This window comes from Bacillus cereus group sp. BceL291 (assembly GCF_051776705.1).
GTDB classification, from domain to species: domain Bacteria; phylum Bacillota; class Bacilli; order Bacillales; family Bacillaceae_G; genus Bacillus_A; species Bacillus_A cereus.
In genome coordinates this window covers 1-51306 of record NZ_JBPWAP010000039.1, presented here as the reverse complement: position 1 = coordinate 51306, position 51306 = coordinate 1, and the positions used below count along the sequence as shown (strand labels likewise).

Below are 51306 nucleotides of genomic sequence, written 5' to 3'. Positions count from 1 at the left end.
CAGTATTGTAGGACAATCCTATCGAATTAAAGATCATTTTAGCAAAGAAAATGATTGATTTTGTACATGCTTAAACAAGCGAAAATGTACATGTTTATCTTGACATTTACAAGTAGTTCAAATAAGTCATGCCATAAAACAATTTATCATCAAAAAAATTCCTAGACAAAATCGGTCAGTCTAAAATTTAAATTTCTTTAGCAATCAATTATTAGGGATAACTATACCTAAATGGAGATATTCATGATAAGAACGTAGATACAAAATGAACATATCGGGAGAACAATTAACATTTTAACATGATTGCGATGTATGAGATTTCGGGATACAAAATATAGTCAAGATTATTTCTATAAAAAAGTGCTCCTAAATTTATATAGGAGCACTTTTTATGAAGCATTATTTTTAATCTGCGTAGGAACCACTTTATTATAATAACCATGCTTTACAACTTGCCTAACATCATCTACTTCAATATCCATCATTTCTGTAATATCTACAACAATTGTATTTTGCAGAACATTGACTACAAATCCTGTTAATTGTAAATTAGGATTTTTACGATATGAAAATTGAACGTAATCTCCAAGTTTTACTTTTGTGTTATGATCCATTTTGTGTCCCCCCTAAATTATCGTTAAGTATTCAATAGTTTCCCCCAATTTTGATTCTTCATACTGGTTGGCAAGTATATAAAATAAAGAACACTTAATCTTATTTTTCGTAGCTCCTGTTACAGCATTGGATTTTTAAATAATTTATAGCACATTTTATAATTTATTTCTCAATATAGAAATAGATGTTAAATATAGGTTTTATATAGAAGTAAAGTAAGGAATATAATATTATAAATCTTAAGAAAGTCTTTGACTTTTTCTCCTTATGAAAAAGATAAGATCCTCTCTGGTCTTATCTTTTTTATTTTGAATTTGTTATACAAAAAAGAGCATCCCTATAACAAGGATGCTGCAACAGGAAAGAACAAACATATAATAATAAAAAGAATTACTTATATTATAATTTGGTAATGAGACAATTCATATTGAGAAAATTCAAAATGGATTGAATATCTTTATATACTTCATTATAATTGATTACGAGCTGAGTAGTATTCTGTCATGTATTCCTTTTTTAAAGAAGATTGATCTCAATCTTCTTTTTTCTATTTTGTCTCTCTTCCTCGAAAAATAGAATAAGAATTACCTAATAATTGTAGAAATTGCTTGTTTGTAAACTAGTTGTTGCTTCCCCTGAACCATCATAAGAACCGTAAATTTATCTGTTGCAAGAATTTTCCCGCGTATGGGAACCCCACTCTTTAAAAATATGGTACAGTCCCCCTTTTTTCCTTTTAATTGTTCATACGTATCTCCTTGTAAGTTATACATGAAACAAGCCCCCTATTTATATATATTTTCAATACTTGCTACTATATAACTATCGTAACACAATTAAATACAAATGCCGCTCTAGGTACGTATTTCGCAATAAATTAATTTAAAATACAGAAAACTGATCATCCTTTCTAAAAAGCATAGTCAACTTCTAGTAGTAAATACAAGTTGACTACAAACTGCAACAAATATTACCAAGGAGCAAAATGAAACAACCATAATCCGTTTATTTGACTATTCATTCCTGGAATTAGTTTTGGTCAAGTTTACTCTTTTTTCATTTTGATACACCTGAATATTTCTAAATAATAAACACAGACTATACTCAGGCGATAAGCCATAACTCATTTAATCTGTCCCAGTATTTCTTCTCTTCTCTTTTCTGTATTGAGCAGTTAGTCTACTCTAACTGCTCTTATCCTTTCAATTAACTTGTCACCATTTATAAAAATACATATGTATTATGTATGTGAAAGCTTTTCCACTCATATTATTCTCCGTAAAAGGGCCTCCTCTCACAACAGACCCTTTTTAAAGAATGATTTTTTCATTTTGAATTTTCTTTCAATTTATGTTATACTAAAAAAAAGAGTCGAGTCTCCTTTAGGCTATGTTTATTACAAAAAACCAATTCTCCTATATAAGAATTGGTTTTTTGTAATTTATTTACTATAAATATTAAAACTAGTTTGTGGTATACTTTTAAAGAGAAAAAATCAGTGACAAGTCTCTTCTATTTATCAGTACCTTGTCACTGATTTTTTCTCTCGTGTCTACTTCTTGCATCTTGAAAGAGCCATAATCTCAGCCATTGGGGATTATGGCTCTTTTTCTTGCTTACTTTATTATAATACAGTTGAAGGAACGTTCCTCAAGTTTTACAATTAATTATTTTTTTATTTCCTTTTTAGACTCAGCTCCCAGTTGCTCTAAAAAGCCTAAAAGTCCTAATAACGTAGCAAAGGTGGCTGCTTAAGAAAAAAACTCAGTTTAATCAATTAATTGTATTAAGAACCCATTGAAAGGATATTATTAAACTTTTCTTTATTTTTTGGTACAAGTATGTCACATTGTATTTCGTATGTATAGAAAATCAAATTGATATACCGTATAGTTTAAGTATCGTCACCTAAATTTGAATCTTCGTATCTAATACTGTTCGATATTCTTCTAAGATCAGTACATCAAGATGCATGCTACTTCCCTTCTAATTACTGATTAGGTACATGTTTTATGTTATCGAATGTGGCTTTGATTTTTTCAGCTCGTTCATACTTCGTTTTTGTTGTAGTTGTTGAAAAAATTCGAGATTTAAGGAGTATAAGTAAGTAAGCACGTTCTTGTAAAATTAACATCGCTCAACTTGCTCTATCTCTTCCTAGCTGATAGCTATATCTCTCATTTATACAGTAATACAAGATTTTTCTTCTAGTGGAATGTACTCCGCTTCTTTTAACTGATGAAAAGGGCGTAATTGCACACTATATATCGTATTTCCCACTGCTTTCATTCCCGAAAAAAAATATATTTCTCCTTCTATTTCGTAGGCAGGACGTATGATCAGCTTTTTTTGACTTTCATATTGAACATGACCAATTTCAACAATTCCTTCATTTAACAAGGCATCTCGATCATTTGTATAGTCATTTTGAAAATCGGTATGTATCGTTTTATAAGACATTGTATCCCTCCAGCGGTTTGATGAGTGGTTTTTAACTATGTACATCCTAAATGTCTGGCATCTATTTTTAATGGCATATACGTTTAAATTCAATGTAGGAAAACATAATTCCTAGTATGTTCTTGTTCTTTTATGAAAAAGTAACAATTGTCATGTTGTGTTTATAGAATCCAAAAAGAGTAGCACCCTTACTCAGGTACTACTCTATCTTTATGCTATTGTATATATAGTTTAATATCCAAGTATACCAACAATTTGAGTTGCTTTATTGTTACGAATGGAATAATAAATTTCTAAGCCTTTACGTTCAGCTTTTAGTACTTTACCCTTCATTTTCGATAAATGTTGTGAAACAGATGATTGGGGTATCTCTAAAACTTTTGTTAGCTGCGAAACATTAAAAGTATTATGTTTGCTTAGCTCGTTTACAATACGTAAACAAATTGGATGCGCCATTATTTTTAAAATTTCAACATCTTCTTCAGTAATATTAGTTTTTTTGATTCCAGTATTGTGCTTGTCATAGCTATTCTCCTTTATTACTTTCTTATAAGAAGTTATTTACCTTAGTATTCCGTATCTAAATTTTATATTTTGTATATCCTAATAGATAAAAATTAATGTAACATTAATAAATTCTATAGTTATTATATAACGGATTTTCTATTCGAGTGTGAAGTTCATCTGGAGTTTACGTAATTTTTATATATCCTAATGTAAAACTGAGCGAATGTATATCTGAGGTCTGATATTGCATAATCGTAAATAATAAAAATATAAAGTTCTCATATTTACTAAAGGTAAGTAATCCTTCTATTTTATTTTTCTACAATACAATTACGTTCTTACAGTGGGGCACCAGACATCTATCAACTTAAAAATCTAAACAAAGTGTACTTTCATTTTGTGAGGTAAAGCATTCCTAAAATAGAAGCATACTCTTAATAATACGCATACCAAATAAACCCTATCGTTTTATTAAAAATCCAGGAAATAGTAATGAAATCCTATATTTATACGATTGAATATAATGTCACACATTTTATAAGTTAAAAAGGAAAGGATAGATGAACAGGAGAGCATACCTGTTTACATCTACCCTTTTTTACAGCAATATGACCATATTAACTACTACAACAACTTTTCAAATAATTGAACTATTTTTTAAATAAATTAACCTCTTCGTTAACTTTAATTACGAATAAATGGTTCCCTTCACCTTCAATTGGATCAACTACATCTTCATTAAATGATTCAGCATGTTATCTACCATATCTATTAAACCAGCGGTTTTTATTTTCCCTGATTCCTTTCCATACCTAAGGTACCCAAAAGTCCAGAGGATTTCCGAGGCTACCATCCACATTTGTGTCTCTGAAAAAACATTTTATGCCACTAGATGAAACTGTAGATTCCTTAACAAGCTAAATCATGAAAATACACACAAAAATAGATTATCAATCATTACATTACTGCTTTGCTTCGTTCGAATAGAAAAACTCGGAAGAACGCCACTTGTTCGATATTCCCTTAATGTGATAAGGTGTCGTTCTGCAGCATCCACCTATTAAACGTGCACCTGTTTGGTACCATTCTTCAGATTGAATATCCAACGCGTTACATTGTTCATAATCATGCCATGTTTTTGTTTCTGGATTATAAGTTTCACCAGAGTTTGGATAAACAATAATCGGTTTTTTGGTGTTTGCCCTCAACTCTTGGATTGCACCAGTCACAACGTTTACTGGCGCACAATTGATGCCTATTGCTACAATTTGTTCACTTTTCTCAAAAGCTCGTGCACACTCCACGAGTTTCATACCTTCACTAATTTCTTTCTCATTTTTTAGCGAAAAGGTAAGCCACGCATATGTTTCTGGAAACTCACGCAATAATGTATCTAATACTCTTGCTTCTTGCAGGGAAGGGATCGTTTCAAATGCCAATAGATCTGCACCTGCTTCGATTAACGCGGACATTCTCGAACGGTGAAAGTCTGCTAATGTTTTATCTGTCACACCATAGTTGCCTACATACTCTGAACCATCTGCAAGGTAAGCCCCGTACGGCCCAACTGATGCAACAACCAATGGTTTAGGCCTATTCGTTTGCGTATTTTCCTTCCAAAAATCATCTCTTGCCCTTCTTGCAAGTAACACCGTTTTCTTAATTAATTCCAAAGCTTCCTGTTCTTGTATTCCACGCTTGGAAAAACCGCTAATAGTAGCTTGATAGCTTGCTGTTATGGCACAGTCCGCTCCAGCAATAAAATAATCTAAATGAACCTGATAAATTAGTTCTGGATTTTCTAGTAACACACGTGCCGACCAAAGGGGATCGTCCAAATTACATCCATGTGCCTCCAATTCTGTAGCTAATGCTCCGTCAAGAATCATAATGGAATGTTGGGATAAAATATCATCAATTGGGTTGATTTTGTTCGACATAATCTACGCCCCTCTTTTTTAGATTTTTTGTTAGATAATAACTTCCATAGCAAAACAAAATAAACGGTATGCCGCAATATAAGGCAATCCTCTGTGTTGGATCGAATGCAATTCCAATACACGATGCTAGACAAAGGATAAAAGAAGCAATTGGTACTAATGGATATAGTGGTGTGCGATAAATCAAGTCCTTTTCAGAATTTCCTTCTTTCAAAAATTGTCTGCGAAATAGGAACTGGGAAGCACTAATACTCATCCAAACTACGACTACTGCTAGACCGGAAATGGAAACAAGTACGATATAGACAGTATCTGGTGCCACAATACTTGAGAGCAAAGCCAAAGCTCCACCCACCATGCTGAAAATGACGGCGTTGATTGGAACACCTTGCTTCGTCATTTTTCCAAAAATGGGGGATATCATATTCTTATTAGCAAGCGACCAAAGCATTCTAGAAGAGGCGTAAAGACCTGAGTTTGCCGCAGATAAAATGGCTGTTAAGATAACGAAATTCATTATGTCAGCTGAAAATGGCACTCCAATTCGTTCTAGAACTGCAACAAAAGGGCTCTCTAATACCCCCGCATCGGAAATAGGCAATAACGCAGATAAAACAACAATCGTTCCTACAAAAAAGATGATCAATCTCCACAGAGTAGTTCGAATGGCCTTCGGTATCATTTTTTCCGGGTTCGCTGTTTCTCCAGCTGCAATGCCTATTAATTCTGTTCCCGAAAAAGCAAAATTAACCGCAAGCATGGTCATCATAATGGCCGTAGCACCATGAGGAAATAAGCCTCCACTTGTAAAATTAGAAAAGAATGGTGCTGCTTTTGAATGAGCCATCGGAAGAAACCCTAGCATTGCCGCTACTCCTAAAACAATAAAAATCACAATAGCTATAACCTTTATCGATGAAAACCAAAATTCGGATTCGGCAAAAAATTTAACAGTCAGAACATTTAATACAAAGATCAAAATGGCAAAAAGAACACTCCATACCCAAACATTAATCGATGGAAACCATCGCTTCATAAGTAATCCTGCGGCTGTAAATTCAGAACCTAAAGCAACAGTCCAAGTTAACCAATACAACCATGCTACTGTATACCCTGTACCCGGTCCAATGTATTTAACTGCATAACTATGAAATGCGCCCGTTTCGGGCATATGTACGGAAAGTTCTCCTAAACATAGCATAACTAGATAAACCACTAGTGCACCAACCAAATAGGATAGAATTGTTCCAAATGGGCCAGCTTGTTGAATAGTGTAACCCGAACTTAAGAATAAGCCCGTTCCAATCACCCCACCAAGTGATAGCATGACTAAATGACGTGCTTGCATTTTCCTTTGAAATTCTTGCCCATTTTTGTTCTCCATTTCTACTCTCCTTTAGTTACTATCCAGAAAAAACAAAAACGCACTCTAAAAAAGAGGGCGCTACTGACAAATAAAAACGGAAGCTCTCATCTATCAGGATTATCACCCGCTGGAATTAGCACAGTGTCTACTTAAGCAGACCTGTTGCTGAGGTTTCATAAGGCCAGTCCCTCCACCTCTCTGGATAAGAAATATTTTTTTATAACCTTATCAATCCATTCAATAACTGTCAAGATAATTCTGTTTTTTCAAAAAAACATCTATTATAGAAATACAAAAAAAGGAGTATTACTATAACTGCAATCCACTCCTTCCTGGGTATTATTTAAAAATCGAACATACAAAACCTCATTTATTTATGATACGGTTCACAAGCACTTCCTCAAAATTTGATGCGCTTCTAAATATCTTCTTACTTCTTTGGCTATGGGGATCACCGCAACTTAGAGATGTGTGACGAGACCCCATCGCCATCAAGCTAAGGTTTTGAAGTACCCCCTAAATGACAATTTTCTTTCTCTACAATTAGTTATTTCGAGAAATGAGCTCATATTTTTGTTTTGGGGATGTTTACTTTTCTTAAGTTAATGGGTATGCGGCCGTACCCTTAAACAAGAAACACAAGCGCCAGCTACTAAAGAAGAGCCTAAAAAAGACGAAGCGAAAAAGGAAGAACCAAAAAAAGAGGAGCCTAAGAAAGAAGAAGCTCCGAAAAATAAACCTGGAATTAGCAAAACTAAGTTCAATCAAATCAAAAATGGAATGAGTTACGACGAAGTTAAAACTATCATTGGTAGCGACGGGGAAGTTTTATCATAGACTGGGCAAGCTAGCGAACAACTTCATACAATTATGTATAAATGGAATGTAGAAAATGGATTTGGTGCTAATGCAAACTTCATGTTCTAAGAAGGTAAATTGCAAAATAAATCTCAATTCAGTTTAAAATAAAAAAGCACTCATATGAGTGCTTTTTTAAATTCCTAATAATTGCTTTTTCTTCGCTTGAAACTCTTCTTCAGTAATAACTCCTTGATCTAACAACTCTTTATACTTCAATATTTCATTTGCCCCACTTACTGATGCAGAAACTTGAGGTTTGCTTTTATTAGCTAAAATACTCTCAATATACTCTTTAATTTCTACAGCCATTTTTTCTTCTTTTTTTGTAAACATAACTGTGTTTTCATCTGCTGCAGCCATAACCCCTTTTTTACTCTCTTGACTACCCATAAAAATAAATTGTATGTAACCATTTGTGAAGAAATTGGCTTTTTTAATTTGAATACCAGTCATATTGTTAATATCAATGGTTTTTCACCGTCTAATCCATGATTTAAAAAATTCAAGGCTCCTCTTCGCTTCAGTCGAATGAAGTTGTCCCCTATTCTTACTACTGTTTTCCCTGCCCCTTTAAACTCAAATGTTCTATCCAAGCTCTCCACCCCTATAATTACATAATGTATTACTCAAATATTATAACTCCGAATCTTTATTTACAAAATATGGATTTTGTTCACTTTTACGATACATTTATGAAACAGTCGTATGTTACGTTATAAAAGTCCATTTTTTGAATCATTTTCATTCTTTTAAAAAGTCCCAGACCTTCTAGGGCTTTTTACGTTTAAATAAAGAGGTATACCAAATTTCTCAATGTACAATATTACTTAACATAGTAAAATAATAATTGAATTGGCGTCCAATACATATCATTAAAATTAAAGTGGTTCAAGTCGGAGGAAGGCACCTTTGGGTGTCTTTTCTTTATTATAAAAACCCTCAAGCATTCTTACACTTGAGGGCTTATCAATTGAAAGGTAGGGCTGTTTGGAGTTCTTTATATTAAGAACAAAGCGGGATTACTCCTAAACCAATTAATAGAGCTGCAGCAAACGCTGGAATTGGGACAGGGATCTCGATATCCTCTACAACTAAGAAGTATTGTCCACTTACTACTTTAAAACAAACTAATTGCATGGTTATTCCTCCCTTCTGCTAAGATTAATACATTATATTATTTAATCTAATTATTGATATAATTCAATAGTTTATTTTTAAGAAAATGTGCAATTTATTTATATTCAGGTGAAGCGCCCTAAATCATCTTTCCCTTATTTTTAAAAGGACCTGCTCATTTAATCCTTAAAAACATAAAGTAATTTGAATCCATTAAAATACATGAGTGACTCCTTATTTTTCTCCTACTATTTAAAGGAGGAATTATTATGGGCTTTGGTGGTAGTGGCGGCTGTGGCTTTGCAGGAGGATTTGCTTTATTAGTTGTATTATTTATTTTATTAATTATTGTTGGAGCTTCTTGCTTCTGCTAAAAACTATGGGAAAAGACACTCTTGTTTGGGTGCCTTTTCTTTTTCTCAATATAAGAGCTATAAAAATATGCTATAGTTTTAATAGAAATTCCCTTTTGTGCAATGAGATAAAATTACCCAACAAAAAACCCACCTATTTCCGTAGGTGGGCCTTATCTTTATTACACAATACCAAATTATACTCCCATTTTTTCATAAACTTTATGCAATTATACAATTTCTCCTTTATGTGTACTGATTTCATTTTACGGATTTTATTCATTAATACATTTTGCGGTTTTAAAATCTTTATTTATATAAGTAGCTCATACATGGGTTTAAATATTTGTACCAATATTATCTAATGTTTTGGGATTTACTTTTTCTCCATCTATTGTCATCTTTATTTTTTGCTTCGAATTTGCTGTTACCACCCAAGCATTCGGTAAATAGCGATCTTCATGAGACAATGTAGAAGGTGAATTTATAACCCTTCCTCCTAAATATAGAGTAGCAGAGGATCCTCCATCCATTGCCATTGCATTTATTGCTCCTTTTTCATATAGAATATCTTGACACTCTTTTAACGTAGCCCCTATACTATGCGTCTGTCTACCGTCAATAACTAGAAACATAATTGTACCATCTTCTTTTTGTGCCATAATACTTCGCGGTGCAGAGCCCCAGCCACCGTCTCCTTCTGTAATCATTTTTTCTCCATTTACAATTAACTGTGGCATAAATCCTGCCGCTGAAACGACTTGTTTATCCAAAAGTTGTTGGGTAGAATAATTTCCTGTTATCATTTGCCCAAACTTTGTTAAACCCGTAATAATTGTAGGGGTATTTCTATCCATATTCGTATCAATAGCTTCCCCATTTTCTATTACTATTCCAGTTGCAACATTTCCTCCACCCCTTCCTGTTTCATCAGCAAATCCACTTGCATTCACAGCAACAAGTGCATGATTACGCTTTGCCATTACGCTAATTTTTTCTCCTCTGTTAGCGCCCTGTGTTCCTTGATGGCTAACAAGTTTAACATTGAAGGGATTGCTAATAGTAACTAATTTCCCTTCAAAAAGAAAGCGACTATCTTTGTTACTTTTAATTGTTTCTACATCAATTTCTAATGGTTGATTTTTAAATTCTTCTAATCTTTTTCCTGCTATTTTTTTATAAATATGCTCATCACTGTTTGACCATTTCGGATGATTAATTCTATCTTGCAGTTTATCTAGTTCCTTTTGGGATAGGAATGTATATTTCGCATATTGTGGATGCTGAGAAGTTAGTATACTCCCAGCCATTGTTATACGAAGCTCTCGGCCATAGCTAGTACCAAATAATATTCCTATGCCAATAAGCATGAAAATAGACAACAGTAGCAAAATTCGTTTGAAGATTTTTCTTAGATGTTTCATAGTTTTATCCTCCAGCATTCATTACATTCAATAAATCCATTAAAATATTATTTATCTCAAGACATAAGTGTTTGATTTCCTCATTTTTGAATTCTCCACTAGATTTTAGCAATCAAGGCAAAATACTTATTCCGCATTTCGCTTTTACTTCAGTGTATATTTACAAATTTAATAACGTTTTTGCAACCATGAAATAAATTACTAATCCTGTTCCGTCAACAAATGTTGTAATAAATGGACCCGAAACAACTGCAGGATCTAGTTTTAATTTTCTTAGAATCAACGGTAAAACTGCTGCTACAAGAGAGGCCCAAATAACAATAAATAATAAAGTAATTGCTACAACTTGTGTAACTTCTGTTCCAACTCCCAACATATAAGCACGAGTGAGCCCAGCTATTCCAAGTGCAAGTCCGAGAAGCATACCTATTGCAAATTCCTTTTTCATTACACGGAAAATGTCTTTAAATTTGACCTCTCCAATACCGATTGCACGAGTAATTGTTGCTACAACCTGTGTTCCTGTATTTCCACCAGTACCTACTAATAACGGAACAAAGAAAGCAAGGGCAACTACAGTTTCAATTTCATCTTCAAAATACTTTAATACTGTACCTGTATATGCCTCAGCAACAAAAAGAAGTAATAACCATGGTAGACGTTTTAAGAAAATGCTCCAAATGCTAGCTTCAAAGTAAGATTGATTCAATGGCTCACTTCCGCCCAACTTTTGAATATCTTCTGTAGCTTCTGCTTCCATAACATTCATTACGTCATCAAAAGTTATAATACCAATCATTTTATTATTTGCTGTTGTCACAGGTATTGCTGCTAAATTATAATTCAGTAGTTTTTTTACAACTTCTTGCTGGTCAACTTCAGCTTGTACTGAAATTACTTCTTGAATCATAATAGTAGATAATATCTCTTCATCTGCTGCTAGTAATAACTCATGTATGGAAACGATTCCCTCAAGATAACCATGACTATCAAGAACATAACTATAAGATATTGATTCTACATTTTCAGAATGTTCCCTAATGTACTTCAATGTCATTTTTACTGACCAATTTCCTCTAACTGCAACAAAATCACTTGTGACAAGACTTCCTGCCGTTTCAGGTTTGAAATTCATCAATTTTTTTACGTTATGTTTTGTAATTTTGTCTAGATACGTCATTAATTTAGCTTGTTTTTCAGGATGAACCGCTAGAAGTAAATCTACTAATTCATCAATCGGTTGTAAATTTAGTAACTTTTTAGCTTTGTTTTCAGATAAGTGAATTAAGATATTATATTTTTCTTCTGCACTCATATATTGAAGAATTTTAGAGCTTTTTAATACGGGAATCGTATTTAGCAATATGATTTGATCTTCAATTGAAAATCTTTTTACTTCTTGCGCAACATCATACGACGGAAGACGTAAAACTTTCTCTGCATCCAAATTATTTTTGGTTACAAGTAATTCTTTTAATAATTTCTTCATGTTAACTCCTCCTCATATTGCTAAGGGAGACTCTAGAGTTTCATGAGTGGTTTTATTTTATTTTATTTTATCTGTCTAAAATTTTTTATTAGAGCAATAATAGTTACATTGCAATCAATTCATTATTTAGAATTACCTCCTTTTTGAATATAGACAAGATAAAACAAATAACATTAAACAGAAAAACCTTTACTCAAAAAGGAGTAAAGGTTTTTTACAATACAAATAAATGATTATTAAGACAGCTCTGTCAAAATCACAGAGGTGCCTTTCTATCAAATCGTATACCACTCCCTCGTTGAGTTTTAGCACTGTATAGCATAGGTTTTTATAACCAGCTACATTAAGAAGGGCCTTAATCCGACCGTTCCTGTTGACCCATTGGCGTCTCTCGACATTTTTGGGCAGCAGCGTTTCTCTATACAGGAGCCTCACCTAACAAAGTTTATTGAATTACTTCAAAATTTAAACCAGAATTTAATATTTGTCAACTGACTTTCAATTCCATTCTTGAACTACCCCCACTTTCACTTCGTTTAGAAGTGAGGGATCCCTAAGTAAAGAGTTCTATCGAACTCTAGTTGATTAGGCTAACCCCGCAGTCCTTGCGGTTAGAAGCCTTATCGCTTCATTCTTTATATTGATACTTGCGTTAATATCCCTATCATGTTGTGTACAACAAGAAGGACAGTCCCATTCACGTAGGTTTAAATTTTTAACGTCTTTATTTTGATATCCACAACAAGAACATAATTGGCTGGAAGGAAATGTTTTCGATACGACAATGACTTGTTTGCCATACCATTTTGCTTTGTATTCCAACATAGTTCGAAATTGTGACCATGATACCTCACTAATTGCTTTTGCTAACTTATGATTCTTTAACATATTCAATACTTGCAAATCCTCTATACCGATCACATCGTGGTTTTTAATGATGTCAGTTGAGATTTTATCCAAGTAATCTTTTCTAGCATTTGATATGTATTCATGAATTCTAGCTACCTTGATTCGTTGTTTATTCCAGCGAGAAGATCCTTTCATTCTTCTAGAAAGAACACGCTGTGCTTTCGCCAACTTATCCTCCAATGATCGGAAAAACTTCGGATTTTTATAGGGGTTTCCATCTGACAAAATAGCGAAATCTTTTAGTCCTACATCTATTCCAATGTAAGAATGTGTTTTCGGAAGTTCTTGTACTTCTGTTTCAACTAATAGTGACACAAAATATCTGCCAGAAGGGTTTCGTCTAACAGTCGCATTTACAATACGTCCCTCTACTTCACGACTTTTGGCAAATCGAACAAGGCCTAGTTTCGGCAACTTTATTTTGTTCCCTACAACGGCAATATTTTCATTTGTTTGTTTTGTGGTATAAGATTGTACGTTATTCTTCTTGGATTTGAAACGCGGGGCACTATTTTGTTTTTTGAAAAATCGTGTATATGCATCCGCAAGGTTGCGAACAGACGACTGAATCGCAATACTATCCACTTCTTTGAGCCAAACAAACTCTTTCTTTATGGCAGGAAGTTTGGCAGAGCATGTACCATATGTTAAACCTTTTCCAGTCTCTTTGTATGCGTAATCCCATAGGGATAGGAAATGATTGAATACAAAGCGAGAACAACCTATTGTTTTGTTAATTAGAATTGTTTGTGCTTGATTTGGATAGATACGAAACTTATAGGCTTTATTAATCATTATTTGATTCACCTCCATTTCGGTATATGACTATTATATACCAAACGTATATTCGATGTATAGTGAAGTAACACTTTATGTATGTCGAACAATTAAGATGACTTTCTGCCATCCCTTGTTCGAAGCCAATTCATCTCCCACCTACTCACTTCGCGTTCCTTGAGGAAGGAGTCTTCTTGGCTAAAATGATAAAAAAATCTTCTTTTATGATTAAAATCTTCTTTACTGTTTATCAAATTTATATGGTTAAACTACTTAATCAAACTATACACTACAAGTTGAAAATATATACTTATACAGAATGATTACATACATTTTCTCATATCATTTCTCAAAGGACTATAAAGCAATAAAACAGATAAAATTAGCAATATGGTTACTTGACAAGCAAAAAAAATATATTTATGCTTGCTACACGAAACAAACACATAAAATTTATATTGCTTAACCTGTTAGGTGAGGCTCCTATGCAAACACAGGCTATTGCCCAAAAATGTCGAAAGACGCCAATGGGTAGAACAGGAATTGTCGGATTAAGGCTCTTCTTAAGATAGCTAAGTAATGAATTTTCATTACTTTACGTTGTATAGTGCCAAAGCTCTACTAGGGGGAGAAAAGCCTTATTTAGTCATGCCATTTTGAATCCCTCTAGTTACATACTAGGGGGATTTTTGCGTAAAAAAACAGGGAGTAAGCAATAGAATCTTCCTAAACAAAAGTCATATTTAATAATTGACGAGAACAAGATTCTATTCATTAGCAAATGGAATATTATGTTTTGTTTTAAATCAGGAGGATAATAAAATGAAAAAAATATTAAAACTCGATTATCTATTGCTCCTTCCTCTATTCATAACATGTACTTTAGGTATTATCATGATGTATAGTGCAAGCTCCATTGTCGCTGTCCAACATTACGGTTATAACAGTAGACATTTTGTTGATTCTCAATTAACAAAGCTACTCTTAGGAACGATAGGGTTAATAGTTTGTGCTTTACTCCCATATGAAATATGGAAAAAACGAATAATCTCAATCTGTATTATGGTTGGGGGGATTTTTTTATTAATTATGGTTTTATGGAAAGGAAAAGTGGTAAATAATGCTCAATCATGGATCTTTGGAATACAGCCAGCTGAATTTCTTAAATTAGGAACAATACTTGTAACAGCCCGTTTTTTTGCATTACGACAAGAACAAGCTAAAAATAACTGGAGTGGTATCGGAAAACTTTTATTTTTTTTAGCTACAATTTTTTTTCTTATCTTTAAACAACCAAATTTAGGATCTGCACTTTTAATATTAGGTATAGGTTTTAGCATATTTCTTTGTTCAGGAATAAATATAAATCTACTAATCAAAAGAACTACCATCGGTTCTATTTTATGGTTACCTATTTTATATTATTTGATTCAATATAGTTTATCAGAAGTTCAAAAGACACGTATTACTACGATTTTCAATCCCTTTGTTGATGCGCAAGGAAATGGATACCAGCTTGTAAATTCTTTTATTGCCATTGGCTCTGGAGGAATCACTGGTCGTGGGTTTGGAAATAGTATACAAAAAACAGGTTATCTGCCAGAACCACACACTGATTTTATAATGGCGATAGTTTCTGAAGAACTAGGATTTATTGGTGTATTTATTATATTGGCTGGAGTTTTGACTATAGTACTTCGCTCCTTAAAAATTGCACAATTATGTGTAGATCCATTCGGCGGTTTTATAGCAATTGGTATAGGATGTATGATCGGTATGCAATCTGTTGTAAATTTAGGTGGTATTACAGGACTATTTCCCCTTACAGGTACCCCATTTCCATTTGTAAGTTTTGGTGGAAGTTCTTTAATGGTCAATTTAATAGCAATAGGAATATTAATTAACATTTCAATTTTTAATAAAATTAAGTTTAATAATCATAATATATAATTTTTATATTTAAATTTAAAAAATTTAAAAAATTTTAAAATTCGACCTCATTAATTAAACTATATTTAAAGAATTTCTAATTATTTTTTAACTGTATAAATATTAATATTTATGTTCGTTTTAATACGAAAAAAGGCAGGCATAAATATATGCTTGCCTTCCGTTCTCAAAATCAATTAAACCTAAAACAACGTGAGGTTAACCAAATCTAGATACTGTCTTCTACGCCCTATTTTTTACTTTTCTAAAACAATTTCTGCTATTTCATTAGCATATTTTTTAGAGTCAAATCCATCATAGTTACTTAGTACTACAACAGACAAATATTCTTTTGGAAACCGCATGAAGTATGAACGATAACCTGCCCAGCTACCTGAATGTTCCAAGTATCGACAGTTAAAACCTTCTGCATGCCTTAGCCCAAAAGCATAATCTTCATTGTCAATAATCGTCTCCCCAGTTGGAGAAATTTCCGGACCTATTTCGCTCATTCTTTTAACAAGTTCTTTTCCGCCAACGGTACCTGTAGTTAAATTTTCTCCCCACTTTACCAGGTCTTCAACTGTTGCATGAACTGCCCCATCACCTGTATGTTCCCAAGGGCTTTCATAGATTTTATATGTTCCTTGCTCATTCTTCGAATACCCACTAGTAATCGGTATAGTAGTTGGGTAGTGATCTATAATTGTTGTATCTATCATATTTAAAGGGTCAAAAATACGCTCCTTTGTAAACTGACGTAGAGACTTGCCACTTACCTTCTCTACCACTTGTGATAATAAGAAATATCCTGTATTGCTATACTCAAATTTTGTGCCAACAGGGAACCTTGCAATTTGATGACCATAAAGGTGTTTTAGTGATTCTTCCACTGTTAATGTATCAGTAAATTTAATATTTTCTGCTTCAGCCAATTCCATATAATCAACTAGTCCACCAGTGTGATGAATTAGATGTCTCAGTGTTATAGGTTCAGCATATGTTCCTATAAAAGGGACGAACCTTACAATTGAATCATCTAAACTCCATCTTCCCTCTTGTTCTAAGAGTAATATAGAAAACGCTGTAAATTGTTTAGAAACTGAGGCGATATTCAAAACGCTCTTTGTAGTTATCGGTAGATTTCCCTCTATAGAAGCTAAACCAACTGCACCTTTATACGTTACTCCACTATCAAAACTAGCAATACATGCAAAGCCAGGGGCTTTGGGTGAAAATTTGTTCAATAATTGTTTAATGGAAGTTTGTGTCTTTTCATTATATGTATTATTCATCTCAATCACGTACCCTTCGCTTAAAATGATTACAAATATAGTGAAAAATACTATATATAAAAATATCAGTGTAAGTGTTTAAAAGTTATAGCATGAGTCGTATACCCTATTATAAAAAGCAAACTTAATTAAGTTTGCCTCTTTGATGTTATTCCAAATCTAACTAGTTTTGATAAAATATCTTTTGTTTACGCTGAAATGGATAAGTTTTAATTTCATCTGTATCTAAATTTTCATGAAATAGGTGTATAGCTATAATTTGTCTACAATCATAGGTATGATAATAATATATACCGGACTCCATACACATTGCGCTTGTATAAATGGTATTATCTAATGTACCTTCTTCCGTTATCACTCCACCTTTTGGAAGCTCACAATTTGATAAGATATGAAAAATGGCCGATACCCCTTCCTCTTCGTTATCTATCCCTTGAATATTTTGTTTGCTATACGCCGCTCGAACAAACCTTGATGGTGGAGTGAAATCCCCAGGGAGTCCCATCGAACCTGAACCCTGTCCAAAAGCACTTAATGATACATCACCCCATTGGGTTGGTGCATATGGCTGCGATTTAAGACCTATATATTGTCTTAAATTTTGTAAATGCCAGTTAAACTCAGGACTATTGGTCATTACCCCTAGCGGATTATCATACATTTTTAGCCCCTCAATTGTGGGCTCTAATACAATACATTCTCCCCATTTATCCGCTAAGATCCAATGTAGCGGTGGAGTAACTCCTAAAACAGATAATGGTACATCTAAAAAAGAAATACTCTCTACAGATTTCTTTAACTCTTCGACAGAATTGAATTGTGTGAGACTCCATGCCACAAAATCAAATGGAGCCAGATTTGTTTTATTGTCATCTATTCTGTTACTATAAGTAGCGAATCCTGGAAAATAAAGTGTTGCACATGCCATACCTGATTCATTTACTCCATCTGCCAGAATGACCCTTCCTTGATAGTTGATCCCCATCCCGACAACTGCTTGTTTCGTTTTGATGGTTTCACCAGTTATATTGTTCCATCGATAACTTCGAGGAACTATTATTACTTCTTGATTGAAATCTAATGCAAAATCCATCGTTCTTGCAAAAAGGTGCTGACCGTTTTTTGTCTGTAATGTCAAACTAGTACACATAAAGAACACCCCTTTATTTAGTTTATTTAAACAAAAACCCATTTAATTTCTACCCTTAAATTGATAAGCACGTATCTTTTTTCTTACTCATATTTATTGATTCCCCCTAACAAATTAAAAAGCTATTATAAACAAACTTCAATAAAAGATACCTTCTCCCTTTTTTTTATTACTGTTTTTTTTGAGTGATTTGATGTTATCTAAAACAGTATTATTTATTGCAAATGCTTCTTTCTAATTAACTCAACCTCCTAGTGAATAGAAATAAATGTATGATGTAAATGCGTTAGATTTGTTAAAAGGTATTTACTATGTAATTGTGCATATTAACAAAATACTTAATAAACTTAATGTTACATGTGATAAGATATACAAGAAAGGTACTTTCTATAAAGTAGGCTCTTAGACTAGAAGGCGTAACGCATCTCATATTCATGATGTGGCGTTACTGTTACCACCCATACATATGTAAACTATTTTCAAATGAAATCTATTGGTGTCTAGGATTCTGTTTTATAGGAAGTGTTTTTATAGGGTGGGGAATATATATAGGAACATGGTTCAAGTCAAAGAAAAGGAACTCCTAGGAGTTCCTTTTCTTTGACTATTTATATGTGCGAATGCTTTCGAAATTATTGGATATAAATTGATGTACGCATTGTATTAAATGGTGCATTTATAGATATCTTTTAGTACTCAAACGTTCCTTGTTGGTGCCCAGAAGCATCCCATTTATAATACCAGCCAACGATCGGTCTTCCGCCAATTATAGTGGATCCAATACTTTTTACATTAGAACCATTCATTTTAGCAAATGGATTTTGGCCATATCCCATTTCTTTCGTAGTAATCATCAAAAACCACGATGTGATCGGTATAGAGGATTTGCAAGTATCGAATATGTTAGAGAATCATAAGTTAGCAAAAGCAATTAGTGAGGTATCTTGGTCGCAATTTCGATCCATGTTAGAATACAACGCAAAATGGTATGGCAAACAAGTCATTGTCGTATCGAAAACATTTGCTTCCAGCCAATTATGTTCGTGTTGTGGATATCAAAATAAAGACGTTAAAAATCTAAACCTACGTGAATGGGACGGTCCTTCTTGTCGTACAAACCATGATAGGGATATTAATGCAAGTATCAATCTAAAGAATGAAGCAATAAGGCTTCTAACCGCAAGGACTGCGGGGTTAGTCTAATCAATTAGAGTTCGATAGAACTCTTTACTTAGGAATCCCTCACTTCTAAACGAAGTGAAAGTGGGGGTAGTTCAAAAGAGCCTTTTCTCTCCATTAATGAATAGAGATGGGGAGAAATAAAAATTGTCTAAAAAATATTAAACTTATCTTTAAGTATTTGATGATATTGTTTCTCTGTTATTTCTTTTTTTGATTTATTTCCATGTTGGGTTTGTGTAAAACTTTGTTTAGTAAGTGCAATATGACCATGATCAATCAATTTACAAATAATATTCCCCTTATTTACTGGCGATTCCGGATGCTCTATAACCATATTTTGTATATCATTCACTTTTTTTTCATTAATTGCATTTAAATAAAAAGCATAACCAATAGACCAATTATCAGTAAGATCAGAATCCAGAAAATGAGATGTTTCTCCATTTTTCCCTTTCTTCATTTCAAATACGTGAGTCCCTTTCTCAGTGTTTTTTTTACGAATACGATATTCTCCCGTCACAGAAGTTACACTGTCACCATGAAAAGGAACAGGTTGTAAAGGAAGATACGATGCAAAACCAGCATCTATTATATAGTTTTCAGTTTTGTGCTGTAAAACGATGAGCACATGGCCATCATCAGGGTTCCATTTTCTTATTTTCGGATCATATAGAGTTCCAGCTACTCGATACACATTAAATCCACAATCACATAAAAAATAATATAATAAAGAATTAATCTCATAGCATAATCCGCCACGATTCTTTAAAAGCAGTTTTTCTTCAATATTATTTCTAGAAAAATCTTGCATGTTTCCTTCCATGACGTCTATGTTTTCATACGGTAATAAGTGCCCCATCTGTAAAAGAATTGTATGCAAATCTTCAAATTCCACATTTTCTTTTGGTTGAATTCTTAATTTTGAGAAAAAAATTTTTTGTAACTCAGTTAACATAACATATCCCCTTCCATTCATACAAACAAACATTATTATAATAATATATTAAGAATCTAAATTGTAAGGTATGTAACTAGAATAACAAATTTTAGGGAATTATGCACATCGTCAGCTTGCATAAAAAGTATATATGAATTTGATTTTCTGAAATTTCTAAGACTACAATACAGATGTGCATAGCTAAAAAACTATTAACTCAAAGAATTTGAAAGTATGGACATTTTAAGCGAGATTGAAGATAATTATATTCACAAAAGAATTGATGCAATGTTAAAAAGAATAAGCCCGGTACAATACCGGACCTATATTCATACAACCGCTATTTTTTCTGTTTAACTGTCGGGATTCAGCTCATAATGAAACATATTTTCACATAACAGACTTTCGTATATAAGTTTTTCAAATGGGTTATTAACCAATATCACTTTTTAAGAGAGTAAATTTTTTAAATTGAAGATGTAATGAATTTTGTTCTTTTATGTAAAATATTCTAGTTTCGCATTAGGAAAGAATTGTTTCATATAGGAATACAGATGATTTTTTATATCCTCTTCTTCTTCTTTTTGATAAATGTATTTTCCGATTCCATATTTCCCCCATTTATATCTTCTTTTCTCTTCATCTAATTCTAATTTTGTCATCGGATAGTTTTTTTCAATCACTCTCTTAGCTGGCTTTGTAAAACGATGTTGAATAAATTCAAATGTAATATCCTCCCGTGCATCCAAAGATAATTCTGCATTCAGACGTTCAAACATTTGATAGTATCCTTCTTGCCAGCCTTCATGCAGGTAAATAGGTGCTACAATGAAACCAAGAGGATATCCGGCTCTAGCTACTTTACCTGCTGCCTCAATTCGTTTAGCTAAGGGAGAAGTTCCTGGTTCAAAGTTTTTAATCACATAATCAGCGTTTACACTAAAGCGAAATCTTGTTTTTTTATTATGTTTAGCATCAAGTAAATGATCTACATGGTGGAATTTCGTAACAAACCTCAATTTCCCATATTCAGATTCTCCAAAATGCTCAATGGCCCGTTTAAGGGTGTGCGTTAAATAATCAATTCCTACAATATCTGAAGTACATGAAGCTTCAAATCTTGTTACTTCAGGTGCACGCTCTTTCATGTATTTGTCAGCAGCATCTAAAATTTCTTCTACATTTACATACGTTCGTATATAAGGCTTACTTCCCATCGTTGTTTGTAAATAACAATAATGACAATGTCCCATACATCCCGTTGCAAAAGGAATTGCATACTCTGCTGAAGGCTTGGAAGTATCAAATTTCAGTGTTTTCCTAACACCAACAACAAGCGTAGATTTTGCCACTCGATACTTTTGAAAATCATTATCGCCTGGCAAATCTCTTACTTGATTATGGGAAGTAGTATGTCGAATTTCAACATCCATCTTTGAAAATTTCTCAAACAGCTCTTTTCCCAAAGGATAATCTAATGCTTTAGGTTCAAAATATACGAGCTTAGGCATAAACGGCTTATTCATTCCAACATCCCCTCTGAAATATCACCATAGTAGTAAGTGTATGCTTGGTTTGCCTCATCTTCGGTAGCATATATAGCCATCTCATTTGTTAATGGATAATACGTTTCGTAAAGAAATAGTGCTAATTCATTAGGTCTTTCAGGATTATTTACAACTGCTGCAGCTTGTATATTAGCTACGTCTTGAGTATGAGGATTTCGGTAAAAAATATAGACTATGTCACCAGCATGATACGTATTACTTTCCGAAGAAAATCCCATTCCATCACCATCTCATTTCATAAAATTCAATGCTCAAAGTTTTATTTTCTAATTTCCCTGTAGTGTAACTATTTAATTTCATTGATAAGGATTACGTCATACAAACATACTTTGAAAAATGAATAATAAATGCACTACCAAAAAGGCAAGCATAAATCAATGCTTGCCTTTCGTTCTAACGACGATGTTCAACAAGATCGATTACACCTAAAACGACGTGAGCTAAACCAAAACCAAATACTGTATTTGCAATCATTTTATTAGTTCCACGAGTTTGTTTAAGAGCATAACCTGCTGCTGTCACTGCTGTACCTAAAGCTGTTGGAATTAATCCTTCACGAATGTCCACAGTGATGCCTCCTTGTTTCGTAGTTAGTAAATTTGTTTTAATGCCTCGAAGTAAAGTATTAAAACAAGTATTAGTATTTTGCTTTTTAATAAAATTATGTGGAATTTTCATGAATAATTTTTTATATCCATAGCAGCTATAAAGATTGAAGGAATTATTAATTAACAAATGAGCAAATATCTTCAAACTTATTTTCATATAAAAATTGTATACCTCAGACAAATTTTTTTTATGAAACACTATTCTTTATTTGCTTATGAACCACTTTATTATAATAACCATACTTTACAACTTGCCTAATATCATCTACCTCAATATCCATTCTTTGCGTGATATCTACAACAATTGTCTTTTGGAAAACATTCACTACAAATCCTATTAATTGCAAATCAGGATTTGTACGATATGAAAATTCAACGTAATCCCCAATTATTACTTTTTATTATGCTTTATTTGGCGCCCACTAAATTATTAATAATTATTCAATAGTTTCCCCCTTTTTTACTTCCTTACACTGGGCGTAAGTTTACAAATTAAAGAACACTAAATCTTATTTTTCATAATTTCTACGTCAGTATTTTGCTTTCAAATAATTTATAGATCTTTGCAAAAAAATTTCTCAATATAAATATAGATACTAAATATAGTTTTCAAGTGGAATTTCCCTAAAAATATAATATTATAAACAATAAGATAGTTTTTAACTTTTTTCTCCTTGTGAAAAAGATAAGATCCTACTCTCCGATCTTATCTTTTTTATTTTGGAAATTCTTAATACAATAAAAAGAGAGCACTCCCTGTAAGTGCTCTCTAATAAAAAGTATCGGTAAATGGATTTTTAGCCAATTTGCACACCGTTTTTAAAATGGATTTACAAAACGGATTCTTTCTAAAATGTTTTTGATGTTTACTTTCTATATAACAAAGAAAAAACATTCATTAACGAGCATTTTGTATTACTTTTATTAGGTCATTTATATTTTCAACTTTCTGCTGAAACTGACTAAGTCTACTATGTAGTAATGAAGGATTTTTATCTTCTCTTGAAATAACTCGCTTTAATTCGTGTTCTAATTTATCATACACATCAAAGAAATTATCAAATTCTACACTTGCAAGTTCTTCATTTTCACGATAAAATCTTTTAGCTTCTAAATAAGTTATATATGATTTATTTAAAAATCCTAATGAAATTAGATATTTAGAATTGTTTTCTTGATAAATAGCAATATCACATGCTGTTTTAATATCAGAATAAGTTTTTTGAATGAATTGTTGTAATTCGTAAATATTATACTTTAGTTCGTTATTCATTTAATTCCCTTCCATCCCATCTATTCTACAAAAATTTTCACTTTGATAAAAATAAGAATATATTATTGTTACTGTATCCACATTTATTAATTTTTTTCTTGTTCCGTAATAATAAATCTTGAAAGCAATTCAGTTAATGCTTCTACCTTTTCTTTCATCCTGTTGGATTGAATTGAAATTTCTTTGATTGAAACTGCTTGTGATTGAATTGATTGTACTGTTTGAACTGTTTCTCTTTCTACTTGTGTTGCAGTATCAGATACTAGTGAAAGAGACGCATTTACTTCTTCTGTGCCGGCAGACATCTCTTCTGTTGCTGCAGAGACTTCTTGAATTTGACTTGTAATTTTATCAATATCTCTCATAATAGATGAGAATGTTTGATCCGCTTTGTGGGCCGCTTCTTTTCCTTCTGCTGCCTTTTGTTCTCCTTTTTGCATGACTTGAACTGTATCTTGAGTATCTTGTTGAATAGATTTAATTAAATGGTTAATTTCATTTACGGACTCTTTAGACTTTTCAGCTAAATCTCTCACTTCTGCTGCAACCACTGCAAATCCTTTCCCATTCTCTCCAGCACGTGCCGCTTCAATAGCAGCATTTAGAGCAAGAAGATTCGTTTGCTCAGCAATATTAGTGATTGCATCCAGAGCTGTATCAATCTGTTGTGTACGTGTAACAAGTCTATCTATTACTTTTGATGTTTCCTCGACAACATCATGCACACTGTTCATTTGAAGAATAGAGTGCTTTATCACTTCACTACCGGTATGTATTTGTTCTGTGGTTGTTACTGCTACTTCAGCAACTACTGCTGAAGATTCAGCTACTGTTTGCACACCAATTGTTATTTCTTCCATTGAGGATGAACTCTCTTGAATGCTAGTTACCTGTCCTGCTATTTTTTCTTTTACTTCAGAAATGGTCTGAACAATCTCATTTGAAATATTAGATGCTCGCTTTGTGTCTTGTAAAACCCCCTCCGTAGAAGAAATCACTTCTTGTGTTGTCACCTTAACATTCGCAATTAATTGTTGTAGGTTATCTAACATACTATTGAAAGACTGTACAATAATTCCTAACTCATTATTTGCTTTATAAGACGTACGTATTGTTAAATCACCTGCAGCTACTTTTTCCATATCATTTTGTAATAAAATAAGCGGTTTTCGTATAGTAAATCTAATAATATATCCAATAAATATAACTATGACAATTGCTAAAATTGATATAACCACAAACATTATCATTGTATTTTGAGCACTATTATTATTAACTTTCTGTAACTGGTTTGCATTGTTGCTGTTATATATAATTAGTTCACGAATTGACTGAATTGTTTTTTGCATATTAGGTTCAATTTCTTTTAGATAATAGGCATACGCTTCCTCATTATTAGATTTCCCTAATTCTTGTGCTTTTTTCATCAGAGTTCTTAATTCATTAAACGCTTCATGAAATTTGCTATATAGTTCTTTTTCTTTATTAGAAATCACTTTAGTTTCAAACTGCTTTAATAACTGATCGTTTTCCTTTCGAATTCCATCCATTTCTTTTATTAAATCGTTCATTCTTTTTTCATCTTTGGACACCATTATTTCCATAAAATTCATATTAACATGATAAAAGTTAGATTCTACAATTCCTATCCATTCAATTGGCAATAAGCTGTCCTCATACATATTAGAGGAAGCATTCTTTCCTTTTTCTAGTCCCGAAAAACCTATTAGGGATAATACTATACAAGCGATACTTGATATAGCTATTAATATGTTTAGTTTTGTACCAACCCTACTGTTTCTTAATAATTCCAATTAAAACTCTTCATTCTCATATATAATTCAATTGATATATTGTATAATAATAATCTAGAATATACGATATTTATTTTTAAAATATAAAAATATGTATAATTCTTAAAAATAATAAATATCGAATTTTTCAAGAAGTATATTCTATTGACTCGATAACTATATATTATTTAATTAATACTCCCCTAGATTTTATAGCGTTTGACTAATCTAATCCTTCGTTTTATGTGTAATTAAAAAGACACCTTAATTTAAGGTGTCTTCAGAGTGTTGGGAAACCCTTTAGGGGTTCCCAACACTCTGTGAAAACCGTTCGGTTTTCCATCTCTCATTAAAAATCCACTATCTGGATCCGTGGTACTTATACGAGTTTTTTTGGTAGGGGTATCACTTTCCTCTCTAGGTTTTAATTCTTTTTTCCATGTACCTTACGATCTTCGATTACCGCAGCTTCTAGCTCATCTATATAAAACTTTGCTTTTTCTTTTTTATATTTATGTACAAATTTATTCTTATTGGCATTGGCCTTAATGTGCGTAGAATCTGTCATTAGCGCACGTCCTCCCACCATCCGGTGCTCTGTCGCTTGCCTCACGATCTCATCAAAAATTTCTTCGAAAATATTTGTATGAATAAAGCGGGTACGGCGATTCCAACTGATTGTAGAATGATCTGGAATAGTATCTGATAGAGAAAACCCTAAAAACCAACGGTAGGCGATATTCGTTTTAATCTCTTTTTCCAATTGACGCTCCGAACGAATACCGTAAAAATATCCAATAAACATCATTTTAAATAAAACGATAGGATGGATTGACGGACGTCCATTGTTTTCACAGTAATAAGGGCGTAATTTCTCTTCAATAAAATCAAAACTAATTGTCGCTTCAATCGCACGAAGGAAATGATCTTGTGGAACCAACTCTTCTACAGAAACAGATACACGTTCATCACGATGATTTTTTAAAGCACCCATCATAAAAACTCTCTCCTTTTCCTCTTTTTTATCAGTGTTGACACATAAAAAGAGGTTCAGACACAAAAACAGGCTGTAGAGAAGACTTTCTCCACAGCCTGAAGACACCTTAATTTAAGGTGTCTTTCAATTTATTAAACAGCAAGAAAATAGCACAATAATCATTTTCTATCTTTTTGATATCTGTTTCATGGTTATCTTTCTTGTATTATGTAACATTGGTAATAAATAGAAATACAAAAAACTATTGAATTGGTCCTAATAACCCCATAATTTCTTCAGCTTTTGGATTTTTAATGCTGTAGTAAATTTCTAACCCCTGACGATTTCCCTTTAAAACCTTCCCTCTCATTTTAGATAAATGTTGGGATACTGTTGATTGTGGAATGTTTAAAATTTCGGTCATTTGGGTTACATTTAGTGTTTTATGTTTAGAAAGCTCACTGATCAGTTTTAAACGCATTGGGTGTGCCATAACTTTTAAAAGCTCTACATCCTCTTCTAAAATTGTGTTCTCTACGTTGTGATTTACAAATCTCGTCATAGTATCTTCTCTCCCTTATTTGTTTTCTTCTGTTGTAGTGTAACTTCCGTATTACATAATATTAGTATGTTTGAATGTTTATCGTTAAATATATTAAATCAATTATACAACTTTAGTTTGTGCCGTTAGTGGAGTTAATGTGTGGTTCGTATGAAGTTTTTATTTACTATTTTCTATTTAAGTGTGAATGCTCCTTTGGAGAAATTAATTATTAAGATGACAACTTTTAAAGTGACAAAGGTAGCCTTTCAACACTTTGAGCGTAACTTCGGGGTGTACCCTCCTAAATGTCCAACGCTTGGACGTTCTCTTGGTACGATTGATATTTTACGCAGGAACCGAGTGGTACGGTTTTCGCACTCTATTTTCTCCCCACCACCTCCTATATCAAGTTATCAAAGAACTTCATATAGCTAGAAAAAAAGTTATGTACATAATCAAAAAAAGACAAACTCTCCAAGATGAAAAGTTTGTCCAAAACCGTGACCCCTTTGGTTCAACACTATAAAATTCAGTTCCGACAAGAATCTTTCTTTTTTCATATCCCACGATTTTTGCATCAATACTAACAATAGTGGATTAGAATAGTGACTTAATACTTGCTAGTACAGTAAGTATACCTATTATAATGACAAATACATTGCTCATCTTACCTCTATATTTAGCTAGTACAGGCACTTTACGAATTGCATACATTGGTAATAGACATAAGATAGCAGCAACTAGCGGACCACTAAGGGCATCAATGATTCCAAGAATACTTGGATTTGTATAAGCAACATACCAGCATGTTAATACGACAAAAGTAAGAATCATTGTCTTAACTGTTTTTTCTCCTATATCTTTCCCACGTTTTTTACCGGACTTGATAATCATGTCACGCATTACCTCATACGCTCCTATATAATGGCCAAGGAAAGACTTTGTAATAGCCACAAAGGCAATGATAGGAGCTGCAATAGTGATTACTGGCGAATTAAGCTCATTAGCAAGATATGATAGGATTGACAAGTTCTGTTCTTTTGCTACCTTAAGATCATCTGGAGTCAAACTTAAGGTACTGCTCCAAACAAAGAACATAACAACAGCAAATGTCATGATATAACAAACTTTTTGTATTTGAGCACACTTAGCATCAGTAGCTTCTATTCCATACGTAGCTCTCTGTTTCATAACAAATGACGAAATCATAGGCGAATGATTAAACGAGAATACGATAATTGGAAGTATCATCCATATCTTTCCTAAATATCCTGTTCCTGCTGAGGCAGTAGGAACACTTGTAAAACTAAGCATTGACGTATTCCACTGTGGAATCAAAGATATTGCGATAAAAAGTAGAGAAACTATGAATGGATACACTAGCATGCTCATGATCTTTACAGTTATATCTTGACCAAAATTTAGTATAGCGATAAGACCGAGTACTAAGACAAGCGATAAAATGGCCCTTGGAGGCTCCTGCATGTGCAATTGATGCACGATAAAACTACTAGCGGTATTTGTAAGTGCGACCGAGTACATCAGCACGATCGTATAAATGGAGACAAAATATACAATGTTAAAAATGATACTTGCCTTATCTCCAAAATACTCTCTTATAGTACCTGTAATCCCCTCATCGGCAGAGTTCGAAGCATAAATCATTTTAGCAAGCGCTCTATGTGAATAATACATAACAGGATAGGCAAGTATGGTAATTAACAGCAATGATAATAAACCACCTGAACCTGCATTAATCGGTAAAAAAAGTACCCCTGCTCCAATTGCTGTTCCAAAAAGGCTCAATGCCCAGGTAGTATCCTGTTTATGCCATTTTTTAGGGTCTAGATAATTCTCATTTTTTACTGCAGTATTATCAGCTTGAAATTCTATGTTTTTTGCAGTATTCCCATTCATATAATAATTCCTCCTTGTGTCCTATTCTCAATTCTCTATTTAAGGTATAGGAATATAGACCGTTCTTGAAAAATGAATTGCTTATATAGTGCACCACAACGAATATTCCTCTTCTAAATTAATCAAAATCAAAAAATTAGCGAAGCATCAACCTGAAGGTTTTTTTACCACTTACAAAATATTTTAATTATATAGTAATATATTTTATTGATAATTCCCCCAACATACAGACATCCTTAGGCGAACTATAGAGTACATATTGTTAAACATTTCACAATATACTCGATAGCTGTTTATTGATTTGATTGTTTCTCCCCAAAGATTTTATTTTTAATGGCAATCCCTGTAGGTGTAGCTGCAATTCCGCCTAAACCTGTCTCTCTTAACTCACGAGGCATCTGTCTTCCAACCCTATACATTGCTTCAATAACTTCGTCAGCATTGATGATATTGTTTACGCCGGCTAATGCGATGTCTGCTGCTGCTAAAGCATTTGTCGCTCCAATAGCGTTTCTCTTTACACAAGGAATTTCTACCAAACCAGCGACCGGATCACAAACTAAACCGAGTAAATTTTGTAATGCGGTCGAAAAAGCTTCAGAAGATTGCTGTGGCGTTCCACCCGCAGCTTCTACCGCAGCTGCAGCCGCCATCGCTGAGGCACTTCCTACTTCAGCTTGACATCCTCCGTACGCTCCTGAAATACAAGCGTTGTTTGCGACTATCGTTCCATATAACGCTGAAGTGAATAGAAAATGAATCATATCTTCATGACTTAACTGCAACGTATCTTTAATACTAAATAGGACTCCCGGAATCGTCCCACTCGCACCTGCTGTTGGAGTTGCACAAATAGCTCCTAATGCAGCATTTACTTCATTAACACCGATAGCACTTTGAATCCCTAACACCATCAAATCTCCAGAAAGAGTTTTCCTATTTTCTCGATAGTTTTTAAGTTTTACGGCATCCCCTCCGGTTAACCCGGTTGGAGAAAATACACCGTCGCCTTCGATACTTTTATTTATTGCATGTTGCATAGTCGCTAAATTTCGTTCCATTTTACTCCAAACTTCTTCATAAGAAGTTTTAGTTTGTTTGATTTCCTGTTCGATTGCTAATTCATAAATTGGCTTTTGGCTTTTATTAGCTGCATCCACAATTTCTTTTATGGACATATACATATTTTTCACTCCTTAATATAACTAAAGAATAATAAGATTAGCTATATTGCCTAAATCTCCTAATTCCTTCTGAACATTACCAGGCAATATCGAATCCAAAGCGAATGCATATAAATATTTTGTTTTATCTTCCAAACTATGAAAGCTGTTAATTTCCACATCATATTGTTTAAAGATCCTGCGTAAAACAAATTCAAAGTCAGCTCTTTCCGAAATCGCAATAACAACTGGCAATGGCCCCTGCAGATCTAAGCTAAATCCATCGATTTCAACATGTTTGACTTCAATCAACCCACCACCGACCGAAATACCCATCGTTCTAATACTTCGACTTTCATCCTCTACATATACATCTGCCGTATTTGGATGACCAGCAGGACTATTACCCGATTTTTCAATAAAGGTAATGTCAATTCCCTTAGACTCTGCTATTTTAATGGCATCTAGCACTTTGCTATCATCGGCAGCAAAGCCTAATATACCAGCAATAATTGCAAAATCAGTTCCGTGACCTTTATGGGTTTCAGCAAATGATTCATAATACTTTACCACAACTTTTTTGGGAAGACCTTGAAATAATCTATTAGCAACTGTTCCAATAGCCAAAGCACCTGCAGTATGTGAACTTGAAGGACCTATCATTATGGGCCCAATCACATCAAAACAACTTTTGTATTTAACAATCTTTTTTTCTTTAATAGATGCTACATTCATGTTCATATAAACACCCCCATAATTTATTATTTTTAATTACTGTTGAATCTAAGTTATTGGAATGACCAATTCAAAATAAAATTCATTTGATAACGCTTTCTTTATAAGGTTGAATAAACTTCCCTTCTGATCCACTACCCTCCGTATGGTAATCATAGCAGTATGTCCAATTTTTAAAAATCACTGGCAAGTTCTTTAGAATTTTTAAACCCAAACGAGGTTTGGTATTTTCTCTAGAGGTATTGAATTATGTCTCGACGCCCTCATTATAACTTGTATATTTATAAGTTTAATCTTTTTTTATTTTTAGAAAGATTGAATAGACAGAATTTTGAATAGGTAATAAATTACACTTAGTATGTAGCAATTGTGTCCTTTGTTTGAAGCTGTATTAGTTAGTAAAAAAACAAAAATAACACAGAGTTCCTTTCATAAACACATTGATTATATTGGAAAATCATTATAAAGATACTTATATTGGCCTTTGTTTGAACATCTTATTTTGGACGGGAAACCTGTTGCAATAAATGATTAATGTAGATGGAAAGGAATACATGAATGAACCATAAAGTAATTTATGTATATTAATTAATGATTACTCATTAATATTTATTATCAGAAAAGAAGAACTTCTTTTGTAAATCTTTATATAAAGTAATACTATAAAAGATAAGTTTCAAATAACACTAGGGATCCCTAGTGTTATCTATTTTATACTGTTTTTATATGAAAAATCCTCTTCAAAATGCAAAAAAAGGGCAATTTCAGCCCTTTTTTATTTATAAATCCTCTATATCATATTCAGTATATCCCTCATAATAGTAACTAATATCAATGCCTTTCATGAATACTTCACGGCTATTAATTTTATCTACTAGTGCATTTTTGAGTAAATACTTAATTTCAATATCTTTAATCGGGCTGCGTTCCATTGCCAGTAAATAGTCTTCTTTATCAATCCTATTCCAGTCAACCACCTGTTGAATTTCATTCTTAAAGATTAAATCTAACCATATTCTAGTCGCTCTACCGTTTCCTTCTCTAAAAGGATGGGCAATGTTCATTTCAACATACTTTTCAACGATTTCATCAAAGGTTGTTTGTGGCATAGTGTTTATATGTTCTAGTGAATGGCTTAGATACATAACAGGAGCAAATCGAAAGTTTCCCTTCGCTATGTTAACCTTTCGAATCTTTCCAGCAAAGAAATAAATATCTTCAAATAGATAATTATGAATGTCAGAAAGACCCTTAAATGTGCCAACTTCTATGTGGTTTATTTCTCCTGAATCATATAAATCTTTGGCTTTCATTTTTGATAGTCGTTCTTCCACTCGATTCAATTCCAACTGATTTTTGATACCTAATTTATTTTCTAGCACGGTCATTCTCCTCTTTTTCTGCCATTAATTCTTTTAGCATATCCAAATCTTCTTGTGTGGCTAAATTCTTGATGAAACTTCTAGCCATAGTTTTATAATTAAGGTACTTCGCTTGTACTGGATTACGTTTTTTATAGTTTTTTGTGGCTTCATTTTGCGCCTTGCTGTATGCCATTCTCTCCCTCACTTTTAAGTATATAAGCATATTATATATGACTTAGTAATATATTCAAGCGAAAGAAAAGCTAGTGCCGAAGCCCTAGTCTAACACTATACCAAATATATAGTTTTAAATTTTATCATTTCACAATATTTATCTTTTTAGAATAATCTCTCATATGTAATCAAGATTTTTCACTCTCTGTAAAAAGTGATTTATGTTCTACTGGAGAAGAAAGCACCATTAAGGTTGTAGGCTTTCCATACTCTAAGCACAAATTAATATAGTCTTCGAGTGTATGTACTGATTCTGTCACTACCTTTGTTAAATAACTATATAAACCGGCAATACGATGGCATTCGACTACATCTGGATGTTCCATTGCAAATTTTTTATAGTTGTTGCAATCTCTTGGTTCCATTAAAACAAACGCGGTAATATGTTTTTTTAATTCTTTCGGATTAACAATCGTACGATAACTTATAATGACACCCTGTTCCTCTAGTCTTCTGACCCGCTCTGTAACAGAAGGGGAACTCAAACCTACCAGCTTTCCTATTTCAACCATACTTAAACGTGCATTTTCCTGAAGATGTGAAAGAATCTTTAAATCTGTTTGATCCATTAATGTATCTCTCCTTGATTAATTAAGAATACAATTAATAATTCTTAAATTTTTTAAGAAAATTATAATTAATACATAAATTATAGCATGTTATCTTTTTTTAAAACTTTATATAATTGATATCAATTAACGAAAGAGAGGCTGAATATCTTGACACAACAATCATTGAAACGTTCAATTACTTGGGTACAAGGGACTGCATTAACCATAGGAGCTGTGTTGGGTTGTGGAATTCTTATATTACCCTCAATTACTGCAAATAGCGCTGGACCAGCTTCGCTTTTATCTTGGGTTATCATGTCTATATTAGCTTTTCCCATTGTCGCAACTCTGGCGCGTCTTGCTAAAATGATTCCTAGCGCAGGAGGAATTACAGCTTATGTTCAAATGGCATTTAATGCAAATACGAGTGCCATCCTAGGGTGGATTATGTTAGGATCTATTCCTATTGGAGTACCTATTATCGCTTTAACAGGTGCCCAATATATTGACTATGTTTTTCCAATAAGTAATGCAGGGGTTATAGGCATAGCGGCATTAATTTTGATTACTTCTTTACTCTTACATATTAAAGGAATTGAGTTATCATCAAAAGTAAGTGTGTTTGTCATTTGTATAATTTCACTTTTAGTAATTGTGGCTGTTGTCGTTTCTATCCCCTATGTAAAATTAAGTTCTTTTACACCTTTTGTACCAAACGGATGGTCTTCTGTTGGAGCTTCTTCTGTAATTATCTTTTTCTCATTTGTAGGATGGGAGATGATAACACCATTAGCTGAAGAGTTTAAAAGACCTGCTAAAGATATTTCCATTAGTCTATTTTTAGGGGCAATTTGTATCTCAATTATGTACATTACAATATCTTTTGTAACAATAGGGACTCACTCATATGGTGATAAGAACCAGATAGCTTCCCTTAGTATTCTAATATCAAAAGGATTAGGACCAATAGGTACATATATAACCACTATTTTAGCAATTTTCATTTCGTTTAGTGCTGTACATGCTAACATTGCAGGTTTTTCAAGAATGATTTACGCTCAGGCTAGAGAAGGACATTTCCCTTCCTTCTTTGCTAAATTACATTCTAAATTCCAAACTCCAACAAGGGTTTTACTAGTTTTAGGCGGAATTTTTAGTTGTATTTTAATTTTTCATGGTATAGCACGACCAAATTTAGAGATGCTTCTAAAAGGCCCTAGTGTAATTTTTATTACCTCGTATATTTTTACAATGCTAGCTGCTCTTAAGTTATTAAAAGTTCAAGATATAGGTTGGTGGATGGCCTTCCTATCTTTAGTTATATGTATTTTTGTATACTCATTTAGTTGTTGGGCGATTTTCTATCCAGTAATCTTATCATTCATAGGTGGGATCTATATACTTATGAATAAAAAGTCAAGCACTGTAATCAATCATCAATTAGATACACCTAATGAAAAATAGTTTCATAATCTCTATAGACTAATTCTACAATCTTGATAATGTTATTAACACTATCAAGATTGGAATAGATATAAATTCTGCTAACTTATAATTAGCTCAAATTAACTTTATGAAATATGAATAATTATGTGTATTTAAGAAAAAAACTAGGATAACTTTTTAAAATCATCCTGTTTTTTCTGTATAAAATGAATTTCGTTATTTTTATTTATTTCCCTAATTTATATATTTCTTCACAATAAATAAACAAACATATACATTGTTTAATTATGTAAAAAATACATAATTAAACACCCCTATATACTACATAAAATTCAAACCAGCATATCAGCGAAAGTAGATCCAACGTTGTTTTTACGCTTCATATGCTTTTCTAAATATATTTTAGTTGTTTGAATATTTTCATGGCCAAGTGTTTGCATTAAATGATATAAATCTGCATTCCCTTGCTCTACTGCCATAATTGCAAAAGCATGACGGAATGTATGCGCCGTTACTGGATTTTCACGATACAGTAGAAACTCTAAGTTTGTTTTTTTTATCATATCTGTTACTTGATTCGATAATGTTTTAGAGTTATAAGTATTTCCTCTTTGATTTATAAATACCGGACTCTCATCCCCTTTATCCAATACAGTTTGGCATCCTCTTCTTAGCCTCATTTCACAAATACATTGATATAAATGTTCCGAAATAAAAAGTTCACGCACTTTATCCCCTTTTCCAGTGACTTTTAACCAATACTTTCCGTCATAATGTAAATCTTTCACTCTCGCGGTGCACAATTCTTGAATTCTTGCACCAGTACTTGCTAGAGCCAGTAAAATTGTATAGTTTACTAAATGTCCTCTTTCTTTATAAAATCCTAAAATTTTCATAACCTCATCATAGGATAGATCCCGATTTGGCCGATCCTGCGCATTCACATTTGCGCGCTGTAGTTCCTCATGAAGGGGCTTTTCAATATAAGAAAATACATGTAGATGTTTTAGAAAAGAACGAATGAGCACTGTTTTCTTTGCAAGTGTCGCGACTGCATACGTGTCACCATTCCTACCGTTCTCTACCCGTTTCAACCACGAATTGTATTTACGTATATGCCAAGGTTGCAATGTTTTCAATAAAGAGTCCTTTTGCTTTACCTCTTCCCCATCCAATTCAAATTCTTCTGCATGCTGCACCATGCACTGACAAAATGATAAGATTTCTGAGATATAGCTCTTTTTCGTATCCTCTTTTCTATTCTTCTTCTCATCCATATCTTTTTGTAAATGTACGAAATGATAAATGACTTCTATGTCACTTAAATACGTATATTTACCCTTTCCTTCTTTTTCTGCAACCTCCATCTTATCTTCCACCATATCTACATAACTGTTGTTATATAGATATGGAACGATATCTTTTATATTCTCTACATATGTATCCATATACTCACTTTGATTGTTTATAATTAATAAATTTTCTTTTACATTTTTTTTATTCATATTTCGAATTCACCTCTCCTATAGAAGATTATGAATATAATTCTCTTTATTACCTATAATTATTATTTTATTTTACTTCTATTAATTATACAAATGATAATTCATTTTCCTTCTGTAAGAACGCTACATTCTTCTTCATTTACTTATATTTATATTTTTTTATAATTTATTAATAAATAGATATCATTTAAAAGTGAATTATTTAAAATTCAAAGTGATTCTATAATAAAAATAACTATAAAAACCCATTAACATATAAAGTGAATGAAAAATATCTTAAAACCATAACTATGAATATAATATTTAATAAAATCTATTTCTTATTTTAAATATAAATCAGATTCTGATATGATATATACATACCTAAAATATTAGCAAACGATAGTTATGGAGGTGTCCTTTCATGACACAAGATTTATTTTTCATTACAAAACCTACTGTAACGACAAAACAGGCAGCCGACTTATTAGGAGTAACGGTACAAACAATTTTAAAAAAAGAAAAAGATGGATTAATAGAATGTGTATATAAAGATAACTGGAAGCAATTCGGTAGTAAGATTTTCTATTTAGAGGATATTGAACGTTTAAAAAATAAAAATGAGGTTAAAGGTCTTAGCACGAAAGAAGTAGCTGAAATTCTTAATGTTGCACCATCTACTATCTTTACGTACATTAAATCTGGAAAATTACCCGCAACAATGGTAGAAAAACGTGGAAAACAAGTATATATTATTGATGAGGAAGATCTAGAGATTTTTATGCTTGATTATGAAAAAACTAAAACAAAAGAGCGAAAAACATTTATTACTAAGATTCAAGATGAAGATATATATTTATATCAATTATTAAAGCATCTACATACCGGAAAAACCGCTAGGGTAATAGAGATTAATGGTGGAGACGGCAAGATTCTTACAGAGGACGAAGAAATTTTTCCTCTATCCACTTATAAGGAACACGATTACTCCTTTGAACCTTTCAATAAAAAAGCGGTGATTACAAAACGAGGGTATTTATCTTTTTCATTTAAAAAACCTCAACTATTTAATTCTATCACTTATAATCTAATAAATTTATTTTATAAAGAGCTAGGTGTTACAAATATGCGATTAAGTAATTCATCAGATACTATCAGATTAGAAATTAAACCTTTTGTACTACAAGTAGATCCATTGCAGTTTCAAGAGGAAATTAAATACTTACATTCTCATATGAAATCCGGCACGATACTTCCACATGTAGAAGGAATTTACTTTAAAAGTAATGTAGAGCCATTAACTTTTCATGTGGATCATCAATTCAAGCAAAAAGTAGTTCAGATGGCAGCCGGTGCTGGTATGGGACAGGAAGAATTCTTATTGCAAGCTGTAAAATCTTATATAAGAAATTTAGAAAAACATTAGATTTCTTATAAATTAGAAGAAGCGTAGAATGGTTTAATTTCTACGCTTCTTAAATTATTCTATTCTGTGGGAGCGTCATGGTCCGCGACATTCTTGTTTCCTCATTTTGGTTCTTATTATCCAAATTGCCCACGCATTTTATTCCCAATGGGTGCACCTGTCTTCTTTTCTGTGTACACCTTTTCTGTCTTATTGGTATCTGTTCTTCTATGATTTTATAGTATTAACACTTACATCATATTTCTCAGCTACATCCTTATACTTCATACCTTACATTTTATCTTCTTGAGCTAATTGTATCTCTGTTTTAATTCATATCATCTAACATCTTCTATATAATAGGAAGAAACTTGTTATACATGCTCTTTATAGTAAGTTCCTTTGCAAATCTTTTTATATAAATTCACAATAAAACAGAAAATTGCAACATTTTAGATTGAAGTGGAAATTTTAAGCGCAAAGTATATATTTATATTCCGTAAATATACAATTCAAATAAAATAAAAACGGATTGATAATTAGCTGGATTCTTCTTTATTTATTTTTACTTACCAGCCCATTTGGATATAATTGGATAATGAAACTCTTTCCCTTGCAATACATATATAATCCCTTTAAAAGGCCCAAAAACTAATAAAATAACTATGATTATATATAATGGTGCTGTCCACAATATCATTGACAAACTACTCTCATTCATATCGAAATGAAACATAGAAAACATTAAAATCCTTATTATAAAAGTATTCCAGATCAATACAATAATCCATGTGAATAGCTGATAAATACCTGTTTCAATAGCTACTATACGAAGTTCTTTAGATTTGAATATAAAATAAAAAATGAATGGGACAAAGAAAATTGTAATGCCTAAAAAAGTAAGAATCATGAAAGATACTAAAGTAATAGTATGCATCATTAATTTTAGTTTTTTTTCTTGAGTTAAGTTCAATTAAACGCCTCCTAGATATAGATTCGCTTTTCTTAAAGCTAAGAATATTATTTTTTACATAGCAATTGTGGATATAGCTTGTTTATAAATTAATTGTTGTTTTCCATTAACAATCATTAGAACAGTAAAACGGTCTAATCCAACAATTTGTCCTGGTATTCTAACTCCACTTTTTAAAACCAGAGTAATGTTCTTTTTTTCTCTTTTTAGTTGTTCATAGTTTTCTTCTTGTAAATCCCCTATTTTACCCATCCCCTTTATTGTTAATATATATATATCTTACCACATTAGAATTGAAAAACTGCCTTGGTACATATTTCGCAAGAAGTCTATCCAAAACAAACAATACATTATCCATTTAGTGGATTAATTCAATATAAGATTTAAATGTATACTAATTTTTATTCTGTTGTGTTTTTTATAAATTAATGCGATACGTGAAATTTTAAATGTTAGCTTAATTGGCATGGAGTCATCATATAAAAAAGAAAATTGTACATTTCGACAACATTGGGACGCAAATTAATTTGTTACTTGTGCGTTAAGTTTCAAAATTAATTATTAAAACCGAGTTTTTAGTAGTGTATATAGCCTATAATAAAAAAAGAATCCCCTTCAATTAGCCCTTTTAAAGGAGATTTTTTTCAATTTTTTTCTTTACTCGTTACTTATTTTCACCAATTTTTCTCCTTGTTCTAAAAGCGTGTCATAGTCATTGTTTTCTTTAATTTCTTTAATCTTATTTTCAATTGTAGACGTATTATTTATATTAAAGTACGCATTTAATACTTGATAGGGTGTCTTCCCTTGTTTGGTTGCACTATCTTCAATAGCTTCTTTCCATGGAATATTGGCTTTGTCCATGCTTAATTCAAGAGCTGAGCCAGTCTCATATCTCATATTCCGCTCTAAAAACCTTGGAGATTCTGCCTGTCCATTAGCAATAAAGTTGAACGCCTCCATAAAAGTAACATGATATGGCTTCTCTTTCTTTGCAAGTACCATAAGTTTCCCACCAGTTAACTTACTATAACGATACTCTAAGTATCGTGCTGAACCTTCTATTGCTTCCGTTTTTGTTTCTCCAATCAATTGTGGCCATTTTTTAAAGCGATAATTACGTACAACTGTCCAGTCATATAATGCTTGATTAATATTTTCTGGGTTCGTATCAACCATTGCTTTATCTAATAACTTAAATTCTAATCCCATTAATGCATAATTTTCTTTATTTATCGGATATTCGTGAATATACTCTCCACCATTTGAATCATATGTCCAATCTTTTTGTTTATAAGCATGAAAAGCCTCATGTAATAAGAAAGACGAAAAATCAAAATATAAATCTGGATTAACAAACATTTTAGGATAATATTTAAAATAAAATACATCCATATCGTTAATATTTATTGTCCCAAAGTTCCAAGGCATCCAGGTAGAAACAGTTCTAAAATCAAAACGAGTTAAGCGATAGACTTTAGGTAAATGCAAAGAATTTGGGACTTTTATTTCTTTTGCAAAAATACTATTTTCTACACCTTTTACATTAACTGCATAAGCTTCTTGTCTAAAGAATCCCCCATCTTTATTACTATGTATCAGTACTAATGGCTTTTTTTCGAAATGATAATCTTTATTCCAAAGTTTATCATTCGATTCTTCGAAACTCTTATAAATAGTAGATAGTTCTTTTAACATGTTTTGATCCGTTTCATTTAAAGACTTAAACTCTGTATGATATATTTTATTTACAATTATGCTTCCCAACATAATTCCTACAAATATCACCAATAAGATTAGAATTACTCTTAAAAACTTTCTCATCAGACACTCCTTTTCTATAATAATTCTTATTTTAAATAAGATTTACAAATTTGGAATCACTATACAAAGAGGCTTTGCCTTTTCAACGTACAATGAACTTCAGCAATTACCAGCTACTTCCTGAACATTATTCTTCATTAACCACCTGTTTATGCTTTTTTTAAAATTTGCAACAGAACTAAAAATTTCTTCCTATTACTTATTATCCATTATTGGCTGGAGTCTCTTCTGTATTCCTATCATTACTTGGTGGCGTTAGCGTTCCATGACCATCCCCATTGGTTGGTGGCGTTTTATTTCCTTGGTCACTCCCATTAGTTGCTGGCGTTTTATTTCCACGGTCACTTCCATTGGTTGGTGGCACTGTATTTCCACGGTCACTTCCATTGGTTGGTGGCACTGTATTTCCACGGTCACTCCCATTAGTTGCTGGCGTTTTATTTCCACGGTCACTCCCATTAGTTGCTGGCGCTGTATTTCCACGGTCACTTCCATTAGTTGGTGGTACTGTATTTCCACGGTCACTTCCATTAGTTACTGGCGTTTTATTTCCACGATCACTTCCATTAGTTAGCTCACTTTGCTTTTGCTCTTCTGGTTTCTTTAATTCTTCAGGTTTCTTTTGCTTTTCTTTTTGCTTATTTTCACTCGGCTGTTCAGTCGTATTTGCTATTATTGTATTTGGAGAAGAATCACGCTTCTCACCTTTAATACGTAATTCGCTACCTTCTTGAACTACACTGTTCGGCATTTTAAATCGCGACTTATCTGTAGCAAACTTACTCATCATTTCTTTAAAAATCAATTGAGCAATTTTCGTATTTTTACTACTAATATAATCATCTTTACTATCCTTTGTATATCCGGTCCATACAGCCATCGTATATTGTGGTGTATAACCAGCAAACCAACTATCACGGGTTGCACTTTCTGGTAAATTATATTGTGCTATTTGTTCTAAAGAATAGTTTGTTGTACCTGTTTTACCCGCTATATCTAAATAACCTATATTAGCTGTTGTACCCAAACCGGATGAAATAAAAGTACGAAGCATATCAGTAATCATATATGCTGTAGAATCTTTCATAACCCGTTTAGTTTTTTGTTCAAAGCTTTTTGACTTTCCATCTGGATAAACAACTTTCTTAACAAAATACGGCTTCGTATACTTACCCTCATTACCAAATGCCGCATAAGCACCTGCAATTTCAATTGGGGACGCTTCATTTGTACCAATCGCTGTTGATTCGGTCGGTGCAACATTAAATGTAATACCTAGCTTTTCAGAGAAACTCTTTGATTTATTAATTCCTACTTCTTTTGCAGTTTTTATTGCCGGGATATTTCGGGACGTCTTCAATGCATCACGCATTGTAATTGGTCCTAAATGCTTTCTATCTGCATTTCTAACTTCTTGTCCTGTTGAATACTTAAATGGAGAGTCATCAATTTGATGGTAAGTAGCCCATTTTAAATATTCAATTGCAGGAGCGTAATCAAAAATTGGTTTCATCGTTGAACCTGCTGAACGATTTAATTCAATTGCAATATTATGTCCTTTAAAAACAGCTTTATTTTCACCACGTCCGCTACCAATTGCACGGACCTCTCCTGTTTTCGTATCCATAAATGTGAATGCCCCTTGGAATTTCTCATTTGGATAATTAATAATATCTTTATTTAAAAGCTTGTCCGCAAAATCCTGTGCCTTTTGGTCTAATGTTGTATAAATTTCTAAACCTTCAGATCCAATATTAGCATCGGGCAATTCTTTTTCAACTTCTTTCACAACGGCGTCCATAAACGCAGGATATGGCATTTCTTTTTGTTCAGTTGCTTTCTTAAGTCCTTCTGTTACTGGAACTTTTGATGCTTCTTCCATTTCTTTTTTTGTAATATAACCATGTCGATTCATTAATTTAAGTACAACATTTCTTCTTTCTGTTGCCTTTTGAATATTTTGTTCTTTCGTTGGATCATAGTTATTAGGCGCTTTCATTAAGCCGGCAAGCATCGCAACTTCTGGTAGTGTTAAATCTTTTAATTCCTTACCATAATAATTTTGTACTGCTGTTGCGATTCCGTATGAACGATTTCCTAAGTAAACTTTATTTAAATACATTTCTAAAATTTCATGTTTCGAATACTGTTGTTCCAGCTTATACGCTAAATATATTTCTTGCGCCTTTCTCTTTGACGTTTTTTCCATCGATAAGAAATAATTTTTAATAACTTGCTGCGTAATCGTACTTCCACCTTGAGAGCCGTAATCCCCTTTTAGGCTGACTAAAACTGCACGTGCAGTACCTTTAAAGTCTACGCCACTGTGCTCGTAAAAACGTGCATCTTCTGTCGCTAAAAACGCATTTTCTACTAATTTAGGAATTTGACCATACATAATATTCGTTCGTTTTTCTTTCCCATATTCATATATTAATTTCCCATCTTTATCATAAATTTTTGAGGATAACGGATTAACAAGCTTTGTTTTCTCAAGTTTTGGCGCATCTTTGATCATAACGAAAAAAGTAGCAACTCCTGCGACTAACCCCACAATACCAAGTAATAAACAACTAATTAAAAACTTACGAAAAAATGATGTTTTGCCTTTTGGTTTTTGTTTTTTAGCAGCTGGCTGTTTTTTCTTTTTAACTCGTCGTCGATCCTCTCGAGAACGATAATTTTCTGACATGCTACTTTCTCCTGCCTTTCAATTCTCTTGTTGATTCACTTAAAATTATAGAGGTCACCTTCAGAAATATACTTATATTTTAAAAGTGTGCTAACCAGAAACAGTAAGTTTCCCCTAATGTATAGATTTTGAACTACCCCCACTTTCACTTCGTTTAGAAGTGAGGGATTCCTAAGTAAAGAGTTCTATCGAACTCTAATTGATTAGGCTAACCCCGCAGCCCTTGCGGTTAGAAGCCTTATCGCTTCATTCTTTATATTGATACTTGCGTTAATATCCCTATCATGGCGTGTACGACAAGAAGGACAGTCCCATTCACGTAGGTTTAGATTTTTAACGTCTTTATTTTGATATCCACAACACGAACATAATTGGCTGGAAGCAAATGTTTTCAATACGACAATGACTTGTTTGCCATACCATTTTGCTTTGTATTCCAACATGGATCGAAATTGCGACCAAGATACCTCACTAATTGCTTTTGCTAACTTATGATTCTTTAACATATTCGATACTTGCAAATCCTCTATACCGATAACATCGTGGTTTTTGATGATTTCAGTTGAAATTTTGTCCAAGTAATCTTTTCTAGCATTTGATATGTATTCATGAATTCTAGATACCTTTACTCGTTGTTTATTCCAGCAAGAAGATCCTTTCATTCTTCTAGAAAGAACACGCTGTGCTTTCGCCAACTTATCTTCTAATGATCGGAAAAACTTCGGATTTTCATAGTGCGTTCCATCTGACAAAATAGCGAAATCTTTTAGTCCTACATCTATTCCAATGTAAGAATGTGTTTTCGGAAGTTCTTGTACTTCTGTTTCAACTAATAGTGACACAAAATATCTACCAGAAGGGTTCCGTCTAACTGTAGCATTTACAATACGCCCCTCTACTTCACGACTTTTGGCAAATCGAACAAGGCCTAGTTTCGGCAACTTTATTTTGTTCCCTACAACGGCAATGTTTTCATTTGTTTGTTTTGTGGTATAAGATTGTACGTTGTTCTTCTTAGATTTAAAGCGCGGTGCGCTGTTTTGTTTTTTGAAAAAGCGCATATAGACATCCGCAAGGTTGCGAACAGACGACTGAATCGCAATACTACCCACTTCTTTTAGCCAAACAAACTCTTTCTTCATGGCAGGTAGTTTGGCAGAGCATGTACCATAGGTCAAGCCTTTTCCTGTCTCTGTGTATGCGTGATCCCATAAGGATAGGAAATGATTGAATACAAAGCGAGAACACCCAATCGTTTTGTTGATTAGAATTGCTTGTGCTTGATTTGGATAGATACGAAACTTATAGGCTTTATTAATTATTATTTGATTCACCTCCATTTCGGTATATGACTATTATATACCGAACGTACATTCGTTAGGTAGTGGAGTAACACTTTCTGTATGTCGAACAATTAAGATGGCTTACTGCCATCCCTTGTTCGAAGCCAATTCATTTCCCACCTACTCACTGGGCTGTGGCCCTTCACGCTTCTTGAGGAAGGAGTCTTCTTGGCTAAAATGAGAATAACTTAGATTAACTCTCGATCTAACTATTTCCTCTCTATTTTTTATAATAATGCTGCCCTTAAAGTAAGAATATTGTTTGCTGTTCATCATCTTTTGTTATATACCCTAAATATTAGATATTACTTTGTTTAATAACCAGTCTAGAACAATGGTTCATGTTAACATAATCAGCATGAATAGAATGTAAAAAGAATCGACCTCTAATTTTATCCTAGCTTTTGAGCATCATAGGATTACATTTAATAGACAATTTAAATAATAAATTTGTTCCACTTTAAAATGAGAAAGAAATTTGAGTTTGTATAGTAACGGAGCAGAAACGTTAATAGGGATACAGCAACGAAAAATGAAATTTCATAGAAAATCCACTCTTAGCTTGATAGACATGTAATGCCATCAATATTTTTGAACATTACTATGCTAAGCAAAAAAGCTCACTTTTCATCTTTTTTCGGATAAGAAGTGAGTTTTTTCGTTTTGGTGTATTTATTTTTCTTAACTTGATGGTGGGCGATTTCTAACCATATAGACGGAATTTTTTACTTTTCTTTAATATTCACAAAATTGACAGTTCTTTTTTCCTCAGTACCTAAAGCCGTATTCAATTTATCTATTTCCTTACTTAATTCTGGTTCTTTCCCCTGATTGACTAAATTAAGATTCCCAAAAGATTTATTAAAAGATAGAAATTGTCTTGTTTTTTCTTTCCCATTTATTTCTTTAAATAAAGTATCATCTACAATTAATAGCATTACGTTGGATCCACCACGATATGGAGATAGCCATACATCCCCTTTATATTGAACATTCATTTTTTTCTGATCAAATGTTAGTTCTTTCAAGTCTTTATATTCTTTATTTGCAAATAAGATAGTTTCACCTTTTTTTGATTTTGGTAATGAATCCACAGGATCTGAAGATATGTCCCCCTGATTATTATCTCTTTCAAGTATAAGCCCCTTTTTGACCATTTTTTCAGCAGTTGTTCTACTAATAAATAGTAAATTACTAGTAGCAGTATCCATAGAATCCCCAAATTTAGTCGGTAGCTTTATGTCAAGCTTATTATTATCTATAGTCCCTTCTTTTAATTGATATAAGTCTTGTGAGGTTGTTATATCTTTGTATGAGTCAATTATAGAATTTCTTGTTTGTTCATTTAACTGCTCTACCTCTATTGAAAGACCATTTGCTGGAGAGTCTTTTGTACCAAATAATGAACATGCTCCTAACATGGTAATCGAAATACTTGCTACTATTAATAATCCAATTCTTTTTTTCAATCTATATTCTCCTTCTTTTAATTATATTTAAATCAAAAAATCGTTTTATACATTTTTTTCAAGTATTGAGATCGAACAAAGTAAAAGTATATAATTTGCAAAACTAAGAAACAAACCAATACTATAACGGAAATACCCAAGATTGAGAAATCAGCCAACTTTTGCAAGGCCATAAAAGCAACGACACTATGTGTAATTGCTATTACAATGGGTAAAAAGAATAGTAATACAAGTTGACGTGACACAATTTTCTTTAATTCGAGTTTACTTAAACCAACTTTTGCTATCATTTTATATTGTTGCTGATTTCGTTCTAAGTCTGTGTATAATCGGAAATATAAAAAGCTTGCAGCAAACGTAAAGAAAACAATGCCTATTAATACACTCATGATAGATGCAAGTCCAAAACTTTGCTTCATCACTATCCATTTAAGAATTAAAGTCGAAAATGTATATTTTCCGTTGTCTACTATATCCTCAATTTTACTTGTATTATCTTTCTGAAAAGCAGCTAAAAGATTTTCCGCAACTTTTTTTGTTTTCTCCCAATCTTTCACAATAAAACCATTGATAGTGGTTTCAAAATAGTGATTCTCTGGATCTGCTATCATTTGATTATATACAGCGTCTGGTACAATAATTATCGTTACCATTGTATCTTGTAATTCTTTCGGAGTAAGTATTTTATTTACATGCATATCTTTTTTCATATCTCTATACAACAATTGAAGGTTATTTTGATTTGATTTTGTATTAGCAACTTTTCTTGAAGGTATGACAAGACTATCATTTTCATTTTTTAAGCTTTCTTTTTCAAAACCAAATGCCTTAGCTAACTTATTATAATCACTTAATTTTATAACGGTTGATAATATATTATTATCATAGAGAGTATCTCGACTTTGTTTTGTTGAATAAGCTACTTGCTTGAATTTAAACCTACCATTATTGAGTTCGCTTTCTATTTTTTTTAGATGCTCTTTTTCTAAAGGATTATTATTATAAGACTTATAAGAAAATGCAAAGGGACTATTCGATTCAGCCATAGCTGAGTTACCTAATCCCATACAAGTCCCCACTGCTGTGAAGGCAACGGCAGATATAATAGTAACCATAAAAAACATTTTTGCATTATCTTTTAATTGATACACTAAATCTGAAATGGTGAGTATGTTTGTTTTCTTAAAGAAAATATTTTCCCTTTTCTTTAATGCACGTAATACATACACACTAAGCTGTGTAAATAAGAAGTACGTTCCAAGTACAACAAAGCTCACCCCTGTCGCCATCATGAATAATACATATTTCACATCCTTGTAATGAATTGCGTTAACACTATGGAAAACAGCCGTATATCCTAATCCCATACAAATTAGTGCGAACAAAGATAGCCAAAGGGATGCTTTGGGTTCAGGTTTTGGCTTTTCTTCTGCTTTTATTAATTCTACTAATTGCTCTACATTTACTAGTCGAGAAGTGAAAAGTGAAATAAATAAAAATAATAAGAAGAAAGCTCCAAATGTTATTCCAATTGCTTTAAAGGGCATGTAAAATGGGAGTCCTTTATCAATCATTAACAGATGGTTGCTCATAATTAAGATAAACTTAGAGAACGCCATTCCAATTGTAATTCCTGTTAAAATCGAAGCGATACCAATTATTATATTTTCAATAAATACTAATTTGTTCAATTGTGAACGTGACATCCCATGTAGCATTAGAATTCCAAAATCTTTTTTTCTTGTTTTTAAAAATGCACTTACAGAATATAGGATAAAAAAGAATGAGAAGAAAAATATTAACCCCTGCGATATCTGTAATCCTGACTTTGCGAATGTATTTATTGTTACACTGCTGGCAGCAAGATCGCCTTGTAAATTAGGATGAAATGCAAGTAATGCATAAGTAAAGAAAATCATAATAGCAAACGTACTACTTAAAAAATGAGCCAAATATGTTCTTTTACTACGAATAACGTTATTAAATGCGAACTGTCGAAAAGTCATTTGCATTTCCTCCTAATAATGCTAAAACCTCTAGAATTTTTTGATAGAATACTTTGCGATTATCTCCACAATAAATCTCATTGTATAACTGTCCATCTTTGATAAACACAATTCGATCACAATAACTTGCAGCCATTGCATCATGTGTCACTAACATCATCGTTGTGCTATTTTCTTTATTAAGCTTTGTCAATAATTCCATCACATCACTAGCAGATTTTGAATCCAGATTTCCTGTAGGCTCATCCGCAAGTAATAATTTCGGATTATGAATAGTAGCACGTGCGATTGCAGTTCTTTGTGCCTGCCCACCAGAAATTTCATACGTACGTTTATCTAATATTTCAGTTATCCCTAGTTTTTTAGCAATAGCTTCTACTTTACCCTCCATTTCTCTAGGACTGACACCATCAAGCGTAAGTGGAAGAACAATATTTTCTTTCACTGTCAATGTATTAAGGAGATTAAATGATTGAAAAACAAACCCTAATTCTCGTCTTCGAAATAAAGACAGCTGATTTGGAGATAACAGATATGGATTTTCTCCATGAATTAATACTTCTCCTGATGTTGGAGCATCTATAGTAGACACCATATTTAATAGCGTTGTTTTACCACTCCCAGATGGTCCCATAATTCCTACAAATTCACCTTTGTTTATTTTTAAATCAATATGGGATAATGCTGTATAAGAAATTTTCCCAGGATAAACCTTCCCTAAATCTGAAACATGTAGTATCTCCACAAGTATTTCACCTTCCATTTCTCTTTTCGATACATGAAGTGTAACCTATATATAGTATGCCTCATATCGATTTCCCTAACATTTATCTAACAAGTTTGTAAGATTCAAAAGAAAAACCGATGAAAAGTATACCTTTCATCGGTTAACGAGATGCATACGGGAATATGATTCTAACTTTTGTTCCCTTACCCACCTCAGATTCTAGCTCAATCTCATGATTTAATTTTTCACATACTTCTTTAACAAGATATAATCCCATTCCCGTAGACTCTTTAAATTTCCTACCATTTTCTCCAGTATAAAATGGATTGAAAACACGTGGTAAATCAGCAGTAGGAATACCAACCCCATAATCTTTTACTTCCAAAATAATTGCTCGCCCTTTTGAACATGGCGATACTATTACTTTTTCTTTCTTACTGGATGAATATTTAATTGCATTTGACAGTACTTGATTGAGTATAAATCGAAACCATTTCTTATCTGTTTCTACAATAAGATTCGGATCTACTTTTACCTCTGGATACACATAACTACGTATAAATAGACGTTTATTTTCATGAATAGCAGAATCAATCATTCCTAATAACTGCAATCTGTCCACATGAAAATCCTGTTCAAATGTTTCTAAACGAGCAACATATAAGACCATTTCTAATCCTTTTTTGATTCTTTCCGTTTCTTCATTAATACTGTCAAATCGAGAGTCATCTGCATCTTGTGTAATTAACTCAATAACAGAAAGAGGTGTTTTCATTTGATGAACCCATTGATTCATAAAAGTCATTTGTTCTTGTTGTTTTCGTTCCCATTTTTTTAATTGGTTTTGATAATATTGATATTGAGTTTGTAGTAATGTTTCTAAGGCCATTGATAAGGGCGTCAAATCACTATCTTTTATTGATTCATTTAAAGCTTCCATTGGTGTTGATAGACGCTTGTAGAATGAACGATGACTATAATAACGATATATTAAATAACCCATTAATAAAAAAATACCCAAAAATACAGAATATAATGCTGTCAAAATATGTGGATAACCATCGAACCAATATATAAAAAGAATGATAAGCAATTGGGCAAATGTATAGCAAATGAGTGGAATATGTTCTTGTAAAAATAATTTCATTATTCCTTTCCTTCCTTCTCCCAAGTAGCATGTAAACGATATCCAGCACCACGAACTGTCTCCAGTGCATTTTCAATACCTAAATCTTGCAGTTTCCTTCTAATTCTACCTATATTTACACTCAATGTATTTTCGTCTATATATGAACTATCCCATAGTTGTTCTAAAATCACTTCACGTTTTACAAGGAGCGGAGACTTTGTTATTAATATTTCTAATAAAGTTGTTTCTTTTCTAGTAAGTAAAGTTGTCTTATCATTTAATTGAAGTTCCATTCTTTCTGGGAACAGGAATAATCCCGATTGCTCAACTATTCGTTCTTTTACTTTAGGAGCATATTCACCGTATGCTCTTCTGAGTTGACTACGGATTTTAGACATTACAACCTCATAATAAAAAGGTTTTGTAATGTAATCATCGCCACCATTTTCTAAAGCCATAACTTGATCCATCTCTCCACTCCTTGCAGACAAAAATATAATTGGACAAGTAGAAATAGCTCGTATTTGACGACACCAATAATAACCATCAAAATTAGGTAAATTTACATCTAATAGCACTACATCTGGTTTTACCTCTTGAAATATATCTAAGACATTTTCGAAATCCGCTATAATAACACTTTGGTATCCATATTTTTTAATATGAGTTCCCAATAATTCAGCAATTTTCATATCATCTTCTACAATCATGATTGTATTCATAACATACTCTCCTTTAATTTAGGCGCAATTTCTAAAGTCCATTTGTTATTTAATATTTTACTTATGTAAAAAAGATGATATCTTACCTACCCCCTTAAATGCAATAAGTATCCAATAAAGCGTATATTTGTTGTTACTTAATTAATAATTTCAATAGGGATTGTTTCTATCTTTTTTCTTTACTTAAGTAGATTCTTTTTAAAATACACAAAAAGACCATCACAGTATTGTGACGGATAAACGGGAAAATATTAATAACTAATTACTATTATTATTTATTTGTCACTTTTAAAGCTTCTAACACTATCTTTGTTGCTTCTGCAATAAGCTTATCACCGTATTTAGCATCCACTTTATCATGTTTAGAAAGTATCACAATTATTTGGTGACCAAACAATTGTGATATCATTTCGGGTTCCATAAGATTCCGAACAAGTCTTATCAGCTACTTCCCACCCTCCTGGAACTCCAGCACGAATTAAGTTGTCTCCCGTAGTATTCCTTTTCATCCAATCTATTAATAAATCCCGTTTCTCAGATGAAAGCACATCTCCTAGCGTAAAAACCTGAAGACTAGCAGCTAATGTCTTTTGGGTACTAGTATCATGGGTGTCTCCTGAATACACTTCGTTTAACTCTGGTTCAAAACGTTCAGTATTTTTAACGGTATCTCCTATTTCTCTCATTGATTTTTGGAATTCATTAGGCCCACCTAATTGTTTAAGAATAAGATTTTGTGCAGTATTATCACTTTATCGAAGGGTAGCATCTGCAAGATCTTTCAGAATCATACCTGTATCAACATACTTCAAAAATATAAACCCGTTAGGTTTATTTCATATGCAAAACTTTAAATTCCCTACATGTAGCCTAAAAAAAGAAATAACCTCTACTATAATTGATGTTGTATTTTCTTACCTTGATAGCGATGTGGCGGTCCCCCACATCCATCAACTTAAGGATTTAGACTATTTTTGAAGTTAAAAGCACGTTACTATTTTCTTATGTTAATGAGAAAGGGTGACGTGTTTTTTATGAATATGAATCAAA

Annotated in this window: 43 protein-coding genes, 5 pseudogenes and 3 riboswitches; of the genes and pseudogenes, 6 read left to right on the top strand and 42 right to left on the bottom strand. The window is 32.6% G+C overall.

The features are described from left to right. Positions 1-389: 389 nt before the first annotated feature. The 9 genes from ACS2CR_RS22075 to ACS2CR_RS22035 form a co-directional block, all read right to left on the bottom strand. A complete protein-coding gene (locus ACS2CR_RS22075) occupies positions 390-614 on the bottom strand; it encodes a DUF2187 family protein (RefSeq protein ID WP_000349980.1) in 225 nt (74 codons plus the stop codon). A 585-nt stretch (positions 615-1199) separates the two neighbouring features. Next, complete coding sequence (gene hfq / locus ACS2CR_RS22070) at positions 1200-1388, bottom strand: RNA chaperone Hfq (protein ID WP_153602943.1); 189 nt, start codon at positions 1386-1388, stop codon at positions 1200-1202. A 1408-nt stretch (positions 1389-2796) separates the two neighbouring features. Then, complete coding sequence (locus ACS2CR_RS22065; RefSeq protein ID WP_153602942.1) at positions 2797-3075, bottom strand: hypothetical protein; 279 nt, start codon at positions 3073-3075, stop codon at positions 2797-2799. 231 nt (positions 3076-3306) lie between these two features. Next, the gene (locus ACS2CR_RS22060) at positions 3307-3579 is read right to left on the bottom strand and encodes an ArsR/SmtB family transcription factor (protein WP_374050077.1); all 273 of its coding nucleotides are present in this window, start codon (positions 3577-3579) and stop codon (positions 3307-3309) included. 965 nt (positions 3580-4544) lie between these two features. After that, positions 4545-5522: a homocysteine S-methyltransferase gene (gene mmuM, locus ACS2CR_RS22055; RefSeq protein ID WP_153602940.1), complete on the bottom strand. Its 978-nt coding sequence runs from the start codon at positions 5520-5522 to the stop codon at positions 4545-4547. Further along, positions 5497-6906 carry an S-methylmethionine permease gene (gene mmuP / locus ACS2CR_RS22050; protein WP_153602939.1) on the bottom strand — a complete coding sequence of 470 codons (1410 nt, stop codon included), beginning with the start codon at positions 6904-6906 and terminating at the stop codon, positions 5497-5499. Before mmuP ends, mmuM begins: the two co-directional genes overlap by 26 nt. 83 nt (positions 6907-6989) lie before the next feature. After that, a riboswitch (SAM riboswitch) is annotated at positions 6990-7097 on the bottom strand. Positions 7098-7881: 784 nt separating this feature from the next. After that, positions 7882-8202 (bottom strand): SHOCT domain-containing protein, encoded by a 321-nt coding sequence (locus tag ACS2CR_RS22045; RefSeq protein WP_309567767.1) that lies wholly within the window; start codon positions 8200-8202, stop codon positions 7882-7884. Then, complete coding sequence (locus ACS2CR_RS22040) at positions 8199-8342, bottom strand: hypothetical protein (protein WP_309567766.1); 144 nt, start codon at positions 8340-8342, stop codon at positions 8199-8201. Before ACS2CR_RS22040 ends, ACS2CR_RS22045 begins: the two co-directional genes overlap by 4 nt. Positions 8343-8751: 409 nt before the next feature. Further along, the gene (locus ACS2CR_RS22035) at positions 8752-8886 is read right to left on the bottom strand and encodes a hypothetical protein (protein WP_309567765.1); all 135 of its coding nucleotides are present in this window, start codon (positions 8884-8886) and stop codon (positions 8752-8754) included. A gap of 248 nt (positions 8887-9134) precedes the next feature. Between ACS2CR_RS22035 and ACS2CR_RS22030 the strand changes: the two genes are divergently transcribed. Further along, on the top strand, positions 9135-9239 hold the full coding sequence (locus ACS2CR_RS22030) for a YjcZ family sporulation protein (RefSeq protein WP_098213161.1): 105 nt from the start codon (positions 9135-9137) through the stop codon (positions 9237-9239). Positions 9240-9556: 317 nt separating this feature from the next. Here ACS2CR_RS22030 and ACS2CR_RS22025 read toward each other — a convergent pair whose 3' ends face one another. From ACS2CR_RS22025 to tnpB (ACS2CR_RS22015), 3 genes are all read right to left on the bottom strand, one after another. Further along, a complete protein-coding gene (locus ACS2CR_RS22025) occupies positions 9557-10642 on the bottom strand; it encodes a phosphodiester glycosidase family protein (protein WP_098629479.1) in 1086 nt (361 codons plus the stop codon). Positions 10643-10802: 160 nt separating this feature from the next. Further along, positions 10803-12131 (bottom strand): magnesium transporter, encoded by a 1329-nt coding sequence (gene mgtE / locus ACS2CR_RS22020; protein ID WP_153602938.1) that lies wholly within the window; start codon positions 12129-12131, stop codon positions 10803-10805. A 284-nt stretch (positions 12132-12415) separates the two neighbouring features. Next, a riboswitch (M-box (ykoK) riboswitch) is annotated at positions 12416-12581 on the bottom strand. 135 nt (positions 12582-12716) lie between these two features. After that, a complete protein-coding gene (gene tnpB, locus ACS2CR_RS22015; RefSeq protein WP_153602937.1) occupies positions 12717-13835 on the bottom strand; it encodes an IS200/IS605 family element RNA-guided endonuclease TnpB in 1119 nt (372 codons plus the stop codon). Positions 13836-14276: 441 nt separating this feature from the next. Then, positions 14277-14453: riboswitch (M-box (ykoK) riboswitch) on the top strand. A 186-nt stretch (positions 14454-14639) separates the two neighbouring features. Between tnpB (ACS2CR_RS22015) and ACS2CR_RS22010 the strand changes: the two genes are divergently transcribed. After that, on the top strand, positions 14640-15767 hold the full coding sequence (locus ACS2CR_RS22010; protein WP_325839010.1) for an FtsW/RodA/SpoVE family cell cycle protein: 1128 nt from the start codon (positions 14640-14642) through the stop codon (positions 15765-15767). 236 nt (positions 15768-16003) lie between these two features. On the opposite strand, the gene ACS2CR_RS22005 is transcribed toward ACS2CR_RS22010, so the two are convergent. From ACS2CR_RS22005 to ACS2CR_RS21995, 3 genes and pseudogenes are all read right to left on the bottom strand, one after another. Then, positions 16004-17041 carry a serine hydrolase domain-containing protein gene (locus ACS2CR_RS22005; RefSeq protein ID WP_153602914.1) on the bottom strand — a complete coding sequence of 346 codons (1038 nt, stop codon included), beginning with the start codon at positions 17039-17041 and terminating at the stop codon, positions 16004-16006. Positions 17042-17204: 163 nt separating this feature from the next. Further along, on the bottom strand, positions 17205-18191 hold the full coding sequence (bsh, locus tag ACS2CR_RS22000; RefSeq protein ID WP_153602913.1) for a choloylglycine hydrolase: 987 nt from the start codon (positions 18189-18191) through the stop codon (positions 17205-17207). A gap of 689 nt (positions 18192-18880) precedes the next feature. Then, a pseudogene (locus tag ACS2CR_RS21995) lies at positions 18881-19051 on the bottom strand (DUF4879 domain-containing protein); the annotation flags it as partial. On the opposite strand from ACS2CR_RS21995, the pseudogene ACS2CR_RS21990 reads away from it, so the two are divergent. Next, positions 19041-19394 (top strand): annotated as a pseudogene (locus tag ACS2CR_RS21990) (RNA-guided endonuclease TnpB family protein); the annotation flags it as partial. The pseudogenes ACS2CR_RS21995 and ACS2CR_RS21990 sit on opposite strands and share 11 nt — an antisense overlap. Positions 19395-19521: 127 nt before the next feature. Here the strand turns inward: ACS2CR_RS21990 and ACS2CR_RS21985 are convergent. Next, entirely contained in the window at positions 19522-20328 is an 807-nt protein-coding gene (locus ACS2CR_RS21985; RefSeq protein ID WP_153602912.1) for an arylamine N-acetyltransferase family protein, read from the bottom strand. Positions 20329-20544: 216 nt separating this feature from the next. Between ACS2CR_RS21985 and ACS2CR_RS21980 the strand changes: the two genes are divergently transcribed. Beyond that, complete coding sequence (locus ACS2CR_RS21980) at positions 20545-20667, top strand: hypothetical protein (RefSeq protein WP_374050074.1); 123 nt, start codon at positions 20545-20547, stop codon at positions 20665-20667. A 140-nt stretch (positions 20668-20807) separates the two neighbouring features. Here the strand turns inward: ACS2CR_RS21980 and splB are convergent, their stop codons facing one another. The 13 genes and pseudogenes from splB to ACS2CR_RS21915 form a co-directional block, all read right to left on the bottom strand. Continuing rightward, positions 20808-21836 (bottom strand): spore photoproduct lyase, encoded by a 1029-nt coding sequence (gene splB / locus ACS2CR_RS21975; RefSeq protein WP_043939103.1) that lies wholly within the window; start codon positions 21834-21836, stop codon positions 20808-20810. After that, positions 21833-22096: a transcriptional regulator SplA domain-containing protein gene (locus tag ACS2CR_RS21970; protein ID WP_043939102.1), complete on the bottom strand. Its 264-nt coding sequence runs from the start codon at positions 22094-22096 to the stop codon at positions 21833-21835. Before ACS2CR_RS21970 ends, splB begins: the two co-directional genes overlap by 4 nt. Before the next feature lie 175 nt (positions 22097-22271). Beyond that, positions 22272-22445 carry a hypothetical protein gene (locus tag ACS2CR_RS21965; RefSeq protein WP_000354585.1) on the bottom strand — a complete coding sequence of 58 codons (174 nt, stop codon included), beginning with the start codon at positions 22443-22445 and terminating at the stop codon, positions 22272-22274. A gap of 939 nt (positions 22446-23384) precedes the next feature. Continuing rightward, positions 23385-23759: a hypothetical protein gene (locus tag ACS2CR_RS21960; protein WP_063550048.1), complete on the bottom strand. Its 375-nt coding sequence runs from the start codon at positions 23757-23759 to the stop codon at positions 23385-23387. A gap of 86 nt (positions 23760-23845) precedes the next feature. Continuing rightward, positions 23846-25573 carry a methyl-accepting chemotaxis protein gene (locus tag ACS2CR_RS21955; protein ID WP_153602910.1) on the bottom strand — a complete coding sequence of 576 codons (1728 nt, stop codon included), beginning with the start codon at positions 25571-25573 and terminating at the stop codon, positions 23846-23848. A 299-nt stretch (positions 25574-25872) separates the two neighbouring features. Next, positions 25873-26549 (bottom strand): annotated as a pseudogene (locus ACS2CR_RS21950) (IS1182-like element ISBth7 family transposase); the annotation flags it as partial. Positions 26550-26790: 241 nt separating this feature from the next. Continuing rightward, positions 26791-27090: an ArsR/SmtB family transcription factor gene (locus ACS2CR_RS21945; RefSeq protein ID WP_000196664.1), complete on the bottom strand. Its 300-nt coding sequence runs from the start codon at positions 27088-27090 to the stop codon at positions 26791-26793. 579 nt (positions 27091-27669) lie between these two features. Then, complete coding sequence (locus ACS2CR_RS21940) at positions 27670-28989, bottom strand: aromatic amino acid transport family protein (RefSeq protein ID WP_153602909.1); 1320 nt, start codon at positions 28987-28989, stop codon at positions 27670-27672. A 293-nt stretch (positions 28990-29282) separates the two neighbouring features. Then, a complete protein-coding gene (gene sdaAA, locus ACS2CR_RS21935; protein WP_016082851.1) occupies positions 29283-30173 on the bottom strand; it encodes an L-serine ammonia-lyase, iron-sulfur-dependent, subunit alpha in 891 nt (296 codons plus the stop codon). Positions 30174-30194: 21 nt separating this feature from the next. After that, a complete protein-coding gene (sdaAB, locus tag ACS2CR_RS21930; protein ID WP_153602977.1) occupies positions 30195-30893 on the bottom strand; it encodes an L-serine ammonia-lyase, iron-sulfur-dependent subunit beta in 699 nt (232 codons plus the stop codon). A gap of 773 nt (positions 30894-31666) precedes the next feature. Continuing rightward, a complete protein-coding gene (fic, locus tag ACS2CR_RS21925; protein ID WP_033690372.1) occupies positions 31667-32275 on the bottom strand; it encodes a protein adenylyltransferase Fic in 609 nt (202 codons plus the stop codon). Then, on the bottom strand, positions 32256-32444 hold the full coding sequence (locus ACS2CR_RS21920) for a hypothetical protein (RefSeq protein WP_016082849.1): 189 nt from the start codon (positions 32442-32444) through the stop codon (positions 32256-32258). Before ACS2CR_RS21920 ends, fic begins: the two co-directional genes overlap by 20 nt. 169 nt (positions 32445-32613) lie before the next feature. Then, the gene (locus ACS2CR_RS21915; protein ID WP_153602979.1) at positions 32614-33054 is read right to left on the bottom strand and encodes an Lrp/AsnC family transcriptional regulator; all 441 of its coding nucleotides are present in this window, start codon (positions 33052-33054) and stop codon (positions 32614-32616) included. A 150-nt stretch (positions 33055-33204) separates the two neighbouring features. Between ACS2CR_RS21915 and ACS2CR_RS21910 the strand changes: the two genes are divergently transcribed. Beyond that, the gene (locus ACS2CR_RS21910; protein ID WP_153602981.1) at positions 33205-34500 is read left to right on the top strand and encodes an APC family permease; all 1296 of its coding nucleotides are present in this window, start codon (positions 33205-33207) and stop codon (positions 34498-34500) included. Between the two features lie 314 nt (positions 34501-34814). On the opposite strand, the gene ACS2CR_RS21905 is transcribed toward ACS2CR_RS21910, so the two are convergent. Then, positions 34815-35987 (bottom strand): tyrosine-type recombinase/integrase, encoded by a 1173-nt coding sequence (locus ACS2CR_RS21905; protein WP_153602982.1) that lies wholly within the window; start codon positions 35985-35987, stop codon positions 34815-34817. A 403-nt stretch (positions 35988-36390) separates the two neighbouring features. Here ACS2CR_RS21905 and ACS2CR_RS21900 point away from each other — a divergent pair, with 403 nt between their 5' ends. After that, on the top strand, positions 36391-37392 hold the full coding sequence (locus tag ACS2CR_RS21900) for a helix-turn-helix domain-containing protein (protein WP_016082846.1): 1002 nt from the start codon (positions 36391-36393) through the stop codon (positions 37390-37392). Between the two features lie 137 nt (positions 37393-37529). On the opposite strand, the pseudogene ACS2CR_RS21895 reads toward ACS2CR_RS21900, so the two are convergent. The 12 genes and pseudogenes from ACS2CR_RS21895 to ACS2CR_RS21840 form a co-directional block, all read right to left on the bottom strand. Continuing rightward, positions 37530-37659: pseudogene (locus ACS2CR_RS21895) on the bottom strand (hypothetical protein); the annotation flags it as partial. A gap of 277 nt (positions 37660-37936) precedes the next feature. Next, positions 37937-38344, bottom strand: a complete 408-nt coding sequence (locus ACS2CR_RS21890) for a hypothetical protein (protein WP_153602983.1) — start codon at positions 38342-38344, stop codon at positions 37937-37939. A 54-nt stretch (positions 38345-38398) separates the two neighbouring features. Further along, complete coding sequence (gene hfq / locus ACS2CR_RS21885) at positions 38399-38596, bottom strand: RNA chaperone Hfq (RefSeq protein ID WP_153602984.1); 198 nt, start codon at positions 38594-38596, stop codon at positions 38399-38401. 405 nt (positions 38597-39001) lie between these two features. Beyond that, a complete protein-coding gene (locus ACS2CR_RS21880) occupies positions 39002-40168 on the bottom strand; it encodes a hypothetical protein (protein ID WP_153602985.1) in 1167 nt (388 codons plus the stop codon). Between the two features lie 202 nt (positions 40169-40370). Next, positions 40371-42860 (bottom strand): transglycosylase domain-containing protein, encoded by a 2490-nt coding sequence (locus tag ACS2CR_RS21875; RefSeq protein WP_153602986.1) that lies wholly within the window; start codon positions 42858-42860, stop codon positions 40371-40373. A gap of 203 nt (positions 42861-43063) precedes the next feature. Beyond that, positions 43064-44200, bottom strand: a complete 1137-nt coding sequence (gene tnpB / locus ACS2CR_RS21870) for an IS200/IS605 family element RNA-guided endonuclease TnpB (protein WP_325839043.1) — start codon at positions 44198-44200, stop codon at positions 43064-43066. A gap of 728 nt (positions 44201-44928) precedes the next feature. Next, positions 44929-45672 carry a lipoprotein BA_5634 family protein gene (locus ACS2CR_RS21865; protein ID WP_153603099.1) on the bottom strand — a complete coding sequence of 248 codons (744 nt, stop codon included), beginning with the start codon at positions 45670-45672 and terminating at the stop codon, positions 44929-44931. Positions 45673-45704: 32 nt separating this feature from the next. Then, positions 45705-47678, bottom strand: coding sequence for an FtsX-like permease family protein (locus ACS2CR_RS21860; RefSeq protein WP_153603098.1), 1974 nt, complete (start codon positions 47676-47678; stop codon positions 45705-45707). Further along, positions 47653-48423, bottom strand: a complete 771-nt coding sequence (locus ACS2CR_RS21855; RefSeq protein WP_002108271.1) for an ABC transporter ATP-binding protein — start codon at positions 48421-48423, stop codon at positions 47653-47655. Before ACS2CR_RS21855 ends, ACS2CR_RS21860 begins: the two co-directional genes overlap by 26 nt. Before the next feature lie 142 nt (positions 48424-48565). After that, positions 48566-49552 carry a sensor histidine kinase gene (locus ACS2CR_RS21850; protein ID WP_153603097.1) on the bottom strand — a complete coding sequence of 329 codons (987 nt, stop codon included), beginning with the start codon at positions 49550-49552 and terminating at the stop codon, positions 48566-48568. Then, positions 49552-50256 (bottom strand): response regulator transcription factor, encoded by a 705-nt coding sequence (locus ACS2CR_RS21845; RefSeq protein WP_016082835.1) that lies wholly within the window; start codon positions 50254-50256, stop codon positions 49552-49554. Before ACS2CR_RS21845 ends, ACS2CR_RS21850 begins: the two co-directional genes overlap by 1 nt. A 271-nt stretch (positions 50257-50527) precedes the next feature. Next, positions 50528-51065: pseudogene (locus ACS2CR_RS21840) on the bottom strand (serine hydrolase); the annotation flags it as partial. Positions 51066-51306 lie beyond the last annotated feature (241 nt).

Coding starts and splice junctions, on each gene's coding strand:
- ACS2CR_RS21940 (WP_153602909.1), bottom strand. CDS start 28,989: ATGAATGGGAATACTGCAAAAAACATAGAATTTCAAGCTGATAATACT.
- splB (WP_043939103.1), bottom strand. CDS start 21,836: ATGAATAAGCCGTTTATGCCTAAGCTCGTATATTTTGAACCTAAAGCA.
- sdaAB (WP_153602977.1), bottom strand. CDS start 30,893: ATGAACATGAATGTAGCATCTATTAAAGAAAAAAAGATTGTTAAATAC.
- ACS2CR_RS22010 (WP_325839010.1), top strand. CDS start 14,640: ATGAAAAAAATATTAAAACTCGATTATCTATTGCTCCTTCCTCTATTC.
- hfq (WP_153602984.1), bottom strand. CDS start 38,596: ATGGGTAAAATAGGGGATTTACAAGAAGAAAACTATGAACAACTAAAA.
- ACS2CR_RS22065 (WP_153602942.1), bottom strand. CDS start 3,075: ATGTCTTATAAAACGATACATACCGATTTTCAAAATGACTATACAAAT.
- ACS2CR_RS21845 (WP_016082835.1), bottom strand. CDS start 50,256: ATGAATACAATCATGATTGTAGAAGATGATATGAAAATTGCTGAATTA.
- ACS2CR_RS22005 (WP_153602914.1), bottom strand. CDS start 17,041: ATGAATAATACATATAATGAAAAGACACAAACTTCCATTAAACAATTA.
- ACS2CR_RS21915 (WP_153602979.1), bottom strand. CDS start 33,054: ATGGATCAAACAGATTTAAAGATTCTTTCACATCTTCAGGAAAATGCA.
- mmuP (WP_153602939.1), bottom strand. CDS start 6,906: ATGGAGAACAAAAATGGGCAAGAATTTCAAAGGAAAATGCAAGCACGT.
- ACS2CR_RS21900 (WP_016082846.1), top strand. CDS start 36,391: ATGACACAAGATTTATTTTTCATTACAAAACCTACTGTAACGACAAAA.
- ACS2CR_RS21945 (WP_000196664.1), bottom strand. CDS start 27,090: ATGACGAGATTTGTAAATCACAACGTAGAGAACACAATTTTAGAAGAG.
- ACS2CR_RS21960 (WP_063550048.1), bottom strand. CDS start 23,759: ATGAATAACGAACTAAAGTATAATATTTACGAATTACAACAATTCATT.
- ACS2CR_RS22030 (WP_098213161.1), top strand. CDS start 9,135: ATGGGCTTTGGTGGTAGTGGCGGCTGTGGCTTTGCAGGAGGATTTGCT.
- ACS2CR_RS22035 (WP_309567765.1), bottom strand. CDS start 8,886: ATGCAATTAGTTTGTTTTAAAGTAGTAAGTGGACAATACTTCTTAGTT.
- ACS2CR_RS22045 (WP_309567767.1), bottom strand. CDS start 8,202: ATGACTGGTATTCAAATTAAAAAAGCCAATTTCTTCACAAATGGTTAC.
- ACS2CR_RS21985 (WP_153602912.1), bottom strand. CDS start 20,328: ATGTTAACTGAGTTACAAAAAATTTTTTTCTCAAAATTAAGAATTCAA.
- hfq (WP_153602943.1), bottom strand. CDS start 1,388: ATGTATAACTTACAAGGAGATACGTATGAACAATTAAAAGGAAAAAAG.
- ACS2CR_RS22025 (WP_098629479.1), bottom strand. CDS start 10,642: ATGAAACATCTAAGAAAAATCTTCAAACGAATTTTGCTACTGTTGTCT.
- ACS2CR_RS21860 (WP_153603098.1), bottom strand. CDS start 47,678: ATGACTTTTCGACAGTTCGCATTTAATAACGTTATTCGTAGTAAAAGA.
- sdaAA (WP_016082851.1), bottom strand. CDS start 30,173: ATGTATATGTCCATAAAAGAAATTGTGGATGCAGCTAATAAAAGCCAA.
- ACS2CR_RS21905 (WP_153602982.1), bottom strand. CDS start 35,987: ATGAATAAAAAAAATGTAAAAGAAAATTTATTAATTATAAACAATCAA.
- tnpB (WP_153602937.1), bottom strand. CDS start 13,835: ATGATTAATAAAGCCTATAAGTTTCGTATCTATCCAAATCAAGCACAA.
- ACS2CR_RS21970 (WP_043939102.1), bottom strand. CDS start 22,096: ATGGGATTTTCTTCGGAAAGTAATACGTATCATGCTGGTGACATAGTC.
- ACS2CR_RS21850 (WP_153603097.1), bottom strand. CDS start 49,552: ATGAAATTATTTTTACAAGAACATATTCCACTCATTTGCTATACATTT.
- ACS2CR_RS21880 (WP_153602985.1), bottom strand. CDS start 40,168: ATGAGAAAGTTTTTAAGAGTAATTCTAATCTTATTGGTGATATTTGTA.
- ACS2CR_RS21875 (WP_153602986.1), bottom strand. CDS start 42,860: ATGTCAGAAAATTATCGTTCTCGAGAGGATCGACGACGAGTTAAAAAG.
- ACS2CR_RS21980 (WP_374050074.1), top strand. CDS start 20,545: ATGGACATTTTAAGCGAGATTGAAGATAATTATATTCACAAAAGAATT.
- ACS2CR_RS22075 (WP_000349980.1), bottom strand. CDS start 614: ATGGATCATAACACAAAAGTAAAACTTGGAGATTACGTTCAATTTTCA.
- ACS2CR_RS21920 (WP_016082849.1), bottom strand. CDS start 32,444: ATGGCATACAGCAAGGCGCAAAATGAAGCCACAAAAAACTATAAAAAA.
- mgtE (WP_153602938.1), bottom strand. CDS start 12,131: ATGAAGAAATTATTAAAAGAATTACTTGTAACCAAAAATAATTTGGAT.
- mmuM (WP_153602940.1), bottom strand. CDS start 5,522: ATGTCGAACAAAATCAACCCAATTGATGATATTTTATCCCAACATTCC.
- bsh (WP_153602913.1), bottom strand. CDS start 18,191: ATGTGTACTAGTTTGACATTACAGACAAAAAACGGTCAGCACCTTTTT.
- tnpB (WP_325839043.1), bottom strand. CDS start 44,200: ATGGAGGTGAATCAAATAATAATTAATAAAGCCTATAAGTTTCGTATC.
- fic (WP_033690372.1), bottom strand. CDS start 32,275: ATGACCGTGCTAGAAAATAAATTAGGTATCAAAAATCAGTTGGAATTG.